The organism is candidate division TA06 bacterium (assembly GCA_004376575.1).
Classification (GTDB): Bacteria; Hydrothermota; DG-26; order E44-bin18; family E44-bin18; genus E44-bin18.
Genome location: SOJN01000022.1, coordinates 1 through 47,855 on the forward strand (window position 1 = coordinate 1; position 47,855 = coordinate 47,855).

33 protein-coding genes are annotated in these 47,855 nt (G+C 49.6%); 28 read left to right on the top strand and 5 right to left on the bottom strand.

Annotated features, from left to right (window positions below):
• Positions 1 to 118 precede the first annotated feature (118 nt).
• Positions 119 to 2,764, bottom strand: a complete 2,646-nt coding sequence (locus E3J62_01495) for a T9SS type A sorting domain-containing protein (GenBank protein TET47383.1) — start codon at positions 2,762 to 2,764, stop codon at positions 119 to 121.
• Between the two features lie 667 nt (positions 2,765 to 3,431).
• Entirely contained in the window at positions 3,432 to 4,073 is a 642-nt protein-coding gene (locus E3J62_01500) for a class I SAM-dependent methyltransferase (GenBank protein ID TET47384.1), read from the bottom strand.
• Between the two features lie 433 nt (positions 4,074 to 4,506).
• On the opposite strand from E3J62_01500, the gene E3J62_01505 reads away from it, so the two are divergent.
• Both E3J62_01505 and E3J62_01510 read left to right on the top strand, forming a co-directional pair.
• On the top strand, positions 4,507 to 5,127 hold the full coding sequence (locus E3J62_01505; GenBank protein TET47385.1) for a hypothetical protein: 621 nt from the start codon (positions 4,507 to 4,509) through the stop codon (positions 5,125 to 5,127).
• 488 nt (positions 5,128 to 5,615) lie between these two features.
• Positions 5,616 to 5,921 carry a hypothetical protein gene (locus E3J62_01510; protein TET47386.1) on the top strand — a complete coding sequence of 102 codons (306 nt, stop codon included), beginning with the start codon at positions 5,616 to 5,618 and terminating at the stop codon, positions 5,919 to 5,921.
• Between the two features lie 99 nt (positions 5,922 to 6,020).
• Here E3J62_01510 and E3J62_01515 read toward each other — a convergent pair whose 3' ends face one another.
• Together E3J62_01515 and E3J62_01520 are read right to left on the bottom strand one after the other, a co-directional pair.
• Positions 6,021 to 6,950, bottom strand: a complete 930-nt coding sequence (locus E3J62_01515; protein TET47387.1) for a glycosyltransferase — start codon at positions 6,948 to 6,950, stop codon at positions 6,021 to 6,023.
• Positions 6,951 to 7,078: 128 nt separating this feature from the next.
• Positions 7,079 to 8,035, bottom strand: a complete 957-nt coding sequence (locus E3J62_01520; protein ID TET47388.1) for a flippase-like domain-containing protein — start codon at positions 8,033 to 8,035, stop codon at positions 7,079 to 7,081.
• 329 nt (positions 8,036 to 8,364) lie between these two features.
• Between E3J62_01520 and E3J62_01525 the strand changes: the two genes are divergently transcribed.
• From E3J62_01525 to E3J62_01620, 20 genes are all read left to right on the top strand, one after another.
• On the top strand, positions 8,365 to 9,054 hold the full coding sequence (locus E3J62_01525; GenBank protein ID TET47389.1) for a DUF4159 domain-containing protein: 690 nt from the start codon (positions 8,365 to 8,367) through the stop codon (positions 9,052 to 9,054).
• Positions 9,055 to 9,327: 273 nt separating this feature from the next.
• Positions 9,328 to 11,217: a hypothetical protein gene (locus tag E3J62_01530; protein TET47390.1), complete on the top strand. Its 1,890-nt coding sequence runs from the start codon at positions 9,328 to 9,330 to the stop codon at positions 11,215 to 11,217.
• 424 nt (positions 11,218 to 11,641) lie between these two features.
• Positions 11,642 to 12,472, top strand: a complete 831-nt coding sequence (locus E3J62_01535) for a M23 family peptidase (GenBank protein ID TET47391.1) — start codon at positions 11,642 to 11,644, stop codon at positions 12,470 to 12,472.
• 330 nt (positions 12,473 to 12,802) lie between these two features.
• Entirely contained in the window at positions 12,803 to 13,723 is a 921-nt protein-coding gene (locus E3J62_01540; protein ID TET47392.1) for a class I SAM-dependent methyltransferase, read from the top strand.
• Positions 13,720 to 14,850 (top strand): glycosyltransferase, encoded by a 1,131-nt coding sequence (locus E3J62_01545; GenBank protein ID TET47393.1) that lies wholly within the window; start codon positions 13,720 to 13,722, stop codon positions 14,848 to 14,850. The genes E3J62_01540 and E3J62_01545 overlap by 4 nt, the downstream gene beginning before the upstream one ends.
• 171 nt (positions 14,851 to 15,021) lie before the next feature.
• Positions 15,022 to 16,311 carry a UDP-glucose/GDP-mannose dehydrogenase family protein gene (locus tag E3J62_01550; GenBank protein ID TET47394.1) on the top strand — a complete coding sequence of 430 codons (1,290 nt, stop codon included), beginning with the start codon at positions 15,022 to 15,024 and terminating at the stop codon, positions 16,309 to 16,311.
• Complete coding sequence (locus E3J62_01555) at positions 16,308 to 17,246, top strand: SDR family oxidoreductase (protein TET47395.1); 939 nt, start codon at positions 16,308 to 16,310, stop codon at positions 17,244 to 17,246. The genes E3J62_01550 and E3J62_01555 overlap by 4 nt, the downstream gene beginning before the upstream one ends.
• Before the next feature lie 13 nt (positions 17,247 to 17,259).
• A complete protein-coding gene (locus E3J62_01560) occupies positions 17,260 to 18,864 on the top strand; it encodes a hypothetical protein (protein ID TET47396.1) in 1,605 nt (534 codons plus the stop codon).
• A 26-nt stretch (positions 18,865 to 18,890) separates the two neighbouring features.
• Positions 18,891 to 19,565, top strand: coding sequence for a glycosyltransferase family 2 protein (locus tag E3J62_01565; GenBank protein ID TET47397.1), 675 nt, complete (start codon positions 18,891 to 18,893; stop codon positions 19,563 to 19,565).
• 12 nt (positions 19,566 to 19,577) lie between these two features.
• On the top strand, positions 19,578 to 20,573 hold the full coding sequence (locus E3J62_01570) for a flippase-like domain-containing protein (GenBank protein ID TET47398.1): 996 nt from the start codon (positions 19,578 to 19,580) through the stop codon (positions 20,571 to 20,573).
• Positions 20,570 to 23,026, top strand: a complete 2,457-nt coding sequence (locus E3J62_01575) for a hypothetical protein (protein TET47399.1) — start codon at positions 20,570 to 20,572, stop codon at positions 23,024 to 23,026. The genes E3J62_01570 and E3J62_01575 overlap by 4 nt, the downstream gene beginning before the upstream one ends.
• Before the next feature lie 24 nt (positions 23,027 to 23,050).
• Complete coding sequence (locus E3J62_01580) at positions 23,051 to 23,764, top strand: polyprenol monophosphomannose synthase (protein TET47400.1); 714 nt, start codon at positions 23,051 to 23,053, stop codon at positions 23,762 to 23,764.
• A gap of 50 nt (positions 23,765 to 23,814) precedes the next feature.
• A complete protein-coding gene (locus tag E3J62_01585) occupies positions 23,815 to 24,675 on the top strand; it encodes a glycosyltransferase family 2 protein (protein ID TET47401.1) in 861 nt (286 codons plus the stop codon).
• Positions 24,675 to 26,096, top strand: a complete 1,422-nt coding sequence (locus E3J62_01590) for a sugar transferase (protein TET47402.1) — start codon at positions 24,675 to 24,677, stop codon at positions 26,094 to 26,096. Before E3J62_01585 ends, E3J62_01590 begins: the two co-directional genes overlap by 1 nt.
• A complete protein-coding gene (locus E3J62_01595) occupies positions 26,096 to 28,228 on the top strand; it encodes a hypothetical protein (GenBank protein ID TET47403.1) in 2,133 nt (710 codons plus the stop codon). Before E3J62_01590 ends, E3J62_01595 begins: the two co-directional genes overlap by 1 nt.
• Before the next feature lie 24 nt (positions 28,229 to 28,252).
• A complete protein-coding gene (gene dacB / locus E3J62_01600; GenBank protein TET47404.1) occupies positions 28,253 to 29,758 on the top strand; it encodes a D-alanyl-D-alanine carboxypeptidase/D-alanyl-D-alanine-endopeptidase in 1,506 nt (501 codons plus the stop codon).
• A 126-nt stretch (positions 29,759 to 29,884) separates the two neighbouring features.
• Positions 29,885 to 30,880: a tryptophan--tRNA ligase gene (gene trpS, locus E3J62_01605; GenBank protein TET47405.1), complete on the top strand. Its 996-nt coding sequence runs from the start codon at positions 29,885 to 29,887 to the stop codon at positions 30,878 to 30,880.
• Between the two features lie 114 nt (positions 30,881 to 30,994).
• The gene (locus E3J62_01610) at positions 30,995 to 32,131 is read left to right on the top strand and encodes a hypothetical protein (protein ID TET47406.1); all 1,137 of its coding nucleotides are present in this window, start codon (positions 30,995 to 30,997) and stop codon (positions 32,129 to 32,131) included.
• A 203-nt stretch (positions 32,132 to 32,334) separates the two neighbouring features.
• Positions 32,335 to 34,347, top strand: coding sequence for an NAD-dependent DNA ligase LigA (ligA, locus tag E3J62_01615; GenBank protein TET47415.1), 2,013 nt, complete (start codon positions 32,335 to 32,337; stop codon positions 34,345 to 34,347).
• A gap of 14 nt (positions 34,348 to 34,361) precedes the next feature.
• Positions 34,362 to 35,717, top strand: coding sequence for a hypothetical protein (locus E3J62_01620; protein ID TET47407.1), 1,356 nt, complete (start codon positions 34,362 to 34,364; stop codon positions 35,715 to 35,717).
• A gap of 35 nt (positions 35,718 to 35,752) precedes the next feature.
• Here the strand turns inward: E3J62_01620 and E3J62_01625 are convergent, their stop codons facing one another.
• Positions 35,753 to 36,583, bottom strand: coding sequence for a hypothetical protein (locus E3J62_01625; protein TET47408.1), 831 nt, complete (start codon positions 36,581 to 36,583; stop codon positions 35,753 to 35,755).
• A gap of 787 nt (positions 36,584 to 37,370) precedes the next feature.
• Here E3J62_01625 and E3J62_01630 point away from each other — a divergent pair.
• The 6 genes from E3J62_01630 (at position 37,371) to E3J62_01655 (ending at position 46,978) form a co-directional block, all read left to right on the top strand.
• Positions 37,371 to 37,553, top strand: a complete 183-nt coding sequence (locus E3J62_01630; protein TET47409.1) for a hypothetical protein — start codon at positions 37,371 to 37,373, stop codon at positions 37,551 to 37,553.
• A gap of 595 nt (positions 37,554 to 38,148) precedes the next feature.
• Positions 38,149 to 39,303 carry a hypothetical protein gene (locus E3J62_01635; GenBank protein TET47410.1) on the top strand — a complete coding sequence of 385 codons (1,155 nt, stop codon included), beginning with the start codon at positions 38,149 to 38,151 and terminating at the stop codon, positions 39,301 to 39,303.
• 87 nt (positions 39,304 to 39,390) lie between these two features.
• Positions 39,391 to 39,708, top strand: a complete 318-nt coding sequence (locus E3J62_01640) for a T9SS type A sorting domain-containing protein (GenBank protein TET47411.1) — start codon at positions 39,391 to 39,393, stop codon at positions 39,706 to 39,708.
• Between the two features lie 406 nt (positions 39,709 to 40,114).
• Positions 40,115 to 42,106, top strand: a complete 1,992-nt coding sequence (locus E3J62_01645; protein TET47412.1) for a T9SS type A sorting domain-containing protein — start codon at positions 40,115 to 40,117, stop codon at positions 42,104 to 42,106.
• Between the two features lie 35 nt (positions 42,107 to 42,141).
• Positions 42,142 to 44,232 (top strand): T9SS type A sorting domain-containing protein, encoded by a 2,091-nt coding sequence (locus tag E3J62_01650; protein ID TET47413.1) that lies wholly within the window; start codon positions 42,142 to 42,144, stop codon positions 44,230 to 44,232.
• 346 nt (positions 44,233 to 44,578) lie between these two features.
• Positions 44,579 to 46,978 (top strand): S9 family peptidase, encoded by a 2,400-nt coding sequence (locus E3J62_01655; protein TET47414.1) that lies wholly within the window; start codon positions 44,579 to 44,581, stop codon positions 46,976 to 46,978.
• The last annotated feature ends 877 nt before the right edge of the window (positions 46,979 to 47,855 follow it).

Consider the following 47,855-nt stretch of genomic DNA (forward strand, 5'->3'; position numbering starts at 1 on the left):
TGCTGACTATGAACAGCGACAACACAAAAAGGGCCACAAATGAGCTTCTTCGACTGCTCATCTTCACCTCCTTTTCTCCATTCCTTTATTTTTTCCTCCTCGCAACACTGGTATCGACCTACCTCACCAATATCATCTTCTTTATATTCACAAAGCCTTGGGTGTCGAGTCGGTAAAAGTATATGCCGCTAGCGAGGGTTTCAGGAGACCATTGCACCCCATGACTTCCGGGCTCACGATACTCATCTACGAGAGTCTCAACGAGCCTTCCACTAGTATCATACACCTTGAGAGTTACTCTACCAGTCACCGCCACAGAATAACTGATCATTGTCGATTTACTAAATGGATTGGGGCTGGTCTGAAGGAGCGCGTTCCTACGTTCAGTCTTCGTCTCCCAGATCATCTGGTTGTGACTGTGCTTGTGGGACTTCATTGCCTTACACGCATGCTCCCATGCCTTCTTGTAGTGGTTGATCGCCTTGTGGTACTTTCCCTTGGCTTTATCCTCTTCAGCCTTGCCCATTTCCTTCTCTGCCTTCTCTATCTCTTTTTCTTTGCCACCAGCAGCAATCGCATCATCAATTGCCACCCTTGCAAGGATGCTGTCTGCCTTGACCAGCATCAGGATCAGTCTCTCACACAGTTCTGAAGGGAACCCGCCTTCTCCTTCACCTATCTTGTCAACACTCTCAACCTCGAAGTCCCCAAACACCATACCTTCTTCAAGAGGCTTGGAGCAGGAGGTGTGTATCTCTTCATCAAGGGAGCCATCCACCCAGATTTCTGTGTTTGCACCCAGCTTCTCATCAACTGCATTGATTTCAAAAGTATCTTCTGGTGATACCATCTCAGGACCGAAGCAGGTCTTCTTCTTGCTTATGGCTTCGATCAAAGCTTCCTCTGCCCCATGGTAGATGAGAAAGAGCGACGTGACCCCTTTGCATTTTTCTCCCTGGCACAGTTTCTTTAAGTCTTTTACTGCTTTCTTCTCTTCGTGGAATACCTTTTTGCCTTTTTTGCACACGAGGTGTGTCTCATCGAGCCAGTATTTGGGTTTCAGACTCTTTTCAATATGTTTCTTTGCCTTCTTTATCCCTTTTGCCACACGCTTTGACTGAGGTTCCAGTGTATCCAGTTCCGCCAGCACATTTTCTTTGAGGCCAAGTGGTGAGACCCCCTCTTCGCCTTCACATGTTATGTCTACCTCTATCCTCTCCAGATTGGGCATCTCAGCAGCATTCTCCCACAACAAATCTGCTCTATACTGAATGTATTTGTGACCATATACCTCATCGGGCAATGAACCAGAATTGGTATCTGTCAAAACTTGATACCAATCTGTCCAGGAGGAATCAGGTATAGGAGGATTCCCTGCCCTGAAAAATATGTCTATCTTTGAGCCTCCCGGTGTATCTGCTATCCAATAAACCTCTCCACCCGAAATAAGCGAATCCATCCCCAGACTGCAGGGCCTGACAACTCTGGAATAATAAGAAGGAACTTGGCGAGGTTCCCGAAAGGCGCCATGATGGTCGTTACTTACCGGCAAACTGGTATAGGAAGTGAAAGACGGACCATAAAATACGTAAGAGTAAGATCCCTTGTGGTTAACGAATACATCCACATGGCCGTCATAATCGAAGTCAGCAACCACACCACCCGTTGCCTTGAGAGGTATGCCTATCTCTTCTGTATCTGTATCAGAGAAGAAGGGAGGGCTTCCTGAATTGTAGTAGATTATGGGGCTCTGGCTATTACTCCTGAAGTACAAAATATCAAGCAGGCCATCCTTGTCGAAATCAGCTATGCCCGAGCCGCCATAGCAGTGGCCGGGATACAGCGTTAACTTATCTGCATCACTGTAACCCGAGCTGCTACCCCAATAAATGGATGAATGGATTGTCTCATCGTAGCTTGTGGCCACAATATCAATGTAGCCGTCATCGTTCAGGTCTCCTATTGAAAGCCCGTGTGGCGACGATTGATTCGAAAAATTGAGTGATGATGGTGTAAAGCTTCTTGTACCCGTCTGATACAGGATTAGGACGTCATAAGGCTGACCGTATTGTATAACTATCAGGTCTAAGTACCCATTCATATCAAGGTCACTTGCCTCTATGTTGTGAGCCTTAGGACCAGTGGGTAGCGCGAATCTATCCGAAGTTGAATACCCGGACGGACTTCCCCAATAGACGTAAAGAGTATCCCAAACTCCCGCCACTGCAATGTCCAGATATGTATCCTTGTCGAGGTCAGCCACATAGACTGCCTCGCCATCATCATTTGGCAGAAGTGTAGTATCGTCAGGAGATGGTCCGGTTGCTGTGCCCCAATATATACAGGCTTCACCCATTGCGTAACCAGAATGAATTAGCTCGGGGTAACCGTCGAGGTTCAAGTCTGAAATGTCACAGTTTCCAGCCCAGGTGACTGGATAGGCCAGGTAATTCGACGGTGAATAACCACTGGATGACCCAAGCCATATCTTTACCGATGGCCCGCTCTCTTCTGAAGATATCAGGTCATACCAGCCGTCGTTGTTCACGTCGAATTTTGCATGATACTCGATGCATCCAGAATCGGTGGGGCTCGTCTCCTGCTGAAGTCTCCGTGAGACGTATATTTCGGCGTCATAAATCCCTTCCATGAAATCACTGTAGTGTGTATCGGTCCAAAGTCCTTCTGCGGATACAGCAACCAGAAGAATGACGGCGGCCGCCACGCTGATGAGCAGGATGCCCAAAAGCTTGCCGTGTGCCATTTCACCCTCCAATCCATCAGATTGCTTATTCTACAGGGGTAGTTTCCCGCTGCGCCTCTCCTGTATGGTAGCAGGTTTCCTGATATTTGCAACCCATTTTGTGAAAGAATGTGCTATATTTGGTGTCGGTTCGCATTGAGCTCAAAAACTGTCGTGGTGCGTTTCGCCTACTTTTGAAGTTAGCCCCTGAGCCTTGACAATCCTGGTCTCAGGCTATCTCACCAATATCATCTTCTTTATATTCACAAAGCCTTGGGTGTCGAGTCGGCAAAAGTATATGCCGCTAGTGAGGGTTTCAGGAGACCATTGGGATCAGTCTGTGTGTGTGTCGCCCTATTCCGCGCGATATTGAACTTTTTGCCGCGCCGCGAAATCAGCTATGCTGAGCCGTGCCAATTACTATCAGGCCGATAGATACCACCTCACAAATTGGATAATATGTTCTTGAGAAATAGTTGTCAAGACCTGTTCGGACAAATACGTCACTGGCGTGGATGGAGAAGACCGAAGCAGCTCAACTCTTAGGACCCCCAATGGATTGCCATGCCATGGTTCACTTTAGCCGTTGCTCCTCGCAACAGCAACCTTTTTCTTGGAGGGTGCAGCAGGAGAGTGATGTAATCAATTATCTAACGCGTCTTTAGGAGAGACCCAACTGTTAGAGGGGTCACGTTTGCGGTGTGACCCCGCGAATCTTTCGATAGATAGTCCATAGTATGGGTGAGAGAAACAGCGATGCCAGTCCTTTCCAGCCTCTTCTGAGGGGCTTGGTCTGTTTGACTCTTTTGACAAATCTTTCCATAACATCTTCCGGTAGCGGCCCCTTGAAACCTATTCCAACAACGGTATGAGGGAGGCAGGCTGCTCCACCGAAGTCAACAAATGATGAAGCAAAGGGCTTCAAGAGACTTCTGAATGCCTCTGGCGTGAAGCGCCAGTAGTCGTATGGATGGTCATGTATGGGGAAGTACATGACAGAACTGATTACAACAATTCCATCGGACTTGAGGATTCTATGAGCTTCTTCAATAGCCTTTCTCGGGGATTCGACATGCTCGAGTGTATCGAGAATGAGGGCAGTTCCAACCGACTCTGAAGGAAGATCTATATGATGGAGGTCCAGAATGACATCTACACCTGGCCCCTCTCGCATATCGGAACCAACATATTCCTTATCCGGGAAGAGTGGCCGAAGATCTGCAAGGCCTTCCTGGCCGGGTACTTGAAGGGCGCCAAATTCATAGATAGGTTCAGAGATAGGCAATGTTTCAGCAACGAGCTTAACAAACCGTTTGATTGATCCACGCACAGCGCTTTCACCTCCTGAGTTGGATGCGACAGTATCTAGCGTTCAGGCTTCATTCTAAATCGAAAATCCTGGAAAGAGGCTGTTGGATGAGACCTTTACGCACCTACTACGGAGTTTCAATAGGATGATTTCCTCGTACTTGAATTATATCGAGCACAAGTCTAGTTGTCCACTGCAAACAATCAGTTGACCATGTTTGAATATAAGAAGTCTCTGAGCATTCCACCTTAGTTCTTAACCTTGATGAGGTCTTTGCCGTGTAATAGAATGAACGCATACGGAAAAGAGGCAGAGAGGAAACAAAGACCGCAAAAGGCGCTGAGTGGCCGCTTTTTTTGGCTTTGCAGCTTCTGGACAAGGTCGCATTCTGAACGCGGAACATTGACGTCCTCAGCTCGTCCATAAATAGCAGGACATTTCACAGCAAGGAGGAATGAAAGTGGACCCAGAGATAGAGAAAATTCAAGAGAGGGTTGAGAAGGAGAGTGCTTTCTGTGTGAAGCTGGTAGATGAGATGGGCAAGGTGATCGTGGGCCAGAACTACATGATTGACAGGCTTATGGTCGGGCTTCTAGCCGATGGCCACATTCTCCTTGAGGGGGTGCCCGGTCTGGCCAAGACCATGGCGGTGCGGACACTTTCCAAGGCCATAAGGGTGGGTTTCAAGAGGATTCAGTTCACCCCTGACCTGCTACCCGCGGATCTGACAGGGACAATGGTATTTGATCCGAAAACAGGTGAGTTTCACCCGAAGAAAGGGCCCATATTCACAAACATAATACTGGGAGATGAGATAAACAGGGCTCCTGCCGAGGTCCAGAGTGCTCTGCTCGAGGCGATGCAGGAGCGCCAGGTTACTGTGGGTGACACCACCTTTGATCTCGAATATCCTTTCATGGTTCTTGCAACTCAGAACCCGATCGAGCAGGAAGCGACTTATGCACTACCCGAAGCGCAGGTTGACAGAAATGGCCTGGGCGGGTGGATTCCACAGGAAACCCCGGAAATTGTCTGGCGAAGTACAACATACGAGGTACGAAGGACGAGGGAGTAAACTGCCAAGGACGAAGTACTAATGGATATGGCACTCAGGGCTTAAAGGTGATATAATTCGGTGAGGCTGGAAGGGGGAGTGACACCTTTGACCTCGAACGCCTTGGACAGGGTACTGCAGCGAAGCAAACTGCGTTAGGTAGATGGCCTGAACAAGCTGGAGTTGACCGCAAATGTTGTGTCCAAAATGCAAGGTTGGCATGAAAGAAATGAAACGGACGTACCACAAGAAGAGGAAGTGGGTGTGCCCGGTTTGCGGTTGCGTAAGAATGCAAGAACCAAAAACGAAGTGCAAGGTACGAAGTCCAAAGTACGAGCGATGAAGTACCAAGTACACTGTACGAGGTGCGAAGGACGAGACATGAAGTGCGAAGAGCAAAGTACAATGTGCAAGATACCAGGTACTTGGCAATTTGTACTTTGAGGTGATGAAGACGCTTACAGCCTGAAGCTTGAAGCCTAGGGTTAGCGATAGAAAGGGGGTGGCAGATGAGACGCACCATCATTGGGTTGTTAGTTCTGCTTCTTGTGGTTCCAGCATTAGTTGGATGCAAGGAGACGAAGAAAGACCTGGAGGAGTATGGGCATACTGTAATGAGTATGCCGGAGAAGGCAAGGGTGCTTAGCGATGTGACCAGGATAAGGCACGCTATTGAGTTCTATAAGGTAGAAAACGAGGGAAAGTACCCTGATTCGATATCAGAGCTCAATCTGAAGGACCTCTACTATGACGATGAGTACGACTATGATTCCTCTACCGGCAAGGTGAGGAGCAAGAGCCATCCCACGCTTTGAAGCCTTGCTATCTGGTCGCACGCCAGGTCGAAGAGAACAGCCGAAAGACCAGACTAGTGTTCAGATCCAAAAATAGAAGAAAAGATGGGGTGAGGGGCACTACTCCGGAGATTGGCGTTTTCTGTCTCCCAGTTTCTTTTCCAGTCTCTCCATCCTTGCTGCCAGCGATGCCAGTGTTTCGGCAAGGAATCCGACCGTGAAAAGAGAAAGGCCCGCCAGGATGAGCAGGGTGACCAGGTACAAAAGTGGCCTAAAGCCTATTCCCCTTATGAATCTGAGGTATAGAGCATATATGCCGATTATGGCTCCAGCAAGGAACGACATGAGTCCAACGGTGCCGAAGAGGAGCAGCGGTTTCCTTATGAGTGAAATCTGAAACTTGACCGCAACGAGATCGAGAAGGCCAATTAGAACCCGGCCTTTACCGCCATACTTTTGAGAACCTTTTTCTCTGGGATAGAGCTGGACCTTCACCTCAGTTACTGAATAGCCCTTGTCTACAGCGAGTGCTACGATGTAACGGTGCCAGTCTTTTCTCAAATGTAGCTCCTCAAGAATCTCTCTGTTCATCACCTTCACAGAGTTCTGGTCATGGACAGGAACCCTAAACAGGCGGCGGGAGAGCCAATTGTATATGGACGAGACAAACCGCTTCGAGTATTTTCCCACCTTCCAACCGGTGACGAGATCATACCCCTCGAGTAGTTTCTCCATAAGCTTTGGTATGTCTTCTGGTGAATATTGGAGGTCAGCGTCCAGCACGGCTACATACCGGCCAGTACTGCAAGCGAGACCCGTGAGAATAGCCTGTGTCTTTCCCATGTTTGTCCTGTTCCTGGCGACCTTGAGAAACGGATACTTGGGCATAAGGCTTCTCGCCACTTCATACGTGCCATCGGTTGAGCCGTCGTCGACAATGATCATCTCCCAGTCTTCTTCTTGCTGGGAGATGACTTCGGCCGACTTCTCTACCAGGTCCGGGATGTTCTCAACCTCATTGAATGCGGGAGTAATGATAGACAGTTTCATAGTACAACAATCCAATGCCGTCAAGGGTACAAGAGACTGAGTGCCTCCACCAAAACGGTGAGCCTATTATTTTACAGGCACAGTACTATGTCAAGCCGATTCTTCAAGTACAAGATTCAACCAACAAACTACCTGTGCTTAAGAAGAAAAGCTATTCCTCCGGTCAAGCTTCCTGCTATCCCTATGGCAAAGAAGAGCAGGGACAAGGATAAGGCTTCTCCGCTTGAAAGACCCGTCAGTCCGAACAGAAAAACGTATCCCCACTCCCTCACGCCTATGCCGTTAATAGATATTGGAATCATCGCCACGATTGATATTATGGGGACATAAACTAGATGGCTGAACAGTGGAATCGAAAGACCGAGACTGGCTCCTGCGAAGTAGTTGATGATGACAAGAAAGCCCTGGACCAGAACAGACAGGGCAATTGCCCACAACACTACTGGCATTCTTTTTCTGTACAGTTGCATAGCCTGGTAGAATTGCTTTATTCTTTCCCCGAGTCCAAAGACCTTGATAGAACCAATTCTCTTTCTTAGACCGGGAAGGAGACCCCTTTTGAGGAACAGACCAATTACGGCAATCAAAATCACTGTCGCGCCCACGATCAGGAGTATGAATTTTCTGCCTTCGGGGGTGTTCATGTAGAACATCAGGGCCACGAAAGCAAAAATGAGTAGGCCCAGCATACCGAGAACCCTTTCTGTCAGGACAGAAGCGAAGACCTCTGAGCCCTTGGCCCTTTCTTTGGTGACGTATACCGCCCTCGTTATGTCCATCCCCAGCGCTGCCGGAAGGAAGTTGTTGAAGAAGAAAGAGATCATATAGATGACCAGCAAGCGGAAGAAAGGCACTTGTATCCCCTGAGCAGAGAGGAGTCTGCGCCATCTCTCGTTCGAGAGGAGTAGAACGCCGAGCCAGGCAAGGAACCCGAGTACCAACGGAAGGGGTCTGACTGAAGCAAAGAGTGTGGCCAGGTTTGACAAATCCACCCGCCAAAGCAGGAGGCCGAGGAGGAATGCACTGGCCAGAATTCGGATCAGGAGATAGAGAAGACTCCTTGTCTTTTCTTTCATTTCGGACATAGTAGATGGGTGAAATCCCACTGTCAAGTGTTTCCTATTTGGGTAAGTGACCCGCCAGCCTCTCTATGGAGGGCATCGTCCTCTTTGCTCCTGTGCTCTGTGCTTCTCCTGACAGGTCTGCCCTCCACAGTCATCATCCACCACAACCGTGGGTGGGCTCAAAAGCCGTTGACAAGAGAAGACTCCTTTGCTATTTTCAAACGCCGGGGGTCCTGGGGTATTTGAAGGTCGCCGATGCAGGTAATGCTTAGTGCATGCTCTCACGGACCCAACAGGGAGAATCAGAAAGAATGAGCCGAGGAGATCTGTTCACTCCTAGAAGAAAGAGTATGCGCTGTCGAATCTTCTGGTTTGCGGTCGCCAGGTTTGGCGTGGCCTGTGTTTCAGTCTTTGTCGTTCTATGCTCTGGCGCAATTGTCTCGCCCCAGGAACTTCAGATAGCGAGGCTGAAATACTCGGGAGGAGGCGACTGGTACAACGATCCCTCTGTCATTCCCAACCTCTGTGCGGAGATCAACTCCAGAACCAGTATGAGAGCACAAAAGGAGCAGGCGGTTGTGGCGGTATCAGACGACGAGCTTTTCAGATATCCTTTTATTTTCGTGACCGGGCATGGCAACATATCATTTGATATATCAGAAGCCGAAAGACTGAACGACTACCTGAGCAGTGGAGGATTCCTGTATGCTGATGATGACTACGGGATGGATAAGCACTTTAGAAGAGAGATTAAGAAGGTGTTTCCAGATAAGGAGCTGGTTGAGATACCTTTTGACCATGAGATTTTCCACATCTTCTATGACTTTCCAAATGGTCTGCCAAAGATACACAAACACGACGGTAAGCCGCCAAAAGGATATGGCGTATTCCACGAAGGCAGGATGGTCGTATTCTATACTTACGAAACAAACATCAGTGACGGGTGGGCTGATCCTGAAGTCCATAAGGATCCTCCTGAAAAGAGGGAAGCAGCCTTCCAGATGGGGATAAACATTGTCATGTATGCGGTAACACACTGAGAGCCGAAGATCGAAAATAGAAATCGCAAGACAGGGAAACGGAAACAAAGATTTGGGGTGTGTGGGGGGCAATTTGATTTTTGATATTTGTCCTTCGATTGTTCTTCCTTCGACGGAGTCTATGCTGAGCACTTCGGTACCCTCAGTACAAGCTCCGCAAAGTGCTCGGGAGGCCGTGAAACGCCCCGGGCAGGCAGGATCTGCGACAATTTGAAATGTTGGATTCATCTAATCGGCGAAGACGATTTGTGAATGCAGCCGGAGGTTTTCGTTATGGAAAAAGGCAGGATGGCGGATGGTCCGATGTGTTCCTTTGATGAGGTAGCAGAGGTTCTGAAAAGGTTCAAACGCAGGATTCCAAAGGAGAGGATTCTTCAGTATGTGAATGAGTCTGGAACCTGCCAGACCATAAGTCCTTCCCTGGAGAGCGCGCTTCTGGTCTGTCTTCTGTACGAGTGGGAGAAGAGCAGAGAGAAGACTGTCGTTTGCAAGTTCGATATCGAAGAAGACACAGATTTCCCTTCTGCCCAGCTTTTCGGCATAGTCAGCATAGACTGGCCCGGCATGTCGGATAGCTGTGTAGGAGTGTTCTATGAAAAAAAGTGGAACATCTCTTTCATTAAGGGGACAGTTATCTCCCACAAAGGGGAGATGCTCGGCGTTGTTCTAGTTGGCGTCACGGTTGAATCCAGAGAGAGGCTTGCCCAACTCAAGAATGAAGGCACTGCCATAGTTCACAGTTTGAAGAGCGCGGCAGCTGGGGACAGAGCAAAAGCATGGCTTATCGCCCGGGAAGCGGAGAGGTACGAAACCTATATGTCCACAATAGCACGGATACGTGAGATCCTGGAGGGAGAAGACTTGGATGGTTTGATTGGAGAATCTGGCGAGGCAGTCAGGTTTTTCGCAAGCAGGCCAGTCGCTTATGTTCGCGAGAGAAGGTCTACTGATCTAGCGATGCAGATAATCAACAACTACAAAGCAGTAAGAAGGGTCAGGGAATCCGGAGGTGAGGCTCAGCTGAAGATAGGAAACATAAAGACCGAGGCCGGATATCTGACTGGCATATCCATTGTTGGGTATGAGAAAGACTTCACCTTGGATGATTGTCTGAGGGCGATAAATCATGTAGCTCCAGGTTTTCAAATAATGTTCAACAAGGAGTTCAGGACTCCTGACAGGATAATGATTTATAGAATTGAGATTGTGAGCAGGGACGGGACACCTTTTAATCTCAAGGAGATAAACAGAATTGAAGGCGCACTGCGTGAACTGGCACAAGGGAGGCGCTTCGAAAGGATAATGTGGATAGAGAAGTTCGGTGGAGTAGAAGGCTATGCTCGAGCGCTGATTCCGTACCTTGCACGGGAACAGAAGAGTTCTGAGATCACTCAAGTATATATCACTTTCGGCCAGACTGTTGAACTGTTCGCCGAGTTCAAAATCCTGGTGGTCTCGGGTCTGACAGGGCCCAAGCTAAAGCGAATGGGCTTGAAGGTTCTGGACAAACTTGATTCCGCAAAAGGCTTATCATTGGTGTCATATAAGACTTCGAAAGGCCCGCACAATACTCTTGTGCAGATAATTGACCTGCGGGCTGACCTCGCGTATTTTGCCGGACCTGATCATGTTTATCCCCGTATCAGAGAGATCCTTGGTCAGGTTATCGGTGAGTTTCGTGATTTTGACAGAGGTGGAAGAACTGAGGAGGTTGATAAGGTAGACAAGTTGCTTCAGAGGCTGAAAGGGTTGGACTACTTGACTGTCAGGGAGATATATTTTCATCTTGACGATTTCTACAGGCTGGGGGCCGGCGTCGATGAGCTGGCGGAAAACATAGAGACAGTCATGTCCGTGCTTGAGCGGTTTAAGAAAGCTAAGACAAAGAGGCCCTATGTGTTGGGGAAGAATATCACGGCCCGCGTTTCAGAGGGGAAAGAGGTTGTACTGGCAACAATTCTGGCAATCGTTGATAGAACTGACGGAAAGCCGATCAGGCGCTGGCTTGACCAGCTGCGCGATTTTGAAATAACAATGAGCAAACTCGAGAAGGAGAACGCGTCCATTCTGCACTTCAGAGTTTCCGAAGACGGCAAACCATTGTCTGATTCGAGGCTGAGCGAAGTACTGAAAGACCTGAAGAAAATTGCCCGCATGGCCTGATCCCCGATCTTTTAGCCACCGGTCAGAGATGTCCTCGGATTGACTCATGCGATAGGCAAGCTGGGTTTGGGGGGGGAGGGGGATGAACCTGTCTGGGGGCAGAATCCACCCATCTTCTCCTGAAGTTCAGGTGCTCTCGGAACTGTGTGCTCCTTTTTGGGGCAAAAGACAGCAGATGGCAGGATTCTTGCTAAACATAAATATCGCACGGAACCATGTGGGGAGAAAAGGGCCTCTTCTGACGCATAATTGTGACTGGCGAGGTCAAAAAAGGACTTGACACGTAAGAATTTAGGGGTATAATCTTGGAAAAACGGAAAGGGACAGGTCTATTCACAACGCGTTTATAAAGAACCTGAGATGGCGTATTGTATTGTTCCGGTCCGCTTCGGGCAAGACCGAGCTTAGGCTCACCCGTGGCCGGATGTTTTTTTATGCGACCTCCTCAGCTATGGGTCTTTTGGCGTGCGCTGCCTCTGTTTGTTTCTTGCCGGTAGGGGAGGGAAAAGGGGTTACATCTGAGTTAAGATCCGAGTTGGCCTTTCTGAACCGCTCACTCGACCTGACCGAACGCAAACTGGCGGACCTTGAGGAGGAGATGGAGAAAAGGATAGCGCTCGACGAAAAAGTGAGAGTTGTATCCGACTTGGAGATTATACATGAGGAGGTGAGGTCCCTGGGTGTTGGCGGGACCGGCTGGCATCTGAAGAGGCCCGACCTGGTAGGTCCCCGAATCGGTAATAGACTGGTATCGATCGGCGAGAGGATAGAGAAGCTCGAAAGGCAGGCAAGATTCGAGCAGGAGTCTTTTGAGGAGATTGTAGATGAGTTGGCGCAAAGGGAAAAGCTGCTGGCTCACACGCCCTCCATAATGCCAGGGCAGGGCTTCATCACCTCCTACTTTGGCTGGAGAATTAGCCCAATAACCAAGCGTAGGGAGTTTCATAGAGGGCTTGACATTGCCAACCTGGGTGGCACTCCAATTGTGGCCACTGCTGATGGTAGGGTTACGTTTGCAGGTTGGAAAAAGGGGTTTGGAAGGTTTCTGACGCTTGATCATGGTTATGGCTACATTACCAGGTACGGACACTTGAAGTCCATTTTGGTCAAGGTAGGCGATAGGGTTTTTCGCGGCCAAACAATCGGCCTGCTGGGGGCGAGCGGAAATGCTACGGGGCCTCACGTTCACTACGAGGTTCTGGTCAATAGAAGACACGTCAATCCCAAAGGATATATCCATTCCGGGCTGTTCTAATCTTGCCATTCAAAGCCCGAAGGTCCCAATATAGCCATCCATCCGATTCACTTTCAATCCATAGAGAACTTACAACACGAGCCCTTCAGGACCGGTTCTCTGCAACAGTCTGCACTCTGAAATTGTGAAGACCGTTCGGCGTTGACTTTGGCCATCTTTTCCCATATATTACGCGATTGGGTATGGTGCGCAAAAAGATGTGCAGAGTTGCCTAAATGAACAAGAAGGGATGTTCTTGTTGCCTCAGACCGGGTTGGGGATTGTGAGCACATTGAGACACCAATGGGGCTCTGGCTCTCAGAGAAGCACTAACTCTGAAGAAGGCTTGTGATGTTGAAGGAATGGGAATTGATTCCGTGCGATATTTGTGGATCAACGACTTTCTCCATCTTTTGGGAAAAGCGAACCTCGAAGTATGTCAAATGTTCTCAATGTGGACATGTTTTCGTTAGCCCGCAGTGGACCCCAGAGGTCATCAAAACCGAAGCTGATGAGTTGGCGAAAGGTTACCATGCCACCGATGAAAGGATAGAATCGGATTTTTCCAGTTTTATACGCGAATATATTCACTATCCGAGGCTGAGCTCCGTTGAAAAATACAAGAAGAACGGGAGGTTGTTGGATGTGGGATGTGCCACAGGTGCATTCATGTTCTCTGCGAGAATGAGAGGATGGGAACCTTTTGGGATTGAACTTTCGCAGGTTAGCGCCCGTTACGGGAGAGAGGTGGAACATCTAGATATTCATGTAGGGACCCTGTTTGACGCGGGTTTCGCCAGCGGTTATTTCGATGTCGTTACCATGTGGGAGGTGATAGAGCACCTGCCCACGCCAACTGGGTACTTAAGGGAGGTCAAGAGGATCCTGAGAGAAGGGGGAGCCGCTCTGCTTTCGACACCGAACGTCAATTCTTTGACCCGACTCATCATTGGGAAGAAATGGGAAGTCATCTCACCTGAAGAGCATCTTCACCTCTTTTCTGAAAGAACAGTCAAAACCCTGTTTGAAAAGTCTGGTTTTCTGGTTTCCAGAAGTGTGACTGAGGACATTAATCCGTTACTCATCATCAGAAATCTAGTCTCTCGCAGGCGAAGCGACGACCGAGGGGAAAAGCGGAGAGAGATTGTTGCATTAAGGAATGTGATTGAGAAACACAGGATTCTCAAGTCATCGCGTCGAGCAATGAACACCATTCTTTCAAGAATCAAATTAGGTGATACCCTTGTCGTCCTAGCTGAGAAGGCCCAATGACTGTCTGCTATTTTGGAACGTATCTGAGGGACTATTCAAGGAACAGAATCATTATAAAAGGCCTGAAGAAGAATGATGTGCAGATAAAAGAGTGCCACGCTGAGCTGTGGAGCAATACAAAAGAGAGGCTGAAAGAGTTCAGTGGATTTATCAGGAAACTGATACTTATCAAACGTATCCTCTCTTGCTATGTTCTTCTCATCAAGCGGTATCGCCAGATCGGAAACTACGATGTCATGTTTGTGGGCTACACCGGTCATTTCGATACCTTTCTCGCAAGATTTCTCGCTGGCCTTAGACGACGGCCTCTGTTTTTTGATGCTTTCGTATCCCTGTATGATACTTTTGTTGACGACCGCCAGTTAGTTTCTTCAAGGTCCCTTCTTGGTCGTGTTCTCAGGTGGGTTGACAGAAAGTCTTGTATGTTAGCTGATAAGGTGCTCCTGGATACCAACGAACAGATTGAATACTTTCGCAAAAAGCTCGCCCTCACTGACGTGAAATTCCACCGGATCTGGGTGGGTGCCGAGGATGGCCTCTTCTATCCAGGCCCTGAAAAAGATGATGATTCTTTCGTGGTTCTTTTCTATGGTTCGTTGATTCCTTTGCAGGGGGCGGAGGTTATTCTCGAGGCTGCGAAGATATTGGAGACCCATTCAGACATACGGTTTGAAATTGTCGGTTCTGGACAGCTCAGCAAAAAGATCGCTGCTCTTGCAGAAAGCCTGAACCTAATGAATGTTTCATTCATTGAGTGGGTGGATTACGAAAAGCTTCCCGAAAAAATTGGAGAATCTGAAGTTTGTCTGGGCATCTTTGGAAACACTTCGAAGGCTCAACGGGTCATACCCAACAAGGTCTATCAGGCCCTTGCTATGAGGAAACCGGTAATCACAGGAGACTCGCCAGCAGCAAGGGAAGCTCTGATTCACGGTGAGAACGCCGTTCTCTGCAAAATGGGAGATCCTGGACGATTGGCAGAAGCAATCCTTTCGCTCAAAAAGGATCCTCTTCTCAGAAGAAAAATCGCCGAGAACGGCCATTCTCTTTTCAAGAGCCATTTTACGACCGAAAAGATCGGGAGGATGGTGAAGGGACTGATATCACAATCTGTCGCGTGTGAGTAGTCATTCCCTCGTTGTTTGAGTTGCTGAATAGCGAATTGCAGATAACCTCGGTGCGTCGGGGTTTTCATGTTTGAAATGAGTGGAGATGGGTTGTGGCTTGACGGCCTCTGAGGTGTTTGTTATACTGACTTGCTTGATTCTCAAGCACTTATTCAAGTTTCGGAGGTGAAGATGAACATCGGGGTGGTTGGCTCCGGACATGTTGGCTTGGTGACTGGTGCATGTCTGGCAGAACTCGGTCACACCAGTATTTGTGATGACGACGACGTTCGCAAGATTGAGATGCTCAAAAATGGCCAGATGCCTTTCTACGAGCCCGGTCTGAAAGAAATGGTGGATAGAAATGTGGCGGCAGGGAGACTTGAGTTCACAACTGACATAGCACACACAATAGAGAGGTCGAGGGCGCTGTTTATTGCCGTAGGCACACCCCCGAGGGAAGATGGCGAGGCGGACCTGAGTACAGTGGAGGCAGTTGCCTCCAGGATAGCGGAGACGATGAGAGAATACAAACTGGTGGTGGAAAAGAGCACTGTGCCCGTACACACCGGGATTCAGATAAAGCGCACAATGGAAATGAGAAGAAAGAACGATGTGGAGTTCGATGTGGCGTCAAATCCTGAGTTCTTGAGAGAAGGAAGTGCTGTGCACGATTTCATGAACCCGGATAGGGTGGTAATAGGGTTTGAGACTGAAAGGGCAAGAAGGAATCTACTAGAGATCTACGGCCCGCTTAAGGCCCCAATAATAGAGACCGACATGCAGAGTGCAGAGATAATAAAGCACGCGTCAAATTCATTTCTCTCAATGAAGATTTCCTTCATTAATGCAATCTCAATCATATGCGAAATGGCGGGCGCAGATGTACTTAAGGTTGCCGAAGGAGTCGGCATGGATAAAAGGATTGGGCGGGCGTTCCTGGACGCTGGCGTGGGCTTTGGGGGGTTCTGTTTTCCCAAGGATATCAGGGCATTTGTTAGAATTGCAGAAAAGCTGGGATATGACTTCAGACTCCTGAAAGAAGTGGAGAGAATAAACGAAGAGCAAAAGGAGAGATTCGTGGCAAAGGTCAAGGAGGTTTTGTGGAACCTTTCGGGAAAGACGATCGGAGTCCTTGGATTGGCGTTTAAACCCAATACAGATGATATGAGGTATGCGCCGTCCCTGGACATAATCAACGGCCTCTTGTCAGAGGGCGCGAAGGTGAAGGCTTATGATCCGGCCGCCATGGATGCAGCCAAAAAACTGCTTAACAACGTCGAGTTCTGCAAGGACCCATATGATACTGCAAAGGATGCTGATGCTGTTGCACTAGTAACAGAATGGGAGGAGTTCGAGAAGCTGGATCTAGAAAAATTGAAGACCGTAATGAGGAGCCCTGTTCTCATAGACGGGAGAAATGTTTTTGACCCCGAAACGATTCAGGAGCTTGGTTTCGTTTACAAAGGGATGGGTAGATGAGGGCTGTGGTAACAGGTGGCGCTGGTTTCCTTGGTTCGCATCTCTGTGAGGCGCTCTTAGAAGACGGCTGCAGCGTAGTTACGATTGACAATCTGATCACTGGTAACAAAGAGAATATGGGGGCGCTTCTTGGCTTGTCTGAGTTTGAGTTTATCGAGGGGGACATCTGTGATGGCATAGATGTAGAAGGCGACATTGATATGATCTTCCATCTGGCCTCGCCAGCGAGCCCCAACGACTATCTCAATCTTCCAATAGAAACGCTCAAAGCAGGGACTGTGGGAACTCTGAATTGCCTTGAGTTCGCCCAAGAGAAGAGCTCTCTTTTTCTTCTTGCTTCCACCTCAGAGATCTATGGCGATCCATTGGAGCATCCTCAAAGAGAGGAGTACTGGGGCAACGTCAATCCTATAGGAGTCAGGTCTGTTTATGATGAAGCAAAGAGGGTCTCTGAGTCCATGGCTATGGCCTACCACAGGGAAAGAGGGGTGACAGTCAGGATAGCAAGAATATTCAACACCTACGGACCAAGGATGAAACGCGATGATGGGAGGGTCGTCCCCAACTTCATCGATCAAGCACTCCACGGCCAGGACCTGACAGTATTCGGAGATGGTGCCCAGACCAGGAGCTTTTGTTTTGTTTCGGACCTGATAGATGGTCTGCTCAAGCTGGCAAGGAGCGGTGTGGAAGATCCTGTGAACTTGGGGAACCCCGAAGAAGTCAGGATAGTAGATCTGGCGAAATTGATTTTGAAAATGGCAGGCAGCAATAGTGGCATAAAGTTCGAAGAACTGCCCGTAGATGACCCGCGTACAAGAAGACCTGACATATCCAAAGCAGAAAAGCTGTTGGGGTGGCAGCCCAACGTTGATCTGAATGTAGGACTTGAGAAAACGCTAGCCTGGTTTAGGGGGAAATTGCACAGGTCGTAGGAGAGGCGAGAGCTTGCGAGAAAGCAGCATTCTACCCCGGACTGCTTCTGAACAGATCAAGGTTGGACGGTCTGGCAAAGACTGGTTGGTTCTCGGAATCATACTCTTTGTCTACCTCTTGGTTTCAATTCTTCTCTTTGATCCCAGGCTACACACCGGTGGCGACAACGCGCGCTACATTTGTTTGGCCCGGTCTGTCCTTGCAGGCAAAGGATATAGTGACATCTTTAGACCAGGGGAGCCTCCTCATGCCCAGTACCCTTTTGGATACCCTCTCCTCCTGACCGCTGTGATGGCACTTTTCAGCAACTCGGTCATCGCTCTCAAGCTACTTTCCCTTCTTCTGGGTGCGGGGTGTGTCCTGCTTCTCTTTCTTCTACTGCGAGACCTGTGTAGCAGAGTGTTGCTGTTCTCAGTAGTCTTGCTTTTTGCAGTGGCCCCTCTTCTTCTCGAATACAGCCACTGGATACTGAGCGACGTCTCCTTCACGTTTTTCTCTCTGCTTTCCCTTTTTCTGTTCAAACAAGCTGACCTGAACAAGAAGAAGTTCCCGCCCCTCTTCTGGGCCTCTATCATATGTATGCTGTTTGCATACTACATAAGGACGGTCGGAGCAGCTCTACTACTGGGTGTTCTGTTCTATTTCGGATTCAGGAAGCGACTGAAGAGGCTGTTCGTCTCTCTGGCCATCATAGTGGTCGCGGTTCTCCCCTGGTCGATCAGGACAGCCAGGATCTCACAGGGGGGTGGTTATCTTACCCAGCTTACACTCAGGAACCCTTATGATATAGGGAGCGGGAGAATAGGAATGAAGGATGGTTTGGTCCGGCTGAAATCAAATAGCGTGAGTTACTTCTTGGTCAACATTCCCAAGACCCTGTTCAGCGTGCACCAAAAGTTTTGGCCCGTCGCAAGGAGAGGATTGGGCATCTACGTGTTTGGCTTCTTGGTTTCAGGCGTGATGCTTCTGGGCTTTGCACGGGAACTCGGGCGGGGAAACCGGCTTTCCCATTACTACGTAACGTTCTACATGGGGACGATACTCATCTGGCCTCAGGTTTGGGCCACTGATAGGTTCTTTCTGCCTGTGGCGCCCTTTGCTCTGTTCTACTTCTTTAGTGGTCTTCTACTCTTGACGCGAAAGCTTGAACCCTTACTTAGAAAAAGGGTGAGTCTGTTTGTGGCCGGGTTGATTCTGTTGTCGAGTTTGGGCACCATAGCAGGAACTGTGCCCCACGCCATGAGAATCATGCGGGCATATGCCAGTGGTGACAGATTTGCAGGATACCCGGCTGAGTGGACCAGATACTACGAGACAGCGACATATGCCTCAAAGTTCACACCAAGGGATGGAGTGTTTATGGCCAGGAAGCCAGCCCTGTTCTATCTGTTTGCGAACAGGAAATGTCTAGTCTATCCTTTTACGTTTGATAAACAGAGGATAGTAGAAACTATTAAAGAGAACAGGGTGTCATATGTTATTGTTGATGGTTTTACATGGACACAGACTACCAGGAGATACCTCGTCCCGGTCATAGTGGCCAATGAAAGAGATTTCGAGATAATATATACGACCCAGCCGCCGACTACGTATATGCTGCGCTACATCGGTGGGTAGTTTTTTCCTGCTGAGGAGCAGATTAGTTGAAGCTGTCCGTAATAATTCCTGTATACAATGAGGCTACTACCATAAAGAAAGTTTTGCAGCGGGTTTCTTCCGTGCCCCAGGAGAAGGAGATAATAGTTGTCGATGACTGTTCTAGTGATGGGACCAGGGACATTCTGAGAAATCTTGCCATGCCAGACATGAGGCTCATTTTCCATGAAAGAAATATGGGCAAAGGAGCGGCGATCAGGACAGGTCTGAAAGAAGCCAAGGGTGATGCGGTCATAGCACAGGACGCTGACCTCGAGTATGACCCCACGGAATTTGTGGCCCTGATGAATCCCATCAAACAAGGCCGCGCTGCGGTCGTATACGGCTCAAGGTTCAAGGGTGGAGGCAAGTTTCTTCTCAAGAGTCGGTTCGCCAACAGGGTTCTGACTGCCCTGACGAATCTTCTCTTCGGCTGCCACCTCAGTGACATGGAGACTTGTTACAAGTGTATGAGGATAGATGTAGCTAAGTCCATACAAATCAAGTCAAACGGTTTCGAAGTAGAACCGGAAATCACTGCCAAGATACTCAAGCGGGGATTCCACATCTGGGAGGTGCCAATAACGTATCGTGGCAGGAGTTCCTCTGAAGGGAAAAAGATAGGTTGGAAAGATGGCCTGAAGGCAATTGTTGCGCTCATACGTTATAGATTCAAGGAATAGCGTCACGCCAGGTTGGGTCAAGGTAGTCCGTCATCTGGGACTCTGCCGGAAGGGTTTGCAGGCTTGAAAGTTCAGAAGAGATGGCTCCGTGGGGCGGTTGCTCTGCTCCTCGTTCTCATAATCTTTCTTTTTCTGGGAAAAGAAATGTGGAAGAACTGGCGCCAGATCCCATTTGAACAGATTCGATTCAACTACTGGCTGGTTATTCTTTCTTATGCATGTATGTTTGCCTCTTTCTTGACCCACGCGGGTGTATGGAAGCTTATGCTTGCTGCCTATGGTGCCAAGTTGAGTTATGTTCACTCCTTTCAGATAGTCGTTACATCCCAACTGGGTAAGTACATACCAGGCAAGGTTTGGTTCGCACTGGGGAGAATGTATTTGGCCAAGGAATTTGGTGTTCCGGAAAGGGTTTCAATTGTGAGCGTTGCCTTGGAGAGTGTTCTTTTAGTCATATCAGGAGCCGTGATTGCGCTTTTGACAATTGTGGCCCCGTGGGCGCAGAACTTTCCTTTGAAATACTCCCTTTTGGCTCTGATAATCGTCGTGTGCGGTCTTGTTGTGACACATCCCAGGATTTTTGGTAGACTTGTTAATCTCACCACAAGGATGCTGAAACAAGAGAGCATACAAATGAATCTCACGTATGCTGGAATGGTCGGCCTTCTTTTGCTATACTCGGTCTGTTGGTTCTGGCAGGGGATAGGGTTCTTTTTTCTAATAGGGTCTTTCTATGAAATAGAAATGGCAAAATGGCCCGTCATATGGGGGATTTATGCTCTGGCGTGGATCACGGGCTTTTTGAGCTTTTTGGCGCCGGCCGGCTTGGGAGTAAGAGAGGGACTAATGACGCTCCTTCTCTCCTTCTACATGCCTCTGTCGCTTGCAGTGGTTGTTGCTCTAGTTGCTCGGATATGGAGCACAGTAGCCGAGGTGTTAGCCTTTTTCGTTTCGCTTCCTGCTATGAGAAAGTGGAGAAGTGCTGAACTGAAAAGGGAGGGGAGTTGAGTTCAAAGACCAGCAAAAAGAAGAAGCATACGGAAACGAGAACTAGGCCTGCTGGGATGAGTGACAAGCTTCAGGAGCGGTTAATTGTGGCGGTTCTCATCGCTCTTCCGTTCATACTCTACTACAAATACGTCTTCGGGGGCGGAATGCTCAAAAGTTCTGACCTGATGCTGGCGGGCTACGCGGTGAGGCAGTTCATTGCCGAATATCTGGCGTCTCACGGAAGGCTTCCGTTGTGGGATCCTCATGTGTTCGGCGGGATGCCTACGGTTGCGGCTTTCTATGGGGACGTATTCTATCCTACGACGCTCTTCCGTATTTTCATTCCTGTCAGGATTGTCTGGTCCTGGACCTTTGCAGCCCACATTGCGCTGGCTGGTGTCGCAACATTCTATTTCTGCAAGGATCTGGGCATTAACAGGTATGCTTCGGCAGTGGGAGCCCTCGGCTACACGTTCTGCGGCAGTCTGGTCTCCATGACAGCCCCTGGACATGACACCAAAATGATATGCGCATCTCTCCTCCCTCTTGCTTTTCTGTTCTTAAACAGGGCGATAAACAAGGGTAAGCTCTACCAGTTTATCTTTGCCGGAGCCACAGTTGGGTTTTCTTTCCTGGCAGGACATGTCCAGGCCACGTACTACATGGTGATCTCCCTTCTCATCTTCTTTCTATTCAGGTTGTTTGGAATGTGGAGGGATGCCGACCAGAGAGGGCGCATCAGAAAAGTCATTGTATACTCTGTCCTGGCGGTTTTCTTCATGGTGTGTTTGATTTCGATACAGTATCTGCCTGTGTACAAAAATATGCCTTTTGCCGCAAGAGGTGCTGAAAAGGGATTTGCATGGTCAACCTCGTGGTCACTGCCCACCAGCGAACTCATTGACCTGGTCACACCCCACTTCTCAGGCCTCGGAGCGAGATATTGGGGTACCAACTACTTCAAGCTCGACTCACAGTATCTGGGCATACTTCCCCTTCTTCTCGCCCCTCTGGCACTTCTGGGGAAGAGGCCCAGGAATGTGAAGTTCTTTGTTGGTCTTTTGCTTCTGGGAGTGATAATGGCCCTGGGCGGACATACACCACTTTACAGACTCGCGTACTACATTATGCCTGGAGTAAGAAAATTCAGAGGGCCTGCAACGATCTTCTATATTGCTTCTTTTTCTCTGAATATGCTGAGTGCATTCGGTGCCGCACACCTCATGCAGGATCTGAAGAACCCGCAAAAGAGGAAGATATATACTTACTTGTTGATTGCGCTTGGGGTCATTTTTCTATTCGCCATCATTTGTGCTGCGGGACGACAGTCCGTGATTCAGTTCATTTCAAACAGAATCGGGCCATACGTACGTTCTAGCTATTCACCGGAACTTGCCGCAAATAAGATTGCAAACCTGAGGGCCAACTACCCCTATTTTCTCAAAGGTCTCTCGTGGGCACTTTGTCTTTTTGCGGCCAACGCTGGCTTAATCTATCTGCTTGCAGCAAGAAAGCTTGCCAGAGAGACGTGGACAGTTGTCGCCTGCCTTTTGCTTCTGGTCGATTTGTGGATATTTGACAACCACTTCATACGTCAGGCTCGGAGACCTTCTGATTATTTCGCTCAGGACGAGGTGGTTAGGTTCCTGAAGGCTCGAAAAGGCCTTTTTCGGGTATTCCCCTTCAGGTATGAGAATACGAACAACGACTTCCTTAAGTTTCACGACATTCAAAGCGTAGCTGGTTACCACGGAAACGCGCTTCAGTCCTATCAGGATTTCACCGGGGCCGGAAGCTCTGTAATGTTTGGCGCGAAAAACCTTCATAACAAGAACTTCCTGGCCGTCTTGAATGTTAGATTCCTGATAAGCTTCTCTCTGCCGGAAGATGTGAGTAGATTCGACGCAAGAACCAGAGAGGCGATTGAGAGCCTTAGAAAGTTCTTTCAGAAGGGACATTTCAGGGAGGTGTTTCGGGGAAGGACCTATGCAGTCTATGAAAACATTTCCGCACTCGACCGTGCTACTCTAGTTCCCGGTTATGAGGTGCTTCCCAGAGATAAGATTCTGGACAGACTTAGAGACGATTCCTTTGACCCCAGGGATGTGGTTATTCTGGAAGAGGAGATCGGCATGACCGTGCCCGGTGGAAGTGGGCCGGCAGGGGATGTAGAAATAACAGAATATGGTCCAAACAGGATAGTCATGAAGGCAGACACCCGTGACAACAGCATACTGCTGCTCAGCGAAAACTTCTACGACCAGTGGCGGGCCCAGGTGGATGGAAAGAAGGTGAAAATGTACAGGGCCAACTACACATTCAGAGGAGTACCACTGCCTGCTGGTTCACACACCGTCCAATTGGATTATGACTCGCCTGCCATGAAACTGGGCGTGCTTTTGAGCACCCTTAGTTTTGTTCTGTTGATCATTTGCATTGTTGTTTGGCGCAGAGACTGCAGGAAGCCTTGAGACAGCAGGAGGTGTAAGACGGTTATGAAAGCTCTGGTGGTAATGCCGACCTATAATGAGGCGGACAACATCGCTGAAATGGTGTCTCAAGTACTATCGCAAGACCCTTCAATTGAGGTGCTCATAATAGATGACAACTCGCCTGACGGCACGGGAGAGATGGCTGAGAAGCTTGCTGCTCGAGACTCGAGAGTGCATGTTTTCCACAGAAAGGAGAAGCTCGGGTTGGGCAGTGCGTACGTTGCTGGGTTTAAGTACGCGCTCAAGGAAGGATATGATTACATTTTTGAGATGGATTCGGACTTCTCTCATGATCCGAAGGAGATAGGTAATTTCCTGAAGAACATGGAAGAGTATGATCTTGTCATTGGTTCGAGATATGTCAGCGGGGTGAGTGTGATAAACTGGCCGATGTCAAGATTGTTGTTGAGTTATTCTGCAAACATGTATGCGAGAATCGTGGTTGGAGCTCCCATAAGGGACCTGACCGGAGGATTCAAGTGTTTTAGGCGTAATGTGCTGGAGGCGATTGATCTTAACAAGGTACATTCCGATGGGTATGCTTTTCAGATAGAAATCAACTATAAGGCATACCGGAAGGGGTTCAGAGTAAAGGAAATCCCCATCATATTCGTGGAGCGCAGAGCGGGCGAGTCGAAAATGTCAAAGAAGATAATAGGAGAGGCCTTCTTTCTTGTGTATAGATTGAGAATCTTGAGCCTACTCAGAAAGCTGTGATTGACACAGAAAAGACTTGGTGTTAACGTGGATTTGATGGTCCCTACTTGATGGACGTATCCATCATAATCGTCAACTACAATACGCGGGCATCCTTGAGGAGGTGTCTCCACTCTGTTACCGCTTTCCCTCCACTCTGCGAGTTCGAAACCATTGTGGTTGATAACGCATCGATTGACGGCAGTGCCGAGATGGTCAAGAAGGCGTTCCCCCAGGCTGTGCTCGTTGAAAACAGGATAAACAAGGGGTTCGCAGGAGCACTGAATCAGGGGATAAGAAGGTCAAGGGGCAAGCTGCTGCTCTTTGTGAATCCTGATGTGATTCTGGCTCGGGGGTGCATCGAGGTCTTAGCCGAATTCATGGACAGGCATCCCGAACCTGGGATATGTGGTCCAAAGCTGCTGAACCCGGACGGTAGGATTCAACTTTCCTGTAGAGCTTTTCCCACCCTTGTTAACGTGTTCTTTGGACGGATGTCACTCTGGAACCGATTCTTTCCCCAAAACAGGATAAGCAGGTCCTTCCTTGAGGCCGATCTCGACTATAGTGTAGTGCAGGAGGTGGACTGGATAGTGGGCGCATGTATGATGGTCAAAAGGAAAGTGGTGGATTCGATAGGCTTTTTCGATGAAGACTATTTTCTGTTCGTGGAAGATACCGACTTCTGCTACCGGGCAAGAAAAGCGGGTTACTCAATCTATTTCGTGCCGCATGGTGTTGCGACACATGAGAGGGGCGTGTCGATGCGGAAATCGTTTGTAGTCTCAAAATACAGTCATAACATAAGTATGTATAAGTTTTTCGTCAAACATTACAAGCTGAATTCCATAATACGTGCTTGTCTGAGGATTGGACTCATCGCCAGGCTTCTGGTTGTGATCCCCGTGGAGGGGATTCAAAGGTCTCTCTGATGATTAAAGAAAAGGTTCATACTTTTGGAATTGGGCATGCGGTTGTAGACATCGCTTTGACAGTCGGGGCTTTTTATGTTGCCAGTTGGATAAGACGGGCACTTCTTCCGCCAGATTTAAAGGCTTTTCTCGATCTGAACAGAATAGGCTGGATGCTCATAGTGATAGTTCCCGTCTGGTTCATTTTGCTCAACTATGAAAAGGCCTACCCTTCTTTTGAACAGAGGTCTCTGAGAATCATTTGCTACAGGGCTGCGAAAGCTGCGCTCGAGGGGCTGGGGATACTCTTTGCCGTCATCTTTTTCAAGAGGGCCTATGTTCAAAGCCGCCTGTTCATACTCTTCTTCGGAGCCATTAATATTGGATTTCTAGTGGCGGCAAGGGTTCTCATTTTTCAGTGGAGAAAGCACTTTTATGCCAGGGGTTCACATCTTCACCAGGTACTCATTGTGGGAACGGATGATAACGCGGTCAAAGTCTCCAAACTGATAGCCGATCAATCGCAGTGGGGGTTTGACCTATCGGGGTTCTTGACGTTAAGCAGTAGCCACGAACGGAGCGCGGAGTGCACTCCAGTATTGGGCGAGCTGAAGAATTTGGGAGATATTCTTCATAATTCCCACATCGACTGGGTGATTTTTGTGGTAGACAGCAGTGAAATAGAGCTGGTCAGATCTGGCATCAGGGAGTGCGAGGAGGTAGGAGTAGTTGCATCGTATTTGATGGGCAACATGTTTCCGTTGAAGATGGCCAGGATGCATCTTGACGCATACGACGGCACCACATTTCTCACCTTTACGACTACCACTAGCTACGGTTGGTCTCTACTATACAAGGGCATCCTTGATAGGGTGGGAGCGTCTCTGGGAATCCTGCTTTTGTCTCCTCTCATGCTTCTGGTCGCCACTCTCATAAAGCTCTCTTCGAAGGGTCCGGTCTTTTTCGACCAGGAGAGGTGTGGACTGAATGGACGGAGGTTTGTGCTTTACAAGTTCAGGACTATGAAAGAGGGCGCAGAAAAGATGCTGGATGATGTCAAGGCGACAAGCGGTAATGGGTCCCGGGTGGTGTTCAAATTAAAGGATGACCCTCGGGTGACACGTGTGGGAAGATTCTTGAGAAGGTTCAGTCTGGACGAATTGCCTCAACTCTACAATGTGCTGAAAGGCGAGATGAGTTTGGTGGGTCCAAGACCGCCAATTCCGTCTGAGGTGAAGAAGTACGAACGGTGGCAAAGAAGAAGGTTATCCATGAAACCTGGTCTCACCTGTATTTGGCAGGTGAGTGGCCGCAATGAGGTGGATTTCGAAAAGTGGATGACCTTAGATCTTCAATACATAGATGATTGGTCGCTGACTCTGGATGCTAAGATTCTTCTGAAGACGGTACCTGCCGTACTCTCGGGGAAAGGGGCGTATTGATGAGGTCATTCTTCATTTTGTCAATGGTCTCTGCGTCCATCATGCTTTTCTGCATACAGTCCATGCCTGTGGAGTGGGAGAGCTACACCTATAGCAACGATGTCTATGACGTGACTGTGAGCGGGGGGAAGGTGCTGTGTGCTACCAGTGGCGGTGTGCTTGAGTTTGATAACGTAAGCAAGAGCTTTACAAAGTACACCAACGTTGATGGTCTCCTGGAGTGTCCCACAGCGGCTGTTGACGTGGACGATTCGCTGAACTGGTGGATGGCACATTCGACAAAGGGTGTGACTGTTCGTTCTCAGACTGGCCAACATAAGAGCTTCACGGAGTATGAAGGTATACCGGGGGAGAACCTTCATTGTATCAAAGCCATGGGCGACATAGTGATGGCGGGGACAGATGATGGGGTGTGGAGTGTGGACACCAATGGGGATCCGTTTGGCGGTAGTTTGTCTTCCAGCCTGTACCTTCAGAATATGCACGTGTGGGACATCGCCGTCGGCGACACCACAGTCTGGTATGGGACGTCGGATGGGCTGCATGGTGCTCTCAAGACTTCCCATTCAGAAACCACCTACCATTACACCACCGCGGATGGCCTGCCCAGTAACAATGTGACCTGTGTGGCGGAGCAGGGAAGCCTATGGGTTGGAACGGACAGCGGTATTGGGCTGTATGATGACACAACCTGGATTGATGTAAGCTCTGGCCTTCCTTCAGATGATGTAAGAGACCTCGTATTCTACAGGGATACATTGTGGGCGGCAACTGGGTCAGGGGTGGCCTTTTTTAATGGGGTGAGCTGGTCTGCGAGGAATAGTGGACTGCCATCCACAAATGTGACCAGCCTGGCAGGAGGGCCTTCTTCTCTTTGGTGCGGAACGATTCGCGGAGGTATTGCGGAATACAGTGGGACCTGGGTAGGATACTCCTCGCCCGGGCTTCTGAACAATGATGTGGAAGGGGTTACCAGTGAAACAGATGGCTCAATGTGGGTGGTCTATGACCACTCTTGGGTTGGCGTGAGCAGGCTGAAAGAAGGAGACTGGCAGCATTTCACCAGGGATAGCTTTGAGGTCCTGCGCCATCACAGCAAAACTGTCCGTGTAGACAACGCCGGGAATGCCTGGTTTGCCACCTGGGGAGGAGGCGCTGTGGAGAGGACAGTATCTGGCGAATGGTATGTCTTTACAGACACCAATGGATATCTGCCCACTCCTTACACAAGTGCTCTGGACATTGATCAGTATGACAACAAGTGGATAGCCTCCTACAGGGTAGGCGCGTCAGGCGGAGTTACGGTTCTTTCTCATGACAATTTGCGGAAGGAACTGTTCGATAAGGTCGAATTGCTGGTGACAACCGACATAGCCATAGACAGCTCAGGAAATAAATGGTTTGCCTCATATTCTTTTGGTCTTCAATGTCTGTCCGATGGAGGCACCCCTTTCGATCAGTCTGATGACTCCTGGCGGTTTTATCAGGAGCCTGAGCTGCCCAGTGATGAGACCCGTTCCGTGGGCGTAGACAGGGATGGGGATGTTTGGGTTGGCACCACCGGAGGTGTCGCCAGGATTAGAGATGGAAATGTAATCGAAGTCTATTATGCGAGTCCTGGTGGACTTCCCTCCAGTTTCATTTATCAAATTGTTCCGGATTGGAAAGGCGGCATGTGGTTTGAGCATGAGCATGGCATTACAAGAAGAAATCCTGATGGTACGTGGAAAAACTACACGTGGACAGACGGTCTGGTCAGTGATAAAATAAGCTATCTCCACAGTCACCTCCACTTTGATACGGATAGAGGTGACCTCCTGATAGGCACCAGCGGTGGTCTCAGCAGACTTCATACCGGTATCATTCCGAATGCGTCATGTGATTCCATTCAGGTCTACCCAAATCCATTCATCCCTCCCCAGGGACACAGGAGAGTTACTTTTGAGAAAGTTCCTGACGGATCCACGATCAGGATATATACGATGTCGGGAGAACTGGTCAGAGAGATTGAAGTGGTGAATACGCTTGCGCACTGGGACGGGAGGAACAACCTTGGCGAAAATGTGAGATCAGGTGTCTATATTTTCGCTATCGGAGAATGCAGGTCAGGAATAGTCGCTGTGGTTAGATAAAAGGACTTGACAGAAGTCGGGACGATGGTAGAATGGCGTGGCGTAAGGTTATGTATTTCAATGATTTGGGTCCCTCTTATCTTCTGCTCTTTGGTAGGATTTGCCCAATGCTCAGAGTGGCGTCTAGCGCGGAACCTGGATCGGGTGCTAAAAAGCTCTGGACTTCGTCGAGCATTTGTGGGGGTAATGGTGGAGGATCTGAAGACCGGAAGAGTTCTGTATTCCAGGAATGAGGACTTTTTGTTTATTCCTGCGTCGAATGAGAAGCTTTTGACCACAACAGCCTCGCTGCACTGGTTTGGTCCAGACTTCACGTACTGTACCCAGGTCTATGCCACTGGCACTGTGAGCACAGATTCGGCGCTTGATGGCAACCTCGTGGTAGTTGGCTCGGGGGACCCCACATTTTCTGAAACCTTCGGCATCAATCCAGATTCTGTATTCTCTTCCTGGGCAGAGTCACTGAAAATCCGGGGAGTTTACAGGATTGCAGGGTCTGTCGTGACAGACGAATCTCTGTTCGACAGGGAGAGACTCGGATACGGTTGGGATTGGCATTATCTCTCCTATTGGTATGCAGCAGAGGTTTCTGCTCTCTCTTACAATGATAACTCCGTGCAAATTGATGTGCTTCCAGGGGATTCTGTCGGAGCCACTGCGTCAGTCTTGCTCTCGCCTCGGACTTCCTATGCGAAGTTAACAGGCACTGTCCTCACCTCCAGTCCTGGCACAGGCGCCTCTGTGGACATTTGGAGAACGCCCTCGACAAACGAGATATGCATTTCAGGCAGTCTTGCCGTAGACCAAGAGATGAAGTCCTTCCGTGTTTCGGTCAGCGATCCGGCCCTTTTCTATGCGCACAGATTTACAGAAATCCTGAAGGAGAATTCAATAGAGGTTGATGGAGAGCCTTTTGTCTGCGACTCAACTCCTGTCAGTGCAACCTTGCTCTTCTCCCATTACTCTCCGGAGCTTGAAAGCACAATAGGTGTGACGAACAAAGGGAGTGAGAACCTCAGCGCAGAAATGCTTTTCAAGACTATGGGAGCACAGGCGTATGGCGAGGGGACATTTGAAAACGGAGCCCGTGCAGTCAAATCATATCTCGCAACCATAGGCATCGATACGAGCAGGTGTATTAGTGTAGATGGATCAGGACTTTCTCGGCGCAACCTGGTCTCCCCCAGGGCCCTGGTGAAACTGCTCCACGCGAATTTCACAGGGGGGGCACTGACCAATTCGTTGCCAGTATCTGGATCAGCCGGGACTCTCGAGAGCAGAATGGAAAGGGAGCCACTTGCTGGAAGGGTTTATGCTAAGACTGGAACCCTCGACCAGACAAGCGCGCTGTCAGGATATGTGATGGCCTTATCAGGCAGGCCTGTTGCTTTCGCCTTGATGACCAACCACTTTGTTGAAGAAATTGGGATGATCAAGTCGTTGGAGGATGAGGTTTGTCGGGCTCTTGTTCACTATAGTCCAAGGTCTTTTGGGCCGAAGGGAGGACGACATAGGGGTAAGGTTCGATAAAGGCCTTTTTCCAAAAAAGGAACCCGCCCTGCCCATGAGAAGGGCTTTGTGGTGGATCATACTTCTTTTGGTCTTCGTAATATCCATGATGAGGTATCTGGCTAACATCATCAGAAGGCTTGGAGGATAGACTTGAAGGGAAGGATTTTGAGTGGCCATAGGCCGACGGGCAAGCTCCACATAGGAAACCTGAAGGGTGCTCTTGAGAACTGGGTGAGACTTCAGGAAGAGTATGAGTGCTTCTTCGAAATAGCCATATGGCATGCTTTGACTACGGAGTACGAGAACACACAAATGGTGAAGGATTCGATCCGGGAGGTTGTCACTGACTGGCTGGCAGTCGGGCTGGATCCTGCGAAATCAACGCTCTTTGTGCAGTCTGATGTGCCTGAGCATGCCGAGCTTCACCTTCTCCTCTCCATGATCGTACCCGTTTCCTGGTTGGAGAGGAACCCGACACTGAAGGAGCAGATTAGAGATCTGAATCTTGAAGGGAAGATCAATTACGGCCACCTGGGCTACCCAGTCCTGCAGGCTGCAGATATCATCATTTACAAAGCAAATGCGGTGCCTGTCGGCGAAGACCAGTTGGCACATGTTGAGCTGACCCGAGAAATTGTGAGGAGATTCAATGGCCTGTACGGGAACGTCTTTCCTGAGCCTAAGGCACTCGTTACGCAGTTCTCCAAGGTCCCGGGGCTTGATGGCAAGAAGATGTCGAAATCATTGGGGAATGCGATAATGCTCTCTGATTCCCCCCAAGAGATAGAGGGTAGGGTCAAGCAGGCTTTTACCGATCCTTCGAAAATATACAGGGGTGACGCTGGCCACCCTGACAAATGTTTGGTCTTTGAATACAACAAGATTTTTGGATCGCCAGACCTCGCCGAAATAGAGAAGGACTGCAAAAGCGGTACTCTGGGATGCGTTGACTGTAAGGCTGTTGCGGCCAGGCTGATTTCTGATTACCTTGCCCCAATTAGAGAGAAAAGGCGGGAACTTGAGCAGAAGAAGGGCTATGTGGAGGAGGTTCTCAAAGAGGGTAGTGAGAAGGCCCGGAAGGTGGCCAAAGAAACAATGGCCGCTGTCCGAAAAGCAATGAAAATTTGGAATGGGGGTTGAAAAAGTCAAGACCATCTGGTAGGATTGGAGGTGATTTTGGGGTCGGTTCTATCGCGTTTTCAATCAATAAACCGTGGCGAGGAAGTTTCAGAAAGGGGGTAGCAGGTGCTTCAAATGAATTTCAACTTCAAAGATGTCTTCCGCGCTGGAAGGTTTGGGTTTAGCGCCAAGAAAATCTGGATCGGGTTTGCAGGGCTCTCGATGGGACTCATCCTATACTGTCTTTTTGCCTATGCAGCTTTTGCGGCGAGCCCGAACTGGACCGTAAAGCTGGTCTGGCAAACCTATAGGTATATACCTATTCCTTTCGGCGTGCATCTTGCCTGGTGGGGCTGGATAATATGGGGCGTAGGCACTGCCCTATTCGGTTTCATGAAGATGATCTCCCTCTGCGCCATTGCCAAGGTTACATTTGAGCAGCTCAGAGGAGATGAGTTCTATGAGGCAAAGGAAGCTTTCAAATTTGCTTTCAAGAACTGGAAGGGCGTATTTCTCTCTCCAGTGACTCTGGCTATAGTCATCGGAGTGATACTCCTTTTCGGCTTCGCACTCGGCCTTGGGGGGAGGATTCCGTATGTCGGGCAGATTCTTGTCGGCATTTTTGCCCTCCCCATATTTGCTGCCGCCTTATTCCTCGTGTACCTTTGTGTCGTTTTCTTTGTCTCTCTCTTTCTTTCTCCCTCAGTAGTGGCAACTACAAAGAGCGACACATTCGATACGCTTTTTGAGGTGTTCAGTGTCCTGAATGATCAGCCCTGGCGTCTTTTTCTCTGGGAGGCCGTGCTCACCATACTCTCCTCCGTAGGAGCGTTCATACTCGGCTTTTTCGTGAAGAGAGCACTCCTTCTGTCCAAGTTTGCGCTTACCCTGTGGGCCGGACCGAGACCCTGGATGGACACCATCTGGATGAAGGGCCTCTGGTATCTGCCCCATACGCTGCCATTCCCTCCATTCACCTGGATCACCAACGGGTTTCTGCCGGTCATGTCTTTGTCAAGAGTAAGCTATGTGACTGGAAATGGTGCCGAGGCATTTGCCGGATGGCTTCTCGGGCTTGCCTTCTACTCTGCCATCATCTTCGTTGCAGCATACGCAGTGGCGATAGTGGGCTCAGGAAACGCACTCATCTACACTGTTCTGGTTAAGATCAAGGACGACAAGAACTTGCTTGAGAAGCGTGAGGAAGAGGAGTTCGAGCCAGAGCCAGTGAAAGAGGAGGAGAAGAAGGAGGAGGAAAAGAAAGAAGGATAGGCGCCTCACACAGTATCACAACGACATCTCATAAAAGGGCGGTTCGAACGGGCCGCCCTTTTTACATAGGTACCAAGTACATCTTACAAAGTACAAAGTACGGAGTACAGAGTACAAAAGACAAAAGGCGACACGCGCCTTAAGGACCTTGTACTTTGCATTTTGTACTTTGTACCTGTTGGGTATCGAGCTATAATAGTTTTATCGTGTCCAAAAAGGATCTACAGAAGAAGGCAGAGGAGCTGCGCAGGCAGATAAACTACCATGACTACCGGTACTACGTCCTCAATGACCCGGTGATCAGCGATGTTGAATATGATACACTGATGAGGGAGTTGAAAGAGCTGGAGAAGAACCAGCCCGAGCTGATCACTCCAGATTCACCAACTCAGAGGGTGGGTGGCCAGCCGACAGAGGGGTTCCCTCCTGTTGAGCACAAGGTTCCTATGCTCAGTCTCGACAACACATATTCACACGATGAGTTGAGAGATTTTGACGGGAGGGTGAAGAAAACCCTTGAGAAGGTCTCTTACCGATATGTCGCAGAGCCTAAAGTCGACGGCGTAGCAGTCAGCCTGAAATACGAGAATGGCATCTTTGTTCTTGGTTCGACGAGGGGTAACGGCGTTGTTGGGGACGACATCACAGCCAATCTAAAGACAATAAACTCAATCCCCCTGCACATTCTCACAGATGACAAGGATCTTCTGAACATCGAAGTGAGAGGGGAGGTGTATATATCAAGAGCAGGTTTTCAGAGACTGAACGCTGAGAGAGAAGAAGAGGGCCAGAACCTCTTTGCCAATCCAAGAAACGCTGCCGCTGGTTCACTGAAACAGCTCAATCCGAGAATCGTGGCGAAGCGCCGCCTGAACATTTTTGTACATTCTATCGCCAAACCTCCTTCTGAAAGATTTGGAAGCCACTATGACACGCTCCAGATATTGAAGGAAGCGGGATTCAGGATAAATCCTCACAACAGGCTATTAGAGAACGTAGAAGAGGTCTTGCGGTTCTGCGATGATTGGGAGCCCAACAGGGACGGCCTTGATTATGAGGTGGACGGGATAGTCGTTAAGATTGACTCATTCGAGTACCGGGAGGTACTGGGGGAAACGACCAGCGTTCCAAGATGGGCGATCGCCTATAAGTATCCTGCACGGCAGGCGACAACCGTAGTGGATGAGATTAAGTGGTCTGTGGGGAGGACAGGAGTGGTCACACCCATTGCAATTCTGAAACCTGTCTCCCTTTCGGGGTCAACCATAGGCAGGGCAACCTTGCACAACGCAGATGAGATAAAGAGGTTGGACGTCAGGGAAGGTGATACGGTAATCATTGAGAAGGGTGGGGAAGTCATACCGAAGGTGGTGAAGGTTGTGGCAGAAAAGAGGCCCAGGAAATCGAAGCCTGCCAGAACACCCGCCAAGTGTCCCATCTGCAGTTCGCCTCTGGCAAGATATGAGGGTGAAGCGGCCATTAGGTGCGAAAACGTCTCATGCCCCATGCAGGTACGCAGGAGAATCGAGTATTTTGCATGCCGGAGTGCGATGGACATTACGGGCCTTGGCACGGTGGTCGTTGACCAGCTTGTGAGCGCAGGACTGGTCAAAGACTACGGTGACCTCTACTCTCTCAAAGCAGAACAGATAGAGTCATTGGAAAGAATGGGAAAGAAATCTGCACCGAATCTCATAAGTGCGATAAGCGACTCGAAAGAGAGACCTTTTGACAGAGTACTCTTTGCACTTGGGATAAGGCAGGTGGGCTTTCATGCTGCCAGACTTCTGGCTTCCAGGTTCTCATCAATTGCCGAGCTTGCCAGGTCGACAGCAGAGGAGATCTCATCCATAGGAGGCATCGGACCAATAATTGCCGAGTCTGTGGTCAAGTTCTTTCAGGATGAAGCGAACCTGAAAGTGATTGGAAAGTTGAGAAGGGCTGGACTGAAGCTTTCTCAGAAGAGAAAGAGAAAGGGGCGGCTGCCGCTCAAGAACAAGACATTCGTTTTGACCGGGGCATTGTCCAGGTACACTCGGGAGCAGGCTGGGGATCTGATAGTATCCCTGGGTGGAAAGCTCTCTGCGAGCGTTTCGAGAAAGACCGACTATTGTGTTGCAGGCGAGAATCCAGGGTCCAAGCTGGATAAGGCAAAAGCCCTTGGCGTAAAGATAGTTGATGAGGAGGAGTTCAAGAGATTAACAAAAAAGAGTTAGTTGTTCTCTCTATAGTGGCAATCGTTCTGGGGAATCTTCTTCTCTTTGGAAGAACTCTTCCCCACTTTTTCTTATCAGATGACTTCGCGCAGATAGAGAGGGCCACCCGATTCAGTTTATCCGGATTGTTCGATATCAGAATTGGGCTTTATCGGCCCGTGCCGTTGACCGTTTACAGACTGATGTTCAAAGCATTTGGCTTCTCCCCAGTCCCTTTCAACGTTCTCAACCTGCTTATCCAGATTGGAAACAGCGTGTTGGTCATGTGGCTTGGGTTCAGGCTCACAAGAAGCATAGCCAAGGGGTTTTTGTGTGGGGCAATCTTCACTTTTCATTTCATGCATGTGGAGCCAGTCATTTGGGTAGCGTGTCTAAATCATCTTCTCACTGCGGGATTCTTGCTGGGTGCCCTGATTCTCTTTGACTATGGAGGGAAGGGCAGGAGAATCTGGAGTCTCGCTCTCTTTGTTCTGGCCCTGCTGAGTCAAGAAGCGGCCGTGGTCCTGCCGTTGTTTCTTCTTCTATGGCTCTGGGCTAGTTCAAAGCCGGTCCGTCTGCGCAAGACTGTCGCATATTTCGTGATTTCTCTTGCATACCTTGTTCTGAGGATTCCCTCATTGATGGTTGTGAAGGGAACCGGTGCGTACGCCATGAGGCTTGGGATGAATGTAGCTAAGAATGTAGCTTTCATAATAAGCTCGATGTTCTTCAGGCTAAACTTTCGAGAGTTGCTCGCAACCTGGAATGCCCACGGTAAAGGGTCGAGTGCGGCCCTGGAGGTTCTGTCGTCCCACCCATTGGCCGCAATTCTTGTTGTGGTTTCCTTGGCCTGTTTCGGAATTATGTTCTGGAGAGGTGGGAGAGCGGTCAAGTTTGGTGCAGCCTGGGTGCTGTGTTCCATGCTTGCCGTCATTTTTCTGGTGGGAACGGGGGAGCGGGTTACCTATCTTCCGTCTGTTGGGTTTGCCATGATGAGTGGAGTTATTATTCTGAGACTGAAAAAGGCTCCGGCTATTCTTGCTGCTTCTGCCGTATGCATTTATTTTTTTACGGTGGGTTTTGTGGATTCGAGCAGGTGGATTCGCGCTTCAGAAATCTCTGAAAAAATCACCGGCCAGCTTGCTGGCTACATTACCAAGAATCCAGGTGTCCGCAAGCTGTATGTCCAGGGTCTTCCCGACAACTACAAAGGTGCTTATGTATTCAGAGGAGGCACGGGCGCAGCGGCGAGATTGATTTCAGGGAAGAAGGACCTGCAGGTCATCAACATCGATGAAGAACACATGGAAGTTGGGGAGCCCGGTGCAATCTACCTGCGCTATGTAGAAGGCCGTCTCGAGCAGGTTCGCCGACCTGTACATGGGCCATAGGTTAGAATTCTGTCCCTGGAGCTGATTCCTTTTTGCTATACTGTGAGTCTGGTTAGAAGTCTGTCTATCTGCTGGTAGAGAGTGGGCAGCCTTACTATCTCGAACCCGGCCTGCCTTCCTTTCTCAATGTCTTGAGGGGAAGTCAGACCCCAGTCCGGAAGTGCTGGTATGACCTGACCCTTGATTTCCTGCAGGTTGGTGAGCTTGTCATCGACATACACCATCCGCTCAAGGGGCACAGAGGTGAGGTCGGAAAGGTATGTGAGTTGCTCAAGCTTCGTATCTCCGTTTTCTCTTGCTGCTATGTGTTCAAATAGGCGGCCGATCCGGTTATGAGCGAGAAGCCTGACAGTCGAACTCCGGTCTCTGCCGGTTGCCGCGGCAACAATTGTCCCGGGTCTGGAGGCGAGTCCGCTTATTGCTTCAAAAACTCCGGGGTATATGGGAATGATTTCAGCCCACCTTTCCAGTGCCTGCTCCTGGAGAAGAGACCTGGCCTTGTAGAATTCTTCTCTGAACTGGTGATGTAGTTCCTGCGCGTTCTTTCCAGCCTCCTGGAACTCCTTCTCGCCAATGGATACCCCGTTCCCATCTCGAGTCAAAGAGAGGTCAAGAACTGTATAGTATTCCTCTGCTCTAAGGCAAAACCCTGCTAGTGAACGGAACCTTGCGAAAAGCACGCTTTCATGTCTAACCTGCGCTATGTCTTCGAGGCCGAGATTTCTGGATGGAAGACCCGGAACTTTCGTCTCGGGGAAAAGGGTGAGCAAAGCGTTGTAGGCACACAAAAAATCTTCGCCTATGTGATCGAATATCACTCCATCACAATCGAAGGCGACTAGAGTTTTCTCCACTGTCTGGCGCATGATGCTTCCGTAGCAAAAAAGACCCCATTGGTCGTTTGATGGCGGCGTCCAAACCCGGGGCTCTTTCTATTTAAGACTAATACACCAATCCCACATTGTCAAGTCCCAAATTCCTGAGAAATCGGGAGCGGCCTCAAAAGTCAAATTCTGGAACCGCAGATTTCACACCCTCCTTCGCTTCCTACTTCGCCATATTTGGCTATGTAGGACTGACGCTTTCGAGCTACGAAGGACAAGGATTTTCACAAGATTCTTTATTTATGGCTTTGTCATAGGATCATCGCTGCCTGCGTTAATCTTGTGCTCTGGGGACGGTGCCCTCCCAAAACCCGAAGGATCTTCGACTTGACATTTTGCCTATCCCACCATGCGAAAACTCCTGTAACCACAGATTACACAGATTTTCACAAGATTATTTTTCTCGTTCGGGTTCAGCCATGAGGATGTGTTTTGAATCTGTGTTAATCTCGTCTAATCTCGTGGTTTTGGTGGTTCCGCGTTGCGGTTACTGCAACAGATTGCGGCACTTATTGTCGTGTTAAGCTTATTAGATTCAACTACTTATCTATGAGGTCCTAAATTGCCCCGAAACGCCACAGAAAAAGGGCCTTATTGGCCCTGGCCTGGCCTCCCGGATATCACGATAACTTATTGTCAAACATGATATTAGCCGACACTGGCCTTCGCTTGGCATGCTTCTTGTTATATACAGGAATGGCATAGAAGTCAGTCCGCGAAACTAAGCAAGAATGTGGCTCGTTATTAACCTTTGAATGGATAGGAAAGTATGGGAAGAATTTTATTGTCAGATTACGACGTTACTAAACTCTGGAGCACGGTGGTCGATCCACGCCCCCCCTGGTCGAATAAATACAGGGGACTGAGCATTTACGAAAGAGAGATCAAGACACCCGACGAACAGCACGCTGAGCTGGGCTTGCTTGTCGGGAATGGCGCAAAAAAGAATTAGGAAACCAACAGGGCAGCCAGGGAAGACCACACCGTAGACCACAGCCCCGTTTGGGCCACAGGGTTTCTGTCAGAAAAGAGAGCTTATGGAAGCTGCTTTGCTCGCCGCAAGCATTGGAATGTTCACGCTCCCCGCTCAATATCGGAACCCCAATTCTTTCCTCCCCTTTGACAAGGGGGAGGAATAAAAGGAGAGGGATGCACAAGATTCAGGATTTGGGCGGCTGATGGGCTTGACACAACCACCCTTCCTTGATATAAATTACTCGGGTGTCTCTTGGGAAGCAGATTGCGGGCGGATGCAGAGCGTCGAAAGATGAAACCTTTATTCCCAGCATTGAGAGAAGAACTGACAGGTATCTGTGAGCCTGACCGCATTCCCTCGATTAGAGCAACAGTGCGCCATTTCGCAAGGGGTCTGGACACGTTCAGGCAATCATCATGAAGAGACGTACTCAAGGCAGGTGCCTCTTCGGAGCGATTTTGCTCCTTGCATCCCTCGTTGCCGGCTCCTCGCTGGCTCAGGCCGGGTTTAGGAAGAGCTATGGTGGCCGTGGGTGGGACGAGTTGCTAGATGTCGCAGTCAAGGAGATAACATGGTAGAAAGAAGGTCATTGTTGCTCCGGTCCTGCATCCTCCTCCTGTCGGCATTGGCAATTGGCTGCCACAGCAAGGGGCTTCCCGAAGGCTTTGATCTCAAGGACACGATACTTTTCACCGCATATCAGCGGCACACAGGCTGGACTACTTCTAAGGACTACAAAGAAATATTCTTAATAACGTCCAGCGGAGATACTCCTCCGATACTGATAACAGATAACCGTCACGAAGAGGTGGCTCCCATCTGGCTTTCCGATGGGGAGAACATTGTTTTCTTGAGGCATAGAGGGAGAATTGAGGAACCGGAGAAAGACATATACTTGAAGAATCTGGCGACCGGCAGTGAGCGGCGCGTCATCAGAGCGGATCTAGAACGCAAGGATATAGGTTTCTGGAAGATCAACTTCTTTGAAAGCATTTCCTCTGGACCTAACAAGACCTTGTTTTTTCAAAGAGGCGGTTCTCTCTACCAAGCTAGCCAGACTGGACAGACGATCGAAAAGCTGTTCGACTTAAGAGATTTGGGACTCACCTATAAGTGTGGCGGATTCATACAGCCAATATCGGACCCTTCGGCGTCTGCCGATGGACTTGCTGTCGTCTTCATTTCTCAGAATGGGAAGCGCATTGACAGTGTAATATCTTCCGCAATTCCTCAACATTTGCCTCCGGTAGTCAGAAGAGCAAAAGCTAATGATATGGCCCGGAAGATGAAAGAAGTGAGCCTCGCCAACACGGATGGGTCAGATTTCAAAGTCCTGACGGATGACTTTTTCCCCGACTATGAGCCGGTCTTATCTCCTGATGGACGATACATCTGCTACGTGTCTGAGAGAACTCCGTATGCAGCTACGCAGAACACTGTGCCGACACCCGAGCATTTCGACGGAGCCGGGCAAGTAGTCACCCGAGAAACGGGCAATTTCGACATATACGTGATGGACATTAGTGGAGACAACGTGAGGAGGCTTACTACTGAGCGTTCTAAAGATGTACAGCCTAGCTGGTCACCCGACGGAACACAAATAGCCTTTGTGTCTGACAGAAGTGGGATAGCTCAGATCTGGGTTATGAATGCCGATGGCACCGACCAGCACCCGCTGACCCGTGGGGATCGGGTTTGTAGCAGTCCTTGTTGGTCACCAAGGTAGGAATTGAGCGGCGCATAAGAGTCAAACCGCCCAGTCCGGGTCTGAAGAGAATGGTTGACTTCCCGACATTTACAATTGCGATGGCGGATGGGGTCTCAAAATGTGACCGCAATGCATCGCGCCGCAGGCAAACGGCCGTCAATCCGCGCTTTCCCCAGCCCATTCCGCCACTCCACAACAATTGAACTCTTGAACGTTGATCCTTTGCTCGATCATGTTGTGGGTGTGTACGATGTAGCCGGCAGACTAGTAACTAAACTCCCACTCTCAAACGGCAACACAATCTGGACCGCCAACAACCATCCCGCCGGCATCTACTTCCTGAAACTAAAGGCCGACACCCATTCCCCTTCGACTTCGCTCAGGATCTACGACCCAACGACCAGACTCCTGAAACTGGAATAGTCGCTTTTCCACCCACTGCCATAAACAGAGGTGTCATAGACAGTGCTCAGCCCTAAGCACTGTCTATTTCACTTTTGCGCAAAAGTGAAATGGGAGCCTTCGCTCAAGGGGCTTGTAGGTGGCCGAAGGGCACAAGAAGCCGCATTGTTCTATTTCGGTTTTGCGCAAAAGTGAAATAGAACAGCATTTGCATATTCCCGGGAATTCGAAAATGCGCAAGTGTGCAAATGCGCGAATGTGAGAATGTGGAAACGGTTGATGAGAACTATTCGGATCTCGTTTGGAGGGCTTGTGCAAGGCCCGGTGTCGAAAAAGGGTTGACAGAATTCCGGGAATCTGGCAGTATCTGTTTGGTTGGGGCGATAGGGTGCTGTTTCGTGGGAGAAATGGATAACTTGGGGGAATTGTGAGAAGAACTTACCTTGTAGTACTTCTTCTGGCTGGGATTTTTCTGTCTGCATTTGTTCTGCCGGTTGCCTCCCCGGGTGTAATCACATTTGAGAAGACATACGGGGAGGACATTGACTGTTACTTCGGCCGAGCTGTCCAGCAGACTTCAGACGGCGGTTACGTAGTTGCAGGATTCTGGCAGTATGGACTGTTCGGCGACATCGGCCCGCTCTTGTTCAAGACAGACTCTCTGGGGAATAGACGATGGTGGCAGGCTATCAAGCCTCTTTTTGACAATGTCGCTAACTCTGTCCAGCAGACCTTTGACGGTGGATATATCGTTGGCACCATGTTTGGTATGACAAAGACAGACGCTGTAGGCCGAGAGGTCTGGACTAGAGGATACGGCAGTAGCGTTCGCTCTGTTCGGCAGACGTCGGGCGGCGGGTATATCGCTGCGGGGGGTTATCTTTTGATGACCGATGCGGTGGGGAACCTGCTCTGGGCAAGGGACTACGGCGATATAGGTTTTTCCGTCCTGCAGACCTGGGACGAAGGATATGTCATGGCTGGATACAAAGATGATCAAGTCTACCTGGTGAAGGCCGACCATCATGGTGACAGTCTCTGGGCAAGGACGTACGGAACTGGCACAGGTTACTCTGTCTGGGAGACCTTGGATAGCGGGTATGTAATCGGAGGGGTGACCGGCGAAGACATGTATTTGGTTAAGACAAACTCGTTGGGTGAGAGTCTGTGGACAAGAACCTACGGTGGTACCGGTCGTGATTACGCTTACTCGGTCCAGCAGACTTCGGATGGGGGGTACATCCTTGCGGGAAGGACGGATTCATTTACTCCGGGCTATCGCGCTTACCTTGTAAAGACAGACTCATTGGGTTACATTCTATGGACAAGGCTGTATGGGGGTAGTTCATGGACCGACGGTTTCTGTGCCCAGCAAACCTCTGACGGCGGGTATGTAATTGTAGGAGACAAGGACTGCGGTGCATATCTTATAAAGACAGATGAGGAGGGAGGACTGAGGACGGATGCGGGGGTCGTGACTCTGGATGCTCCCGGGGACACAGTGTTGTCGGACTCAATCTGTGCTGTTGTGGCAACTGTTAGGAACTTTGGTGTTACTTCCGTAACCTTTGATGTGATTGCACGTATCGACTCGTTGTCGTCGGACGGTTACGAGGACACCGTTCAAGTGGAAGATCTTCCTCCGGATTCCTCAGTGGAGGTCGTGTTCAAGGATTGGCACGTACCTCCCACCGACTCTACGATCTATGAGATGGTTGTGTGCACTGCGGTTCCTCAGGATTGGGACACAAGCAATGACTGTCGGTCGAAATCTATCTTTGCCTATCATGTGACATACCGGGATGCGGGAGTAGTCTCTGTTGATTCCCCAGGGGATACGGTCTTTATAGACTCACTTTACCCGGTTATTGCGACCGTACAGAACTTCGGGAACATAGCCATAGACTTCGACGTGGTCGCTTTTATCGATGGATATGACGATAGAATCAGCGTGGAAGGTCTTGCGGTAGGTTCAACAATTCAGGTGACGTTCAGGGATTGGCAGGTCCCTCTGGCCGACTCTACTACCTACAGGATGGCGATCTGCACTGTACTTCCTCATGATAGTGATACCAGTAACGACTGCAGCTACAAGTCAATCTTTGCCTACAATCTGATTGGAATGCAAGAGGGAGTTAAGCACGGATTACAGGCTGCAGATTACAGATTGGAACAGAATGACCCGAATCCGCTTCGTGGTTCGACTGTAATGGGCTATTCCCTGCCTGCGGCTGTCCCTGTAAGTCTAAAGGTCTATGACATGGCCGGGAGACTGATTGAGATTCTTGTAGATGAAAACCAGGAGTCGGGGACTTACCGAATAAGGTGGCAGGCAAAGGACAGGCCGGCTGGTATCTATTTCTACCGTCTTCAGGCCGGGAACTTCGTGGACATGAAGAAGATGACGGTTGTTCACTAGTGGCCAAGCTATGTAGTTATTTGGGACAAAGAGAAATGGATAGGCATAGAGACAGTTCTTGCGCGTGGCCGTTCTTAGGGATTCTTCTCCTTGCTCTCCTCCTTCCGGTGTCATGTCTTGCTGAGATCACCTTTGAAAAGATCTTCTACGTATCCGGAGGGAGCAGAGGTTACTGTGTGCGGCAGACCGAGGAGGGCGGATATATCGTTGCAGGATATGGCGCCGGTGACGTTTACCTCATAAAGACAGACTCTCTAGGAGTCGCGATCTGGAATCGGAGATATGGCGGGGGGTCTAGTGATAGGGGCTACTGGGTCGAACAGACGCGTGATAGGGGATATATCATCACAGGAGAGACGTGGTCCTTCGGCGCGGGCGGGTCTGACGTTTACCTCATAAAGACAGACTCTTCGGGCGATACTGTCTGGACAAGGACCTACGGTGGCACATATAGCGATGAGGGACACTCCGTTAAGCAGACCTCGGACGGCGGTTACGTCATTGCCGGGATGACACTTCGCCCAGATATGCACATCTACCTCATAAAGACTGACTCGTTGGGGGATAGCGTGTGGACAAAGATCTATGGTGGCGTCTCTACGGCTGAGGCTCACTCTATTATAGAGATCGAAAACGGGGATTATGTAATCGCCGGACGCATATTCTCAACGGTGGAGCCAATCTTGGATAATGTGTATCTCATCAGGACAGACTCTGAGGGAGAAACGCTCTGGACGAGGACTTACGGCACAAATGCCTGGGATAGGGGTCGCAGTGTGGAGCAGACCGATGACGGTGGGTACATAATTGCGGGCGAGACAGGAGACGCCAACGCGGGCTGGGGCTATCTCTATCTCATTAAGACGGATTCCTTGGGCGACACTCTCTGGACTAGAACCTTTGGCGGAACTGGACGAGACAGGGCCTACTCTGCCCAGCAAACTTCGGATGGCGGGTACATAGTCACAGGATTCATACGGTTCGGTGATGCAGCCATAGAACAGTACGTTTACCTGGTGAGAACTGACTCCTTGGGAGACACCCTGTGGACTAGAACCTACGGCCATCCTTGGTCTTGTGGCTACTCTGTTCGGCAGGTCAATGACGGTGGATACGTGATCGCAGGAGGCACTTTCGGAGATCCTTATCTTGTCAAGACAGACGGGAACGGATTCGTGGAGAGAGATGGAGGGGTGCTCAGTCTTGACTCGCCTGGAGACACAGTATTCTGCGATTCCATCTATCCGGTCATTGCGACTATCAGGAACTTTGGACCTAACCCTGTTACGACTGGGGTAGTGGCCAGGATGGGTGCTTATTTCGACACAGTTGAGGTGCAAGATCTTGGACCATATTCCTCGGTCCAGGTAACCTTCAGGGATTGGCAGGTACCTCGGAGCGATTCTACAAACAACTTTCTGCAGGTCTGTACCAGTGTCGTCTATGATCGTGACACCACAAACGACTGCAAGGACAAGGTCATCTTCAGCTACATCCACAGATTCCATGATGCTGGATTTGTATCGATTGATTCCCCGGGGGATACAGTTTTTCCCGACTCTGTTTATTCCATCAAAGCGACTGTTCGGAACTTTGGGAATCTCATTGATACGTTGGATGTTGTCGTCTTCATTGACGGCTACCAGGATGAGGTTCGGTTAGAAGGTGTAGCCCCGAACTCCCCAGTGCAGGTCACATTCAAGGATTGGCAGGTGCCATCAATTGATTCTATCAGCTACATGATGATCGTCTGCGCCTACGTTTCGAATGACGTAGATACCTCCAACGACTGTGGGCATAAACTCATATTCGGGGTCTCACCGGTGGGTGTCGAAGAAGAATCGAATCGCAGATTGGAAATTGTGGATTACAGATTGAGCCAGAATCAACCGAATCCGTATAACCGATTGACATCGATAGAGTATTGTATGCCGGTTGGTTGCTCCGTCAGCCTAAGAGTCTTTGACATTACTGGACGGCCGGTGGAGACCCTTGTGGACAAGAAACAACGGGCAGGCGCCTACCGAGTCCGGTGGGACGCAAAGGATCAGTCTAGCGGTATCTACTTCTACCGCCTTCAGGCCGGAGATTTTGTGGAGACCAAGAAGATGACCCTCCTTCGCTGAGGTTCCGCGGTGGGGGCTTCTTGTTCACTGGAGCTTCGGAGGGCAAGCTCCTTCTTCGCTAACGCCTCGGAGGGCAGGCTCCTAATTTGCTGACGGATTGAAGCTAAAATGAAGCAAGAGAGAGGAGGGCCCAAGTCCTCCTTTTTTCACTTTTGCGAAAAAGTGAAATGGAACAACATTTGCATATCCCGGAGAATTCGAAAATGCCCACATGTGCAGATATGGAAGTGTGGAGAGGGGTGAGGATGGTAGTGGGATATTTAAGACTTGAAATCGGATAGATTCTGGACATAAATTACCCAGGGACAAATGCAACAGAAATATTACGATCTGAGGAGATGGGATCATGAAAAGAACTGTTTTTGTCTTAACACTGGTTTTCAGCTTGATCTCGGCCGTAAGAGTCTGTGCCCAAGAGCCCTACAAGCTACCTCCCAAAGAGATCATAGACATCCTTGATGTTCCTCGGCCTCCCATCGCGTCCATAAGCCCAACCTCAGAGCTGATGCTCCTTGTAGAATATGAACCGATGCCTTCCATTGCGTACCTGGCTCAACCACTTCTAAGACTCGCAGGGATAAGAATAACACCGAAGAACAACAGCCGTCAGAAAACGATATTCTATACAGGGCTTGTGATCAAGAGATTGGAAGATGGGAAAGCCAGGCGCATTTCTCTTCCAGAAGGTGCGAAACTGGGTTTTCCTCAGTGGTCGTTTGATGGCCGCTGGGTAGCCTTCCTCCGTTACACTGACAAGGGAGTGGAATTGTGGGCAGCAGAAACAGAATCGGGAAAAGCGAAGCCTCTCACTGCTCCTAACATTAACGCGGTCCTTACTAGCGGCTTTCGGTGGATGCCCGATAATCGTCATCTGATCGTCAATGCTGTTCTGGAGGACAGGGGGCCCCCACCGGAATCTCCTTCTTCTCCTGTGGGACCTAATATACAGGAAACAGCGGGCAAGTTCTCAAAGGTGCGCACATACCAGGACCTGCTGGAGGATTCTTACGATGAAGATTTGTTTGATTACTATGCCACGTCCCAAATCGTCGTGGTGGACGTGATTTCTGGGCAGGCCCGCAAGATAGGGGCTCCTGGAATCTATATGGATGTGTCTCCTTCACCTGATGGGAACCTGCTACTTGTTGAAAAAATCAAGAAGCCATATTCCCACAGTGTTCCTTACTACTACTTTCCCTTTTCGATTGAAATCTGGAATAATGAAGGCGAGCCTGTCCACCTTCTTGCTGATATGCCTCTGACTGATGAAGTTCCCATAAGAGGAGTTCCCACTGGCCCCAGGTCTCTCAGATGGCGGCCGCTCAGGCCTGCCACCCTTATCTGGGTTGAAGCTCTGGATGATGGTGACCCGGAGAGAGAGGTTCCCCACAGGGATAAGCTCATGACCCTTTCTGCTCCCTTCAAGGAGAACCCAGAGGAGGTCAGAAGAATCGAGCATCGATTTTCGAGAATCTCCTGGCTGGAGGAAGAAGGGCGGGTTTTCATCGCAGAATATGACTGGAAGAAAAGATGGCGGACCACTTATCTGATCAACGTTGACAAGCCAGAAATACCTGAAAAGAAAATCTTTGACCTAAGCGTGCATGATCGCTACAACGACCCGGGCCATCCGATTGTGAAAACGACTGAGTCGGGAGAGCATATTCTACTCCAGGATGGGGACTGGATTTATCTTTCTGGGGGCGGTGCTTCACCTGAAGGCGACAGGCCTTTTCTGGATAGGATGAACACCAAAACATTGGAGAAAGAACGGTTGTTTCAGTCAGGTGCAAAAAGCTATGAGGTCTTTTATGATTTTGTGGGGGATTCCCGCAATAAGATAGTAACGAGCCGCGAATCCAAAACTGATCCCCCCAATTTCTACTCAGTCGACTTGGAGAGCAAAAAAAGGCAAGCTCTCACTGATTTCAAGGACCCTGCTCCCCAGCTAAAGGGTGTAAAGAAGCAACTCATAAAACACACGAGGGAGGATGGAGTTAAGCTCTCCGGCACTCTCTATTTACCTCCTGAGTACAAAAAAGGGAGACGGCTTCCGGTGGTAATTTGGGCATACCCTCTCGAATACAGCGACCCTGACGTTGCGGGACAGGTAAGAGGTTCGCCTCATAGGTTCACCTTTCTTAGAGGGACCTCCCGCCTTTTCCTCCTCACTCAGGGGTATGCTGTCCTCGATCGTGCCCAGATGCCTATAGTCGGCGATCCAAAGACAATGAATGATACTTTTGTCGAGCAGGTTGTGGCCAGCGCAAAAGCAGCCATAGAGAAACTAGATGCCATGGGGATTGTTGACCCGAAGCGAGTCGGTGTGGGCGGACACAGTTATGGAGCCTTCATGACAGTCAACTTGCTGGCACACTCCGATCTTTTTGCCGCAGGAATCGCCAAGAGCGGAGCCTACAACAGAACCCTGACACCGTTTGGGTTCCAGAGCGAGCGGAGAACCCTCTGGGAAGCCCCGGAGGCATACTTCAAGGTTTCTCCCTTCATGCATGCCGACAAGATCAATGAACCTCTTCTTCTCATTCACGGCGAAATTGACAGCAACTCCGGTACATATCCCCTCCAGTCGCAGAGGCTCTTTCACGCCTTGAAGGGACACGGCGCCACCGCCCGCCTGGTCATGCTTCCTTATGAGGGTCATGGTTATAGAGCCAGAGAGTCAGTCCTTCATGTGCTGGCCGAAATGATCGAATGGTTTGACAAGTATGTGAAGAATAAGAAGTGAGCGGTGGCCCGGGCCTTTTTCACTTTTGCGAAAAAGTGAAATGGAACGCTGGTTGCATATTCCTGGGATTTTGAAAACTTAGATCATAAATCCTCATTCTTAAATGTAGAAGGACACTGTCCCCAACGCACGAGTACATGTTCGAAGCAGACTCTTCCCGAGAGTTTATGCTGAACGAAAGTGAAGTGCTCAAAGTGACCCGACTACGCTTTCGCTAGCTACGTCGGGCTGCGCCAGCCCGTCGAAGCTCAACGAAGTTGAGCGAAGACGGGTCATTCTGGAGGAGGCCGTTAGGCCGACGAAGAATCTGCTTTTGAGTTCCTTTCACCAGTGCCATACAGTTAAACAGCAAAAGCAGATCCTTCACTATCGTTCCCCGTGTGTCTCGCTTCGCGAGAAACGGGGCAAGCAGGAGCTCGCAGAACGACCGGGGTAGGCCCTTCTGTCAAGGGAGAGAGGAGGTATTGTGGGCGCGCTGCAAGCAGCGCTACTCCAGGAAGGAAGTGAACGGCAGTGTCGTGCAGAGCGAAAGCAGGTCCTTCGACTCCGCCGCTCAACTAGCTCACGGCTCCGCTCAGGACGAAATATGCCCCGTGGAAGGCGTCCTTAGCAAGAGCTCGCAGATTGCTTTGCCACCCTGGGTGGCGAGTTTATGCCGAGAGAATCGAGGTGCAACGACATATGCTGTTTTGGGTGGGGGAGAAGCGTAGGCGGTTTCCCCACTTCGCCCGACTTCGCTCTTTCTAGCTACGTCGGGCTCCGCTTGGGACTTCGCGTTGGGTTGCGCCCCGGGAGCTTTGTGATAAATTTCACAAATTGGGGTGTTATTACTAAGTCAAGATGTTAGTTTTTTACTACGTCAAAATGATAGTTTTTA

Bases quoted from the DNA above. Each gene is read 5' to 3' on its own strand.
- E3J62_01495 (TET47383.1), bottom strand. From the start codon at position 2,764: ATGGCACACGGCAAGCTTTTGGGCATCCTGCTCATCAGCGTGGCGGCC.
- E3J62_01505 (TET47385.1), top strand. From the start codon at position 4,507: ATGAAAGTGGACCCAGAGATAGAGAAAATTCAAGAGAGGGTTGAGAAG.
- E3J62_01510 (TET47386.1), top strand. From the start codon at position 5,616: ATGAGACGCACCATCATTGGGTTGTTAGTTCTGCTTCTTGTGGTTCCA.
- E3J62_01515 (TET47387.1), bottom strand. From the start codon at position 6,950: ATGAAACTGTCTATCATTACTCCCGCATTCAATGAGGTTGAGAACATC.
- E3J62_01520 (TET47388.1), bottom strand. From the start codon at position 8,035: ATGTCCGAAATGAAAGAAAAGACAAGGAGTCTTCTCTATCTCCTGATC.
- E3J62_01525 (TET47389.1), top strand. From the start codon at position 8,365: ATGCGCTGTCGAATCTTCTGGTTTGCGGTCGCCAGGTTTGGCGTGGCC.
- E3J62_01530 (TET47390.1), top strand. From the start codon at position 9,328: ATGGAAAAAGGCAGGATGGCGGATGGTCCGATGTGTTCCTTTGATGAG.
- E3J62_01535 (TET47391.1), top strand. From the start codon at position 11,642: ATGTTTTTTTATGCGACCTCCTCAGCTATGGGTCTTTTGGCGTGCGCT.
- E3J62_01540 (TET47392.1), top strand. From the start codon at position 12,803: ATGTTGAAGGAATGGGAATTGATTCCGTGCGATATTTGTGGATCAACG.
- E3J62_01545 (TET47393.1), top strand. From the start codon at position 13,720: ATGACTGTCTGCTATTTTGGAACGTATCTGAGGGACTATTCAAGGAAC.
- E3J62_01550 (TET47394.1), top strand. From the start codon at position 15,022: ATGAACATCGGGGTGGTTGGCTCCGGACATGTTGGCTTGGTGACTGGT.
- E3J62_01555 (TET47395.1), top strand. From the start codon at position 16,308: ATGAGGGCTGTGGTAACAGGTGGCGCTGGTTTCCTTGGTTCGCATCTC.
- E3J62_01580 (TET47400.1), top strand. From the start codon at position 23,051: ATGAAAGCTCTGGTGGTAATGCCGACCTATAATGAGGCGGACAACATC.
- E3J62_01585 (TET47401.1), top strand. From the start codon at position 23,815: ATGGACGTATCCATCATAATCGTCAACTACAATACGCGGGCATCCTTG.
- E3J62_01590 (TET47402.1), top strand. From the start codon at position 24,675: ATGATTAAAGAAAAGGTTCATACTTTTGGAATTGGGCATGCGGTTGTA.
- E3J62_01595 (TET47403.1), top strand. From the start codon at position 26,096: ATGAGGTCATTCTTCATTTTGTCAATGGTCTCTGCGTCCATCATGCTT.
- dacB (TET47404.1), top strand. From the start codon at position 28,253: ATGGTAGAATGGCGTGGCGTAAGGTTATGTATTTCAATGATTTGGGTC.
- E3J62_01610 (TET47406.1), top strand. From the start codon at position 30,995: ATGAATTTCAACTTCAAAGATGTCTTCCGCGCTGGAAGGTTTGGGTTT.
- E3J62_01625 (TET47408.1), bottom strand. From the start codon at position 36,583: ATGCGCCAGACAGTGGAGAAAACTCTAGTCGCCTTCGATTGTGATGGA.
- E3J62_01630 (TET47409.1), top strand. From the start codon at position 37,371: ATGGGAAGAATTTTATTGTCAGATTACGACGTTACTAAACTCTGGAGC.
- E3J62_01635 (TET47410.1), top strand. From the start codon at position 38,149: ATGGTAGAAAGAAGGTCATTGTTGCTCCGGTCCTGCATCCTCCTCCTG.
- E3J62_01640 (TET47411.1), top strand. From the start codon at position 39,391: ATGGGGTCTCAAAATGTGACCGCAATGCATCGCGCCGCAGGCAAACGG.
- E3J62_01650 (TET47413.1), top strand. From the start codon at position 42,142: ATGGATAGGCATAGAGACAGTTCTTGCGCGTGGCCGTTCTTAGGGATT.
- E3J62_01655 (TET47414.1), top strand. From the start codon at position 44,579: ATGAAAAGAACTGTTTTTGTCTTAACACTGGTTTTCAGCTTGATCTCG.